This window comes from Photorhabdus temperata (assembly GCF_025384845.1).
Classification (GTDB): domain Bacteria; phylum Pseudomonadota; class Gammaproteobacteria; order Enterobacterales; family Enterobacteriaceae; genus Photorhabdus; species Photorhabdus temperata.
Genome location: NZ_JAJAFX010000042.1, coordinates 1 through 44,011, shown reverse-complemented (window position 1 = coordinate 44,011; position 44,011 = coordinate 1). Strand labels below are relative to the sequence as shown.

Genomic DNA, 44,011 nt, shown 5'->3' with positions numbered 1-44,011 from the left:
ATGTACTTGTCTGCATCTCGAAGCTTTGTTCTGTATCGTTGGCGAAGTCTTGATTAATGTGAATTGTTTCAGATGGACTATTCTCTTAATTGTCCGTCTGGTTATGGTGAAAATAGACGGTAAATGTCGTTATGTTCTAATTAAGTTGACTGAATAACCACCAGTGTATTGGTTTGGCAACCCCTTAATCATAAAAATATTAAGGGATTCGTATGTGATTTATTGGTTATCTGAACAAGTTCCCTTTAATGCCTTGGCATGATAGGCGATATGCTCGCCAATAAAACTAGCGACAAAATAGTAGCTATGATCATAGCCGGTGCGCAGGTTCAGTGTGTAGGGATGCCCAGTGCTTTCGCACACATTTTTCAGCAGCTCAGGGCGTAGCTGTTCTTGAAGAAACGGGTCATCAGTACCGATATCAATTAACATATGCAATGGCTTGGCGCTATTGCTCAGCAGCTCGATTGCATCATAGGCTTTCCATGTGTCACGAACTTCGCCCAGATAAGCGCGAAAAGCTTTTTCTCCCCAAGGAACCTGAGAGGGGGCAACAATCGGTGAAAAGGCTGATATGCTGTGGTAACGATCTGGATTGCGTAGCGCGATCATCAGTGCGCCATGACCGCCCATAGAATGACCACTAATGGCCCGGGAGGCTGTTACCGGGAAGTGTGCTTCGATCAGTGTCGGTAGCTCTGACACCACATAATCGTACATGCGATAGTGAGGTACCCAAGGTTCCTGTGTTGCGTTGAGGTAAAAACCGGCGCCCTGACCCAAATCATAAGCGTTGTCATCCGCAACGTTCTCACCACGAGGGCTGGTATCTGGGGCGACAAGGATAATACCCTGTTCGGCAGCGTAGCGTTGAGCACCTGCTTTAGTGATGAAATTCTGCTCATTGCATGTTAAGCCTGAGAGCCAGTACAGTACCGGTAATTTCTGATGTTCAGCCTGAGGAGGAAGGTAAACAGCAAAATTCATGGCACAGCCAAGTACGGCCGATTCGTGCTGATAAACATCCTGCCATCCCCCAAAACAAGCGTGGCGTTCAATTCTTTCCATTCTTTTTCCTCTCGGTAAACCTTACAGGTTCACTCATTTCACGGTAAATCCGGCCATCGTTTCCTGTTTTGTTAAAAACCGTCTGTCAAAGCACGGTTTTTAACTCCCGCAAAACAGCTTAGTAATGGATAACTGTGCGAATGGATTTTCCTTCATTCATTAGTTCGAATGCTTCGTTGATGCGCTCGAGCGGTAAGGTGTGAGTAACAAAAGGCTTTAACTCAATTTTACCTTTCATTGCCTCTTCCACCATTTTAGGCAACTGACTGCGGCCTTTAACACCACCAAAGGCGGTGCCTCGCCATGAACGACCCGTGACCAGTTGGAATGGCCGGGTTGAGATTTCCTGTCCTGCACCCGCCACGCCAATAATCACTGATTGTCCCCAGCCACGGTGTGCACTTTCAAGCGCGGCACGCATAACATTAACATTACCAATACACTCGAAAGTATGATCTACTCCCCATTCCGTCATCTCAATAATGACCTGCTGAATAGGCTTATCGTAATCATTCGGGTTCAGGCAGTCGGTTGCCCCGAACTGTCTGGCCAGCTCAAATTTTGCCGGATTTGTATCAATGGCAATGATCCTACCCGCTTTTGCCTGACGGGCTCCCTGGAGCACGGCAAGGCCAATGCCGCCGAGCCCAAAGACGGCGACAGAGTCACCAGGTTGCACTTTTGCGGTATTGTGCACTGCGCCAATGCCGGTTGTGACACCGCAGCCCAGCAAACATACCTCTTGATGGTTTGCTTCCGGGTTGATTTTTGCCAGTGATACTTCGGCTACGACTGTGTATTCGCTGAATGTAGAGCATCCCATGTAATGGTAAATAGGCTGTCCTTGGTAGGAAAAACGGGTTGTGCCATCCGGCATGACACCTTTTCCTTGAGTTGCCCGTACGGCCACACACAGATTGGTTTTTCCTGATTTGCAGAACAGGCATTCTCCGCATTCCGCGGTATAAAGAGGGATAACGTGGTCACCGGGTTTGACGCTGGTGACGCCTTCACCAACTTCAACGACGACACCTGCGCCTTCATGCCCGAGCACAGCAGGAAAAATGCCCTCCGGATCATCCCCTGATAGGGTGAAGGCATCTGTATGACACACACCGGTATGGCTGATTTTGACCAGTACTTCACCGGCCTGGGGTGGGGCAACATCGATTTCAACGATTTCAAGGGGACGGCCCGGCCCGAATGCAACAGCGGCTCGTGATTTCATATTTTTCCTTAATAGATAACCGTTCTAGGATTTACCGTAGGCAGAAAAAGTAAAGCTTTAGCCTATAAGGCCCTGCTTTTTCAGGGCCTGTATGTATTACTGTATAACATCGATTAAGCCAAGATCATTATTTAATGTTGTACCACTGATCATATAGTTGGCAATCGCTTGACTCCCTTTTTTGTATGAAAAAACTTGATGAGCTTCATTATCACGCCCCCATACTACAAATACATGCATATAAACCATCATCCCATCAGGAACCCCAAGATCGCCTGGATCAAGAGTCTTTGTGACTCCAAGAGTAATATCATCACTTTGTTTACTTAGAAACTTTTCACCGTTGTCATCAATATAACTAAATTGGATTCTAGCAACGAATCCGCCTGAGTTTTTAAGGCTCATTTGTCCAATTTTTTGATATTCCATAATAATTTCCTCTTCAGAAAAATACTAATGATATTTAGATATTCAACTACATAAATTGTCAAAAATTTAAAAATAAATCTTAGTGGATGAAAATAAATAACACCTTAAAACAATCAGAGAAAATGAATGTTATGTGTGTTTTCGGAGTGACATAATTATCTTATATTGTTTTGATTGATAATAATTTCAATTGGTAGATTTATACAATTAGTCTTTATTATTATCCATAATTTCTTTAAGTGCAATAAAGTGTTCGATTAATATATTTTTTTCATTAGGTTTAACTGAAATAGCGATTGATTGTGGTAAGACTGGAAACTGACCATTGATACAATGTCGTGGGGAAACTGATCTGACAACGGTTTCTTCAGAATTATGTGCGAATAGAATAAAAAGCATTTTTACCGGGGACATTCCTAAGGCCATATTTTCATTAACCTGATGTATATTAAATAAATACTTCCTTGTTAATTCATTAATATCATGCTCTTTTATCGTTTTTGCATCTTTATATTTTGCATCAAGTATTATAATTAGTGGGTTTTTCCAGCTTTTTGAATTTATTTTCATGATAAAATCAGGGTGAAAATGGTGTTTTCCATATTTATTAGAATCAGTATTGTTACTTGTATCAACAAGATCCCCTTTTTTACTATGGGCGCTTAAAGGGAAAATTTTTGCTTCGTAAAATAATTCAATGTCATATTTTTCATTTTTAAATAAGAAATAATTATTAATTTCATTTTCTGGTCTTTTTATTGTGACGCCGCCGAAAGGTAATTCTTCCGCATGAAGTCTATAACTTTGTTCAATAAGCTGAACTTTATAACTTTCTTGAATAATTTCATGTAATAAAATCAATACAGTAGTTTCATAAATTGCTGAAAGGTTTTTTAATCCGGAAAAAAGTTCTTTGCCAATAAAAGAGGATGTTGGTGCATGGTGGTACTGCTCAATAAGATAAAAGGTTTTTCTGTAATGGTTATGTTTAGCAACATAAGGTGTGACTTTAGGAACGATACCTATTGGTGCTGTTGAGGGTATTTTTTTATTAAACAATAATCTTGTTTTTTCTAAAGTGTTAATTAGGTTTTCAATTTTTTTGGATTTATTTTTTAAGGCTAAATAGGCATATTTTGACATTGTGTGGTTAAATTGGATAAATTCATTTTTTTCTAAGGATTGGATTTTATCTTTAGGGGAAGTCAGTGATTCTTTAAGCATCATCAGGAAGATATTAGCTTGTTTTAGAAAAGCGTGGATGACTTTGTTTTCGTAAGTATTCGTATTTTCTTTTAGTGTCTCTTTAGGAAGTTCATTGAAAGCATATCCTCTGTTATTATAGAATATGTTGGCGTCTTCATTATTCGCAGGAGATAACTGGTCAAGATTGTATAATGCCCACATAATTGAATCTGGTCCGGTGGGTTGCCCTTGTTTTGATAGAATTAATTTAGGTTCTAAAGTGTGTTTATGTTCTATAATAAATAATGGAAAATGTTGCGTCAAATAATTAACTGTTTCTTTTATTATTTCTAATTTATTGAAATTAAAAATATTATCTTCATTCGATGAGGTGATTTTTCTGCTTTTTGAAAAACAAATGGAAACAATATCCTCTAAGTTTTCGGTTAGATATTCTAACATAATGTTTGCTAAGACGACATTTTCTCGTCTTGCCAGAATATCAAAGGTAACACTATAGATAGGATCATATTGGTTTCCTAAATAAAGATAAACTTGGCTTTCCCCAAAGAAGTTATAAAAATATCTTGAACGATGTGAGCTCAGTGGTTCTATTGACGTGTATATTTTTTCGCTATTTTCATAGTGAGAAAAAATTAATTCCAGAGATGTATCTCCTATGATTATTATAGGCGTGCTATTTTTCTCAATATCATCTTCCGATAAAGAAACTTGAAACAGAATATGATCTAATTCTGTAATTTGATATTTGTTGTTGATTCTGAGATCAACAACTTCCCCATCAGAAATTGAATTGATAAACATTTCCCAACAGATCATATATTAGCCCCATAACAAAACATATTTTGGTTTCCGGTGCTAATAATTCTTCTTAGCAGTTTATGTGAGCGTTCCATTTCGTCAGGTAAATTATCTAACAAGGTATTTAATCGATTACCAAAATTCTGTCCATAGCCATTTAAAAGAGGTAATATATGTTGAACTACAGCGTAATCTAATGCTTTGTATTTACTTTCGATATACATCATTGGGCCAGCCACATTATGGTATGAGCGAATAGCTTTTATTTTTCGATATGAAACAATAACGGGAGTTCCGAATTCTGGGTTATCATCACGTAAAGTTTCGATGATTAATTGCAGAATTCGCTCAATATCTGGTGTCATTTCTAAAGATCTTGGAAGGAAAATATCAATGAATTTATTTCCAGTAATTGGAGAAATGCTTAAATCTTTATGGGTATCTGATTTTACTACACTCAAATCATAGTCTTGTTCAAAATCATCAAAATTGATTATAGCAGCCCTGTCTAACAACCTGGGAGTAAGGGATTGAACAGATTCGTCCTGATTGATAGTGCCTAAAAAGCGTAAATAGGTGGGTACCTGAAAATGTTGCTCTTCTGGATTACCGGTTAAAATTATTCGTTTAGACTCAGGATCGGCCATTTCAAGGAACGGGCTGAAGTAGTGTTCCGGTTGTGAAAGGTTAAATTCATCAAGTAAAACAATAGCTGGAGCGGCTGATTCAATTTTCTCTTTCATTTCGTAATGAAGATGTCTAATTAAATCAAACAACCCAGTAGCGGAAGGGATAAATGATTGGGATAAAGCATTATAGAAACCTAATACATCTCTTGATGAAGTCCAACCTCGTGCAACAGGAATATTTAATAAGCGATTTTGTAGCCCCAGGCTGGCTGCTAGTATTTTTGCCAGCGATGTTTTCCCCGTTCCAGGTAATCCGCTAAATAATGTAAACTGACATTGTGCTATGGTTGTCAGAATATTCGCAACGGTATAATAATCTGTTTTACGGCCTCGATTATTTAAAGCATCAAGGACGCTATTGATTAGATTTTCACGGGTATCTTCATCACTTTCAGTTGCTGAAATTTCCCTTGTTATGACATTATAATCCAATGAGCTAAATACTGCTTTTGGCTTTAAACCACATAAAGCATCTACATCGGGTTTAAGCTGAACTAACCTGCTGGTTAATACTTCATTACTTTCTCTCAGTTTTTTCGCAACATCCTCAACCTGTTCTTCCATCTGCCTTTTTCTGTCTCTATATCTGTCGCGTTCACGCTCCAGATCATCTATTTCATTTTTTAAGTCTTCGATTTTTTTAAAACGACTATGTTTTTCTTCTAAAACTTTGACTTCTGCGGTTAGAGTATCTAATTCTTTACGCCGGGAAGATAGCTTCTGTTCAATCTTATTTTTTTCTTCTGCCGTAATGGTGATTGTTGATATCTGACCACCATTGAATAGAAACAGCTCTCTTGCTCGCAGCATTTTGCGGATATCAGCTTCTACTTGCTCTTTTTTATTGACTAACTCATTAAATGTTTGTTGCTGATTTAATTTATCTTCTTGTAATTTCTTTAAAAAAGATTGCTTTTCTTCCCGAAAATATTTTTCTTTATTTTCGTCGATATATTTTTTTAAAATTTCTTTTCCTTTATCAATTGAAAGAAAACTATCCATCAAATCTTTCCGGGTATTATCCCAACTTTCTGCCATTTCTAAACTTTGAAATAGCCTATTAAATCTTTCAGGGAAAGTTCTAAATTCTTGTGAGGAAGTATAGCACTTACGGATTTGTGCTATTGTTCCTTTGTTGAAACTTCTTATCTCAGAGTTTTGTGCAATTCTATTCCCATAGGTTGAAATGATTTGATCGTTAGTTATATAATCGATGGTATCATCTATGTTTTCAAATATTCTTTTTATATTGCATAGAAAAGTCATATGTGAATGATTATTTTGTGATAAATATGCGATACATTTCTGGATGCCTATTTTTCCAATATGAAATTGCTGGATTTTATTTAATGGTGTACTTATGGGTTTTAAATGTAAAATATGTTGGTTTGTTGCTGGGTCTATTTCATCAATATAATCGAAAGGCCCATAGATATAGCTGTCATTTTGGATTAGGATTGTTTTTGTTACGGGTTTCTCTGTTAAAATAATAACTGCTTCGTTAACGTCAGGAAATGGAAGATCGTAAACTTGGCAGGCTAAAAGCCCTTTGATCTCTTCGCAAAAGTTTGCTCTGGTGATATATTGGCAGTTCCCTTCTTTTTTCTCAAAGTTTGTTGGAACACATGTTGCTGCAAAAAGTGAGGAACTATACTTTTCACGTAATTCGCTATACCCTGAAGTAACGAAAACCTGTTCAGTTTCACAAAATAAACTTTCTTTATTAATTGGTACAATTTCACCATTATTCAAAATCTCAAAATACACTCTGAGTTTCCCTAGCTGATCTTCTCTTTCGTAGGAATACCCTTTTTCTATCATGCATAGCACTTTTCTTTCGTTTGTTTGCATCTTATCTCTCGTTGGCCTAAGTATATGTCTGAAAATGAATCATAACATATCGTAAAATATATTCACCTATGATTTAATTTAATCTGAATTGATTTATTGAGTTCTTAGTTTATCTATTGAAAATATCTAACTACAATCGGTAAAATGAATGACTATATTATTCGTTGAAGTATAAAACGGAATAATTAGGCATTCATTTTATAAGAAAGTATTAATGTATTTCAGGACTGAGAATGTTCCTCAATCACCGCACAGATTATTACTTGTCATCATTCCACCGTCCGGTGAGGTATAGCCGAGGCAACCGAGAATGGTGTCATATAGCTCAACATGGCGATAGATATTACCTGTTTTGGCCTGTGTTCTGAGGTTTTCAAAAGCCTGAGCATTATTTGGGGCAGCCATGAATTTATCTGATGCCCAAACTATCAATGGCACACGGAATTGTTCCGGTGGCGCTATATGACGTGGTGTGCCGTGCAAATGGGAATCATCGTCGATCGATTCGCCGTGGTCTGAGGTGTAAAATACCAGCGCTTTTTTATCCCGTACCTGGTCAATGACGTTTTTGATAAAGTAATCGGTGTATAAGATGCTGTTATCAAATGCGTTGATGAGCTGTTCTTTGCTACAGTCATCATCGACGTTCATGCATTCCGGCTGATATTTAGCAAAGCTGCGCGGATAACGTTGTGAATATAGATAGTGAGAGCCTTTAGTATGCAAGATGACCAGATGTTTGCCGTTTGGATGATGTTCCAGTGATTCTTTTAATTCATTAATTAACATCATATCGTCAACAGGTTTGCCATCGTTGCGGCTCTCAGAGGCGATCAGTTCACGGAAAGCAAAATTGTCCACCTCGGTCTTGTTATAAAACCAGACTTCACTTTGCATTGAGAAAAGTTCTGAGCTGAATCCCAATTTATGCATAACTGAGAATATGTTTTGTTCTTTCAGTGTGCGCTGGTCGTTATTTTTGGTGCCCCCTTCGCGTACAAACATACAGCGCAGGGAAAGTTTGGTGGCAGTGTCGCAGGATTCACCACGAAATGCGACCAGGTTCGGTTCTTTGCTCAGAAGTGGGGTTGTATCGCGCTCATATCCCAATATTCCCATATGATCCCAACGCGCAGTTTCACCAATGATAAATATCACGTAGGTATCATTAATGCCTTGTGGAGCGACGTAAGTGAACTTTTGTGTCGGATCAAACAGTTCATTCTGATTCAGATATTCGTCTGTCGCAGTAGTAATATATAACCCTAGCGCAGTTAGCCAGTTAGAAGGTAAATAAGAGTGCGCAACCACACCGCCATAGCTTGGCATATCGATATTATTGAGCGCGTCGTTAGCTTTTTGCTGAGTGTTCATCCAGTCCAGCGGAACCCATACCAGTAATGCAGCCATTAGCATGACTGCCAGTGATTTTATTCGCTGGCCGGGGGTTCTCAGTTGTTCAAGCAGAGTATTGTGTAGATTACCCGACCAGATAAGCAGTAGTGGCAAGATACTGAGCAAAATTAGCCAGATGATAAAGTTGTAACCAATAACTTCAACGGATAAATCAATATCTGTAGTCAAGACTGAAGCAATAATGCCGTAGCCAATAACGACATTAAAGAAGGTCATGTAATAGCTGGCGGCAACCGAGAAAAGAACTAATAAGCTGGCAGTAATACGGTAGAACCAGCGTCCGCCTAAAGAAAGAAGACGTAACAGAAAAAAGGTAAATAGGACAATGGTAAAAGCTTTAATGCTGCCGGTAACCAACTTAGAAGTGTGAATGCCAGTATGAGTCTCTTCAAAATGACGATAAAAAACCGATAGATTGAGAAAAATGCCGATATAGATCGCCAGTAATAGCGCTTGTATGGGATGTGGCAGAGATTTTATTTTTTTCATTAGCTTAGGGAAACCTTGGTAAACTTAGTTTGAAAAATGAGGCAAACCTGTAGATCATTCATTACTTAACGAATATTTGTGGTTATTTACAATTCTGGCTCCTTTATTTTTTCTATCAGTCCATTACCAGCACATTTGTACATAAGAGTATCTTGAATTGCTGTGGTTATTTTTTGCAGATTGTTCTGACAAACGACAGTAAAAGCTATTAGTATTGAGACAATGATCACTTGGATTGATAACTATTTTCAGAGAAATATCAATGTTACATGTACTGACATGGCCCGATCTTTTTATTTGTATTTTTGCTGTTTTTTTTGCTTACCTGGTTTTTGGTATGGCTGGGTTTGGTTCTGCACTTATTGCCAGCCCGATTCTGGCGCTTTATATCCCTGTAGTGAAAATTGTTCCTCTACTTGCGTTGATAGATTTAACCGCCGCAGTCATTAATGTTGCCAGAGATGGCAGAAGAGCCGAGTTTAGGGAACTCAGGCTAATTGTTCCGTTAATGATTATCGGTAGCTTGATTGGTGCAGCGATTTTATTGATGGCCCGACCCGATGTTTTGGTTTTGGTATTAGGGTTATTTGTTGTTTTCTATTCACTTTATTCATTATTTTCTGGTAAAGCCTATCGTCAATTCCCGGCTAAAGCGGCGATTCCGTTTGGTTTGGGGGGCGGTATTTTCAGCGCATTATTTGGTAGTGGTGGTTTTCTTTATGCCATTTATTTGACCGGGCGGATACCCGATAAGGAAGCTTTTCGGATTACTCAGACGACTTTAATTGGCTTCAGTACCCTGACAAGAGTGATTATTTTTGTTGTTCTGGGTATTTATCTGGATAGTTCATTCTTGTTATTAATACTGGCGTTTATCCCAGCGATGTTATTGGGAATTTATTTAGGCCGTCAGATGACACTGAAAATTTCCAGAGGGACATTCCTAAAGTTTATTAACATCATTGTGCTGGTTTCAGGGTTAATGCTGATATATCGTTATATATTTACTCTTTGAAATAGTAACTAATAAAAATTTATTTGTTTCGTATAATATCAATAAATTGTTATTTTCAATTTATTTCGCATTTATTTTCTCTGTCTTTTGCTGGAGATTCATGAGATATGCCACTCCCTGGCTTTTTGCCACTGATTACAGTTAAGACCAATTTTATAACGGCTTGATGGGTTTAAAGATTTTTTGAGTTTGCTGTCTTCGATTCCTGTTTCATCCAGTAGCATCCCTAGAAGTGCTCGTGTTGATGGAGGATAATGGTTTAGCGCAAGTTTTATCGCCATTTTGATTTGTCGGTTATCTAACTCATTAAGTTTATTTCTTAATATACTTAATGCATCAGATGGGGAGATATCTGGGATTTTTTTTATACCATTTAATGCATCCAATATTTCAAGTGCGGCTTGATTGTTTTCATTTACCGGTGTGCGGGAAGGGATAATTTTTACCCGTAGAGTTCCCATATCTTTTTTTTGTCGCGATCCTGCCATTGCAATTGTGATAGTCTTGACATCCTCCCCCACTTTCGCACTTCGTGACTCAAGAGGGGGATCCCCGTTAGTGGGCGACGGCTGATCGCTCTGCGTCTGGTTCCTGCTTCAACGGGCGGCCTGATTGCTCCGTCCCTCCACAGGCAAGCACGGCATGCCCTGCCGCTAACATGTTACGAGCGCCGTTTACATCTGCGTTCGCGGTATATCCACACACCTGGCACACAAATTTACTCTGCGACAAGCGGTTCTCTTTTGCTGTATGACCGCAACATGCGCACCGCTGGCTGGTGTATGCCGGAGGGACTGCCAGTACCTGACCGCCGCGCCAGCGCTGCTTATATTCTAGCTGACGGCGCATTTCATACCAGCCCTGATCCCGTATCGCGCGATTTAAGCCTGATTTAGCCCGAACGTTCCTTCCGGGCTGTTCTGCCGTGCCTTTCGCTGACTTCGACATGTTACTGACCTTCAAATCTTCAATCACGATCATCGCGTGGTTTTTGCTTATTTTCGTGGTGGTCTTATGAAGGTAATCGCGCCGGATATTGGCGATGTGCGAATGCAGACGCTGAATTTTTCGCTTCTGTTTCTGCCAGTTGGCGCTGAACTTAACTTTGCGGCTTAACTGACGCTGAAGCCTCGCCAGCTTGCGCTGATTGCGCTTAAAACTGTTTACAGGTTCGTATATTGTGCCATCCGAGAGCGTGGCCAGTTTTGTTATCCCCGCATCCAGCCCAATCATTGAGGAGGATTCATGCTGGGGTTCAGGTGTCTCAATTTCGACCTGAAATGAGATGGACCATTTACCCGCTGACTGGCTGATGGTGGCATTTTTAATTTTTCCGTTCACCTCCTGCGATTGCCGGAATTTAACCCAACCGAGACCCGAAGGCAGTTTTACCCGACGAGGTTTAAGTCGACAATATTTCTCAAAATTAACGAAGCGGATCGCATCGCGTCCGTCATTTTTTCTCTTAAATACAGGCGCTTTTGCCGACAATTTTTTATCAAAACAACGTTTCCACGCCCCGTGTAAATCTTTGAGTTTTTGCTGAAGGTTATCCGTGTAGGCTTCCTGCAAAAAGGCGTGTTCTGGCATGTTTTTCCACACCGTGAGCATCCTGTTCAGCTCAAAAGCGGAGGGAAGTTTGCCGCCTGACTCAAGCATGCGCTTCGTTTCGTCAAGCCCGTGATTCCAGACGAAACGAGCACAGCCGCATAACTGCCGCAGACGCTGCGACTGTTCTTCGGTTGGCTCTAGTCTGAACTTGTAGGCTTTCAGTATTAGCATTATCATTCAGTGTGTAGTCAGTTTGTTCTCTATTTTACTGTGCCTTCGGCTAACTTCAATGCAAAAATACAAAATTAATCGTTCACGACATGCCGCCTTTCTTTTGCATGTACATCTTGTGTTTGTGACCAAATACCGTAGAAAGATTCTTGGCGAGCGACACTATGCAGCCTTTCATCAGTATGCAGGTGAAATCTGCCGTGACTTCGGCGCAGAACTTAAAGAAAGTCACGGCGATTTAGATCATGTTCATATGCTGATTGAGTATCCCCCGACCGTTCAGCTATCGGTATTGGTTAACTCGCTGAAAGCAGTCACCTCCCGTCGCTTACGTAATGAGTTTCTGGACTTACGCGGAGCATACGGAAAGGCCGTTCTCTGGTCTCGCTCCTACTTTGCGGGTTCATGCGGTGGAGCACCGCTGGAAGTGGTGAAACAATACATTCAACATCAGCGTGGCTAATGATTCTACGGGCTTTTCAAGCCCGTCCAAATTCCCCTCCCGCCTGATGTCGGCGGGAGTACCCTTTGGAGGTAAAGATGGGAATTTGAGTTGTTAAGCCCAGCTTATTATACAGACTGATTCCAGTTATATAGCCGATACGGCGTCCGTTACGAAATCAGAAGGTTTTGATTTTCTCTTGATCTGAAGGTTTTTGCTCGCCAAATAGCCCGTTTTTATCAGTTTGGTTTTGATGCTCATGGTTTACCTCCTGTTGGTGACTTTATCAAGTTTTTCACGAGAAAAACATGACAATAAACAGGCAGCTTTTTTGTGTTAAAAATACGGTTAGCTCTTGATTCCAACACCATAATCACTGGATAATCTTTCGCCTCAAATTCTCTCACCGTTTTTTATTCTGAAAGCCAAACGATTGCTTTTATGGTTTGTGAAACCAATTGGTGCAATATTCATTATTGTTATTAGGTGAAGTAATCGTTTTCGTTTGGCGGAAAGCGGAGAAATACATGAATATAATGCAGGGGAACAACATGATATCCGGCACTCAGGCACCAGCTAAATACAAGCTGGATAAGTATTTTAAATTGACCGAACGTGGAACAACGGTACGCCGTGAAGTTCTGGCAGGACTCACGACTTTCCTGGCGATGGTTTATTCAGTCATCGTTGTTCCGGGTATGCTAGGGCAGGCTGGGTTTCCTCATACTGCTGTTTTTATTGCGACCTGTTTGGTTGCCGGTTTTGGCTCTTTGTTAATGGGGCTTTGGGCTAATCTGCCAATGGCGATTGGTTGTGCAATTTCACTGACTGCATTTACCGCTTTTAGTTTGGTTTTGGGGCAGCAAATCAGTATTCCGGTTGCGCTCGGTGCGGTATTCCTGATGGGCTGTTTGTTTACTGTGATTTCTGTTACCGGTATTCGCTCCTGGATTTTGCGCAATATTCCTATGGGTATTGCTCATGGTGCGGGGATTGGTATTGGGCTGTTTTTGTTGCTGATTGCGTCAAATGGCGTTGGTTTGGTCATTAAGAACCCGTTGGAAGGTTTGCCTGTTGCTCTGGGTTCGTTCACTTCTTTTCCGGTTATGATGACTTTGCTTGGTCTGGCGGTTATTTTTGGCCTGGAAAAATTGAAAGTTCCAGGTGGCGTGCTGCTAGTGATTGTGGTGATTTCTGTTATCGGGCTGATTTTTGATCCGGCTGTGAAATATCAAGGCTTCTTTAAAGTACCCAACTTGGGAGATGACGGCCTGTCTTTGGTTTTTAGTATGGATATTATGGGGGCTTTGCAGCCGATTGTATTACCCAGTGTACTGGCATTGGTAATGACTGCGGTATTTGATGCAACCGGTACAATCCGCGCAGTGGCGGGGCAAGGGAATCTGTTGGATAAGGGCGGGCAGATTATTAATGGCGGTAAAGCGCTGACTGCCGATTCTGTCAGCAGTATTTTTGCAGGCGTCATCGGTGCCTCTCCGGCTGCGGTATATATCGAATCAGCGGCGGGTACCGCAGCAGGGGGTAAAACAGGTTTAACTGCAACAGTTGTCGGTATCCTGTTCCTGTTAATTTTGTTCCTTTCTCCACTTTCATATCTTGTACCCGCGTATGCGACCGCGCCGGCGCTGATGTATGTTGGTTTGCTGATGTTGAGTAATGTCAGAAAGCTGGACTTCGATGATTTTGTTGGAGCGATGTCCGGTATGCTCTGTGCGGTCTTTATTGTTCTGACTTGCAATATTGTCACCGGTATTATGCTGGGTTTCGGTTCTCTGGTTATTGGCCGTGTCTGTTCCGGCGAATGGCGTAAGTTAAATGTCAGTACAGTAGTGATCACGATCGCTTTGGTAGTATTTTATGCTGGTGATTGGGCTATTTGATTGATTAAAAAGTGCGTAAGGTGTCTTCATGCCTACGCACTTTGCCATTTCTTGCGATTACTTTTGAATTCTCAATTATTTCACCGCTATTTATCTGATTAGTTTACAATATTCCTGCAATTCTTTCGGATACGACTCAGCATGTATCTACCTTTTTCGATTGATTCAGTTATTTTAGCATTAAGATCTATTCTCACGGTTTTTGTTTTGGCGGGAAGAAAAGAGTCTCAATCTGTATATCAACGGTTCTCAGGTAAATTGTAAGGGCAACATGGAAATATTCTTTACTATTCTGATTTTGATTTTGGTGGTTTCAGTCTCTGGTGTTTTGGCTAAGGTGATTCCGTTTCGCATACCTCTGCCGTTAATGCAAATTGCAATGGGTGCATTGCTAGCCTTGCCGCATTTTGGCTTACATGTGACTTTCGATCCTGAGCTGTTTCTTGTCTTGCTAATCCCTCCTTTGTTATTCGTTGATGGTTGGAAAACGCCAACCAGAGAATTTTTCCAGTACGGAAGGGAAATTTTCATACTGATGCTGGTATTGGTACTGGTTACTGTTATCGGTATTGGTTATCTGATCTACTGGCTGATGCCAGGCATTCCATTAATTGCTGCCTTTGCCCTTGCCGCCGTGCTATCACCAACGGATGCGGTGGCTTTATCATCCATTGTTGGAAAAGGGCGCATGCCTAAGCGTATGATGAGTGTGATGGAAGGGGAAGCGTTGATGAATGATGCTTCCGGCCTGGTAGCCTTAAAGTTCGCTGTAGCGATAGCGATGGGAACGATGGTATTTACTGTTACCGGTGCGACTATCGAATTCTTTAAAGTTGCTATCGGCGGTTTGTTATCTGGTATTGCGGTGACCTGGTTATACAGTAAATCCCTGCGTTTGATGAACCGCTGGAGCGGTGGTGATCCGGCAACCCAAATTGTTTTCATGTTGCTGCTGCCCTTTGCTTCTTACTTGATTGCTGAACATATTGGTGTTTCCGGTATCCTTGCCGCCGTTGCTGCGGGTATGACTATTAGTAAATCCGGCGTTATCCGTAACGCGCCGTTGGCGATGCGGCTGCGGGCCGATAGTGTCTGGTCAATGCTGGAATTTGTGTTTAACGGCTTGGTATTTATCATGTTGGGCCTGCAATTACCGGAGATCTGGAAAACATCCGTTGTGCAGGCAGAGCTTGATCCAACAGTTGAAACCTGGATGCTGTTCGCCGCAGTTGCCGTGATTTATGGTGCACTTTTATTGCTGCGTTTCTGCTGGTTGTGGCTGATGAAGAATATCAGTAAAACTTTGATGAAAAAGAATCCCCTGAATTTCGCGACTTATACTACACGTGAATTATTGCTGGCATCTTTTGCTGGGGTTCGTGGTGCAATTACACTTGCTGGTGCATTGTCTGTTCCGCTGTTTCTGACGGATGGCACGCCATTCCCGGCACGTTATCAGCTTATTTTTATTGCTGCCGGGGTTATCCTGCTCTCGCTGTTAGTTGGGGTTGTCTCTTTGCCATTCTTGCTACAGGGAATTAAAGCTTCCGATAAGCAGGCTGATATCAGTGAAGTGCGAATGGCGCGGGCAGCAATGGCAGAAGTGGCTATTGTCAGTATGAATAAGATGGAAGAACGCCTTTCTGCCAGCACGGAAGAGCAATTGGATGCTGAGGTTATTACCGAAGTTGCTTCCAGGGTAATTGGTCATTTGCGTCGTCGTACTGTAGGGCAGGATGAGATAGAACATAATCTGCTGGTGGAAGATTTGGAGCGTCGTTTCCGTCTGACTGCGTTAAGGGCAGAGCGCGGTGAGTTATATCATCTGCGTGCAACCAGAAAAATCAGCAATGAGACACTTCAGACTTTGTTGCATGATTTGGATCTACTGGAGGCTTTACTGGTAGGGAAAGAGCACTGATAGCCTGTGATTCACGGGTTATCATGACAATCTTGTCGATTGCGTTATTCAACCTGTTGGTGAACATCTCACTGCTTGTGTTTACCCGTGTGTTGGTTTTCCCACCGGAACCTTGGCAATGATGAATAGTATCTTGGTTCCGGTGGGATGGCTGATAAATTTACCATTGAAGGAAGTTTGGTTGTTGCGTTGTTCTGGGCTCACCAACGCTTGATCTTGAAATTCCCTTCACGAATGGCAGATTATCCATCGCGTGCTGGCGTGCGGAATGGATAAATGCGTCAATCTCAGGCTGGCGTTGTTCACCTTCACGGACGGCAGCGTAGAGCCTGCTCCATAAACCTTCTCCCAGCGTTTTCGTTACCACTAGCCCTTGCCGTTCAAATGTTTCAACAACCCAGTGTGGCAGAGCTGCGATCCCCATACGGGCGGCGACCATTTGAATCAGTAACAGCGTGTTATCCACATTTTTCAGGGTGGGGATGACGCCGGCGGGTTGCAAGAAACGTCGCCAGATATCAAATCGTTGGCGCTGAACGGGATAGATCATCAACGTTTCATCAATTAAATCCTTTGGCTGGATGTGCAGCTTATTTGCCAGAGGGTGATCCGGGGCGACAATCAATTTGACCTCATAATCAAATAGTGGCGTGTAGTGCAGATCGCTATCAGGAAGAATATCTGATGTCAGAACGACATCCAATTCCCGTTGCAATAGTGCAGGCTGTGGATCAAAAGTGACGCCGGATTTGAAATCCACATTGACCTGCGGCCAGGTTTCGCGGAAATGTTTGAGTGCGGGTGTTAACCATTGAATACAGCTATGACATTCAATAGCGATACGCAAATTGGTCTGGCCCGGTTCCTTGCATTCGCGCAGTGCGTTTTGGACCAGTGGGAGAACTTGTTCTGCCAACCGTAATAAAACTTCACCCTGTGGTGTAAAACGAAGCGGTTGACTTTTACGGATAAACAATCGAAAGCCAAGGCGGTGTTCAAGATCGCTGAATTGATGAGACAAAGCGGATTGTGTCTGATGCAAGTGATTAGCCGCTGCTGCTAATGAACCACAATGACTCAATGATTGTAATGTTTTTAAATGTTTTATTTCGATCATGAGAAACCTTCAGGATGATAATGAATAAATTGCGCTTGTGGTTTATACCTTACCTGTTGATTATGGATGTGTAAACATCTAGACGGCTAAAAATGACGGGATAATGAAAATGACGATTATTAATCACACACTTGGCTTTCCACGTATCGGTTTGAAAAGAGAATTAAAAAAAGCTCAGGAAAATTATTGGGCAGGGAAAATTTCTCAGCAAGAATTATTGGAAACTGGCCGTGAGTTACGTGCCCGTCACTGGGAACAACAGAAGCAGGCTGGTGTTGATTTAGTGCCGGTTGGTGATTTCGCTTGGTATGATCATGTTCTGACCACCAGCTTATTGCTGGGTAATGTACCACCGCGTCATCAGAATGCAGATGGCATTATTGATCTGGATACACTATTCCGCATTGCCCGCGGTCGTGCACCGACTGGTGAGCCTGCCGCCGCCGCAGAAATGACTAAATGGTTTAATACTAACTACCATTATATTGTGCCGGAATTTCAGCAAGGCCAGGAATTTAAACTGAGTTGGACTCAGTTATTGGAAGAAGTGGATGAGGCTTTGGCTCTGGGCCATAAAGTGAAACCCGTTTTACTGGGACCGGTGACTTACCTATGGTTGGGTAAAGTGAAAGGTCAGGTGTTTGATCGCCTCTCTTTACTGAAAGATATTCTTCCTGTTTATCAGCAAGTGTTAGCTGAGTTAGCTAGACGTGGTATTGAATGGGTTCAGATTGATGAACCTGCTCTGGTACTGGAATTGCCGGAAGAGTGGCTGGCAGCTTATCCGGTTGCTTATCAGGCGCTTCAGGGGCAGGTTAAATTGTTGCTGACCACCTACTTCGATAGCATTGGTCACAACTTGGAAATTATTAAATCTCTGCCTGTACAGGGGTTGCATGTAGATCTGGTTGCCGGTAAAGATGATGTTGCGCAGTTGCATGAATCACTGCCAAAAGAGTGGCTGCTTTCCCTGGGGGTAATTAATGGCCGTAACGTATGGCGTGCTGATTTAACCGCTAAATATCAGTTGATTAAACCACTGATAGAGAGTCGTACACTGTGGATTGGTTCATCTTGTTCTCTTCTGCACAGCCCTATCGATCTGAATGATGAAACCGCTCTTGATGCAGAGGTGAAAAGCTGGTTTGCGTTCGCATTGCAGAAATGTGAGGAATTGGCTCTGCTGGCTGCGGCGTTGAATCAGCCAGAAGGCAGTAAACAAGCAGAATTGGATGCTTACAGTGCACCAATCCGTGCCCGCCGTGAGTCTAAACGGGTGAATAATCAGACTGTTACTCATCGCCTTGCCGCTATTGAGCCACAGGATAGTGAACGTAATCAACCCTATCCACAGCGTGCGGAAGTACAGCGTCAGCGCTATAACCTGCCATTGTGGCCAACAACAACAATTGGATCATTCCCGCAAACAACGGAAATCCGCGGCTTGCGTCTGGATTTCAAAAAAGGTCGGGTAGATGGCGCCAGCTATCGCACCAACATTTGTGAACATATCAAGCAGGCAATCAACGAGCAGGAACGTTTAGGATTGGATGTCTTGGTTCATGGTGAAGCTGAGCGTAACGACATGGTGGAATACTTCGGCGAACACTTTGACGGTTTTGTCTTTACGCAAAATGGCTGGGTTCAGAGCTATGGCTCCCGCTGTGTTAAGCCACCGGTGATTATTGGTGATGTCAGCCGCCCAGAAGCTATCACTGTAGAGTGGGCTAAATATGCTCAATCGTTGACGGATAAACCTGTCAAAGGGATGTTAACCGGGCCGGTGACTATCCTCTGCTGGTCATTCCCAAGGGAAGATGTCAGCCGTGAGACTATCGCCAAACAGATTGCATTGGCACTGCGTGATGAAGTGGACGATTTGCAGAAAGCCGGCATTGGCATCATCCAGATTGATGAGCCGGCATTGCGTGAAGGTTTACCATTGCGCCGCGAAGAGTGGCAGGCATATCTCGATTGGGCTGTGGATGCATTTAAATTGAGTGCTGCAATTGCCGAAGATGACACACAGATTCACACTCATATGTGTTATTGCGAGTTTAATGACATCATGCCTTCCATTGCGGCACTGGATGCGGATGTGATTACCATTGAAACTTCCCGTTCAGATATGGAGTTGCTGGATTCATTCGAAAACTTCTCTTATCCGAATGAGATTGGGCCAGGTGTTTATGATATTCATTCACCTAACGTGCCCAGTGTTGAATGGATTGAAGCATTGTTACGCAAAGCGGCTGATCGTATTCCGGTTGAACGCTTGTGGGTTAATCCGGATTGTGGCCTGAAAACCCGTGGTTGGACTGAAACCCGTCAGTCACTGGCAAATATGGTACAGGCGGCGAAACGTCTCCGCGAATCAGTAAAATAACTCAATCCAGTCATTCGCCCATCACCTTTATTGGTGATGGGCTTTTTCATAAATAATCTTTCTCTTGCGGGTGTTTGTCGCCTAATGGGGCCTCCTTTGTGATCAAATTTTTTGTGACTTATATATATATTCCATATTGATATTGGAAAAAATACGTTTTATTAACAAAATACCCGCGACGTAACAAAAGGGAATCTGGAAGCATTGTAATAGAAACTAAATAATTAAAGAGAGGATTATATGGATGTTAATAATTTGCAAGGTAAGAAAAGTAGCTCTCGAAGAGATTTTTTAAAAGGTAGTGCTGCTATCACGGCGACGGCTGCACTTGCTCCAATTGGCTTGGCCCGTGCGGAAGGAAAATTATCGTCACAGAGTGGAAATGGAATAGGTGTGTGTACCCTTGCCCCAGAGCAGATATCAGGGCCATATTTTCGGAATAGTAAAATTGTCAGGCGGGATATTACTGATTCAGAAGCAGGAATACCTTTTTTATTAAAAGTAACTATTATGGATGAGAAAACATGTAAGCCTGTTGATAAGTTATTTGTTGATATTTGGCACTGTAATAGTCGGGGGAAATATTCTGGTTGGAGTTATATCAGTCCTGATATACCACCTGAAGCCGGTGAAATATCTGGTATCAACAGAACTGATGATAAAGTTTTTCTAAGAGGGGCTCAACAATCGGATAAAAATGGGGTGGTCAATTTTACTACTATTTATCCAGGGTTTTATGTTGGTAGAGCAACTCATATTCATATTGCAATTAGACAGATCAGCAAAGATATAAATGAAGAAGAACATTTTGCCTTTGTTGGTCAAATGTATTTTCCTGAAGAGATCAATGCAGAGGTTTATAAATATGATCTGTATTCAAAACGGAGGGTGATCAGAACAAAAAATCGTGAGGACGAGTATTTCAAAAATATGAATGGTCATCTTTCAGAAATAAAAGTAACAAAAATAGACGAATCTGATATTAATCGTGGGGTACTGGGTGAAATAATTTTGTCAATAGACTTAGAAAACATATCTAATTTCATAACTAAAGATGATTTATATGCTCATACGGTGTGACAGGTTTTTTGAATAAACTAAATTTCAATATAATAACAGTCGAAATTATAAAATAATCTATGTAAACGGCATATTGGTTAATAATTTAAAAAAATATCAGGTGCTTGATAATTACATACGGACATTGTGCAGGCACAGAGAGGATTATCTTTGCAACATTATTCAATAGATCGTATTTCTCTGTGCCTGTCACTTTTGTGGAGAGTTTTTAACTGCGCGAGCAGAATATTAAATTAATGAGTTGCACCTCCACTGATGACGATATCCTCACTGTTTTTTAATGCTTCATCAATGGCGATTTCCAGTGCTGTTATTACTGTTTCCAGTGCCATACTCGGTGTGCCGGAGTACCGCACTGCCTGCTCTGGCAGATAAGGGATATGGATAAAACCACCGCGTATTTCAGGATTGGTATACGTCAAATAATGCAGCAAGCCATACATCACATGATTGCAGACGAAAGTACCTGCGGTCTGTGAAATTGAAGCTGGGAGTCCTGCTTCATGTAAACCTTTGACCATTGCATTGATGGGTAACGTGGCAAAATAGGCGGCGGGACCCGTTGCTACGATCGGCGTATTGATAGGCTGGTTACCTTGATTATCAGGAATGCGTGCATCGTTGATATTAATCGCCACGCGTTCCACGGTGATATCAGCTCTACCGCCCGCTTGTCCTACGGCAATCACCAGATCAGGCTGGATATCATTAATAGCCGCATATAAGCAAGTCAGGGAGACGTCGAACACACATGGAAGCTGGCGTGCTTCTATACGCGCTCCACACAATTCGCGCCCTTGCAACTGCTTGACTGCTTCCCATGATGGATTAATCGTTTCATCGTCGAAAGGCTCAAAACCTGTAATTAAAACTGTTTTCTGTCTTGCCATAGGTAGTACTCCTGTATGATGGAAAGGTTCTGATATGTTTAAACAATATGCATCCTATTAAAGGGTAGCAGTGATATTTATATTTGATAATTGTTTTATTTTTGTTGAAAACATAAAGAAAATATGGTGGAAAATAATAAATAAGATTTTATTATTAGTTATGGAAATAAAATACAGTTAATTTTTAAATATGTTTTTCATCGGGGGAAGTTATTGTGAAAATGATTCGGATCATTGTGTTGTTGCTTGTAAATATTATGACGTAAATTTTAATAACAGTGGTTATTTTTATTTTTGAGAATTGACGATTCTTAGGATATATTCTTCTTTATGACTGACTATATTGATATTTACTGCTATCGATTCTCTGGATAGGAAATTTCGATGAAATAGTCATGTGTTTTTCATCTTGACAATTAATAAATCAAGTTAGCCATTTGGATATATTCTGTTCCCTGTGTTGTTTGAATCATAAATATAATTAAATAATTGGCTGTTTGCTCCATATACGATCGTATTCAATTTAGCTTATGGTAGAAAGGAAACGCCCGGCTCTTTATTTTTGAGTTTGTGATTACTATTTAGGCATGTGTTAATTTTTTTCTTTATAATGGTTTGCTTATTTTTACTCATTTTATGATTATTTTGTGACTTACATCCCAAAATAATGTACGTTTTTCTTTTTTATCTTACTTCGAAGTGATATTTATCACTAAAAGATGTCTAAATGCTCAATACAGTAGATTTCAACTAATTTCGTTATAAATTCTTCCCTTTGAGGAGTCTGATATGTCTGATGTATTTCACTTAGGTCTGACCAAAAGCGACCTACAAGGCGCAACTTTAGCTATTGTTCCGGGTGATCCGAAACGTGTGGAAAAAATTGCAAGATTGATGGATAACCCAGTTCATCTTGCTTCTTTGCGTGAATTCACGTCGTGGCGTGCAGAAATTGATGGTAAAGCAGTTATTGTATGCTCCACGGGCATTGGTGGCCCGTCAACATCCATTGCTGTTGAAGAATTAGCACAATTGGGGGTTCGTACTTTCTTGCGTATTGGGACAACAGGTGCAATCCAGGAAAATATCAATGTTGGGGATGTGCTGGTAACCACGGCTGCTGTTCGTTTGGATGGCGCCAGCTTGCATTTTGCTCCGATGGAATTCCCGGCGGTTGCCGATTTTGACTGTACCACTGCACTGTATGAAGCGGCAAAAGATTCCGGTGCAACGGCACATGTGGGTGTAACCGCCTCTTCCGATACTTTCTATCCTGGTCAGGAACGCTACGATACCTATTCTGGCCGTGTTGTGAGCCGTTTTAAAGGCTCAATGGCTGAATGGCAGGCGATGGGCGTCATGAACTATGAAATGGAATCTGCAACTTTATTGACTATGTGTGCAAGCCAGGGGCTGCGTGCAGGTACGGTTGCCGGTGTCATTGTTAACCGTACTCAGCAGGAAATTCCTGATGTTGAGCTACTTAAGAAAACAGAAAGTAACGCATTAGGGATCGTGGTCGAAGCTGCTCGTCGTTTGTTGTAAATAATACTTTTTGGGCCGGAATATTCCGGCTCACTCTTCTTTTAAGCAGAAATCTGTTAATGTTTTAAAATTTACAACTAATTAAGAGTCATCATGATTACTACATCTTTATTGCACCCATCAGTACTTCCCCTTCATGGCGGGATTAATTTTCGTGATTTAGGTGGTAAAACGGTAACCAGTGGTGGGAAAATTAAATCAGGTTTACTTTTTCGCTCTGGTGCTTTGGATCGCTTAACGGAAAAAGACCAATCTTTCCTGACAAATAAAAACCTCTTTCAAATCATAGATTATCGTGACATAGGTGAAATAGAAGATAAGCCTGATCAGGTATGGAATGGGGCTAATTATCATCATGCTCCTGCCAATCCATTATCCAAGGAAGTGAATGCGAATCTGGAAAAATTGACATCAGAGAGGTTGGAACAATTTGATCCGCAGTCATTTATGTTCCGTCTTTATAAATTACTGCCTTTGAAAAATGAGGCTTATAAGATATTAGTTAAATTGCTGCAACAGCCGGAAAGAGGCGGGATAGTACAACATTGCGCGGTAGGTAAAGATAGAACGGGTGTAGGTTCTGCATTGGTGTTGTTTGCACTTGGTGCTGATTTGGATACGGTAATGGAAGATTATCTGGTGACTAATTCTACGTTGGCACCTTACCGTGAGTATTTGTTAAATGAACATGCGAAAACCATGAGTGACGATGTGGTTGAGAAATTCGCTTATGTCTATTCTGTCAGAGAAGAATTTTTAATGACGGCTTTAAACAGTATTAATCAGAATTATGGCAGTGTAGATGTATGGCTGGAGAAAGATTTTGGTCTTGATTTTGCTGCCCGTCAGAAATTACAAGGTTATTTCCTTGAATAAGAAGTTGGTTTAATTCTGGTTAATACAACAGTGGTTAAGTTGAATGTGGTATTAATCAATACAGGAATTTGAATTTGAGTCTTCATGAAATAGTTGAGTTGGTAATCGCTTTTGTTAAAGCACACGATACCTGGATCATGCCGATTGTTTTCTTACTTGCTTTTGGTGAATCTTTGGCTTTTTTCTCCTTGTTATTGCCTGCAACGATCATACTGCTTGGATTAGGTGCATTAATAGGTGAAAGTGGCCTTAATTTCTGGCCAATCTGGTTGGCTGCGGCGGTAGGGGCCTTTTTGGGCGATTGGGTATCCTATATCGCCGGTGCGCATTTTAAAGGTGATGTTGGTAAAATCTGGCCGATTTCCCGTAAACCACAATTGCTGACACGAGCGCATAACTTCTTTGAGCGCTGGGGTATTTGGAGCATTTTCCTTGGTCGGTTTTTGGGGCCATTCCGTGCAATTGTGCCATTGGTGGCAGGTATTTGTACCATGCCGTTGCGTTACTTCCAGATTGCCAATATCTTTTCCGCACTTATCTGGTCTTTTGGGGTATTAGCTCCGGGCGCTTTTGGTTTGCAATGGTTAGCTCAATGGATAAGTTAATTGAGAGCGGCTTCGCAGGCTGAGACACTTGTGTAAATCAATCTGGACATCTATACAGTGTTAATTTAACTTAGCTGGTCGAAGAATGTAACAGAGGAAATACAGGTGGATATCCAGTTGTTATATACGTTGATTGGCGTTCTTGGCGGCCTGTTGGGCGGAGGGGCTCTCGTCTGGCTCTCCATTCATCAACGTATTCAGCAGCAAGAACTGGAGTTACGGGAACTGAGCAGCCAGCTTGCAGTTGCTAATGAAAAACTTGAGCAGTCTGTCTATTGGCGGGCTGAATGTGAGCAACTTAACCAAGAATTACGGGCTCAGAGAGAAATCAATAACGTGCAAGAATCTGAGTTGCGGGAAGTGACTACACGTCTGGAAGAGTGCCGTCTTGCTGCCGAAGAGAAACAGCGGTTATTGATCAACAGTGAACTACGCCTGAATACCCAGTTTGAAAATCTGGCTAACCGTATTTTTGAACAAACAGGTCGTCGTACTGACGAACAGAACCGGCAGAGTCTCAATAATCTTCTGGCTCCATTCCGTGAACAACTTGATGGTTTTCGCCGTCAGGTACAGGAGAGTTTTGGTCAGGAAGCCCGTGAACGACATACTCTTGCACATGAAATCCGTAACTTGCAGCAACTGAATGTTCAAATGGCGAAAGAAGCAGTCAATTTGACTAATGCACTTAAAGGTGACAACAAAATTCAGGGAGATTGGGGGGAAGTGGTGCTGGCTCGTATTCTGGAAGCTTCTGGTTTACGGGAAGGGCATGAATTTCGCACTCAGGTGAATATTAAGGCAGAGAATAACAGCCGCTTCCAACCTGATGTTATTGTTCATTTGCCGCAAGGGAAAGATGTGGTGATTGATGCCAAAATGTCGCTGGTCGCTTATGAGCGTTATTTTAATAGTGAAGATCAGCACCAGCGGGAATTAGCTCTTCAGGAGCATATCAGCTCAATTAAAGGTCATATCCGTGGCTTGAGCCGCAAAGATTACCAGCAGTTGCCCGGGTTGAAATCGCTGGATTATGTACTGATGTTTATTCCGGTTGAACCTGCTTATTTGGTTGCACTCAACAGGGCGCCTGAGCTGCTTGATGAGGCACTTAAACACAATATTATGCTGGTTAGCCCATCAACATTATTAGTTGCTGTGCGTACTATCAATAACTTGTGGCGCTATGAATATCAAAGCCAGAATGCGCGTTTAATTGCGGATAAGGCATCCCGTATGTACGATAAGATGCGTTTGTTTGTTGATGATATGCAAGGTTTAGGGCAAAGCCTGGATAAAGCTCAGATTAATTATCGGCTGGCAATGAACAAGCTCACAGAAGGGCGTGGTAATCTGATAAGCCAGGCTGAGGGGTTTCGTAAGTTAGGGGTTGAGGTGAAACGTTCTATTGATCCCGAATTGGCTAATAAAGCCAACCAACCATCCTGTGCTAATGATTAACGCCAGGATAGGGTTTTATCTGAAAGGCTGATACACTTTTATAACAGTTTGAATAAAAAACGGGCAGATAACATGGTAGACCAAACGAAACAAACCACACATTTTGGTTTCCGCACCGTAGCCAAAGATGAAAAAGAAGGTATGGTAGCCGAAGTATTTCATTCCGTTGCGGCAAAATACGATTTAATGAATGATTTGATGTCGTTTGGCATTCATCGTATTTGGAAACGTATGGCTATTAATGCCAGTGGTGTTCGCCGGGGCCAGAGAGTCCTTGATTTAGCTGGCGGTACCGGAGATTTGGCAGCCAAGTTTTCCCGTATAGTTGGTGAAAAGGGTGAAGTTGTTCTTGCTGATATCAATGAGTCTATGTTGAAGGTTGGGCGTGAGAAATTACGTGATACCGGTATTGTTGGTAATGTCAGCTATGTGCAGGCTAATGCGGAAGCGTTGCCTTTCCCTGATAGCTATTTTAATTGCATCACTATCTCTTTCGGCTTGCGTAATGTAACTGAAAAAGAAAAAGCCCTGCGTTCTATGTTTCGGGTTTTGAAACCGGGCGGGCGCTTATTGGTACTTGAGTTCTCTAAACCGTTGCTCGCACCATTAAGCAAAGCTTATGATGCATATTCTTTCCATGTACTGCCAAAAATTGGGCAGGTTTTTGTGCAGGATGCTGACAGCTATCGTTACCTGGCGGAATCCATCCGTATGCATCCTGATCAGGAAACACTTAAAACCATGATGGAAAATGTGGGTTTCGAACAGGTGACTTATACCAATATGACCGGCGGTATTGTTGCACTACACAGAGGTTTTAAATTCTGAGATGGAAAAACCATCACTGAGTACAGCCATTAATTCCACACTTATGCCGGTTTTAACCGCAGTGATGGAAAGATCGTTGAATCACCTGTTGTACCGCGAACCTGTATTAAGACCTGCCCGTATGCGGCTGGTGGGCAAAGTTTTGTCGATTGAACTGCAAGAAATGGATACACCACTCACATTAGTATTCAGTGAAAAACAAGTGAATGTATTAAGTCAATGGGCTGATGCTGCCGATTGCACGGTTAAAACTAACTTTACTGCTTTGCTTAAGTTACGGGATCGCCAACAAATTTCCAGGTTGCTCAATAGCGGTGAAATGGTTATTGAAGGGGATATGCAGGTTATTCAGCAATGGTCTGCTTTGTTGGATATGGTTGAATGGGATTTGGCCCATTATCTTTCCCCTTATCTCGGGGATATCGTTGCTGAAGGTATTAGCCAGGCCATTAAAAAAGGATTTCAGTTTGTTTCCGGCTCAATAGAATGTCAGAAAAATTATCTGGTGGAAACATTAACGGAAGAATGGAAACTGGCGCCAAATGCGCTTGAAGTGGCTTATTTCAGCGAAGAAGTCAGCGTGTTGACTAAAGATATCAGTCAAATAGAACAACGATTGGCAGTATTAGAGGAAAAATATGACTCCAGGTGAATTAAGGCGCCTTTATTTGATCATACGGGTTTTTCTTTCTTACGGATTGGATGAGTTGATTCCTCGAATTCGTTTGACTTGGCCTCTTCGTTTTGGACGTTATTTGTTGTTTTGGATCCCGAATAGACATAAAGATAAATCGCTCGGGGAGAGGTTGCGACTTGCCTTACAGGAGCTAGGGCCTGTCTGGATTAAATTTGGACAGATGCTTTCAACACGGCGTGATCTTTTTCCTCCGGCAATAGCTGATCAACTGGCATTGCTGCAAGACCGGGTTGCCTCTTTCGACGGTGCTCTGGCTCGTCAATATATTGAAGCCTCTTTAGGGGGGACGCTGGAAACTTGGTTTGATAATTTTGAACCTGTAGCTTTGGCCTCTGCTTCAATTGCGCAGGTACATACTGCCCAGTTAAAAGAGAATGGTCAGGAAATTGTTATCAAAGTAATCCGTCCTGATATTCTGCCGATTATCAAAGCGGATATTCGGTTAATGTACCGCCTGGCTAATTGGGTACCTATGTTGTTGCCTGATGGGCGTCGTTTACGCCCTCGTGAAGTGGTGCGGGAATACGAGAAGACGTTGATTGATGAGCTGAATTTACTGCGTGAAGCTGCTAATGCAATTCAGCTTCGCCGTAATTTCGAAAATAGCTCAATGCTTTATGTACCGGAAATTTATTCTGATTATTGCCGTGAAAATGTTTTGGTGATGGAACGGGTTTATGGTATCCCGGTTTCTAATATTGAAGCACTGGAAGCACAGAATACCAATATGAAATTGCTGGCTGAACGGGGAGTACAGGTCTTTTTTACTCAGGTCTTTCGTGACAGTTTTTTCCATGCGGATATGCATCCGGGAAATATTTTTATCAGCTATGAACATCCTGAAGATCCGTTTTATATTGGCATTGATTACGGTATTGTTGGTTCACTTAATAAAGATGATAAACGTTATCTGGCGGAAAATTTTATCGCTTTCTTTAATCGTGATTACCGGAAAGTTGCTGAACTTCATGTGGATTCAGGTTGGGTTCCCAGTGATACTAATGTTGAAGATTTTGAATTTGCAATCCGTACAGTCTGTGAGCCAATATTTGAGAAGCCACTGGCGGAAATTTCGTTTGGTCATGTTCTTCTGAATCTATTTAATACTGCCCGCCGTTTTAATATGGCAGTGCAGCCTCAGCTAGTGCTTCTGCAAAAGACGCTTTTGTATGTGGAAGGGTTAGGACGACAGCTCTATCCACAGCTTGATTTGTGGAAAACAGCAAAACCATTTCTGGAGGAGTGGTTACATAGCCAGGTTGGATTGCCGGCTATTATTCGGGCGCTGAAAGAAAAAGTGCCTTATTGGGCAGAAAAGTTGCCGGAACTACCTGAATTAGTGTATGACAGTCTTCAACAGCATAAACATTTGCAAGCCAGCATTGGGAAGCTATCAGATCAGTTAAAAGGGCAGCAGACAAAACAGCGACAGTCGCAGTATTTGCTCGGTGTTGGTGCGACATTGTTTCTTTGTGGGAGTTTGTTTTTGTTGTCTGGCTTGGTCAATATTCCTTGGTTGTTTATGGGGGCGGGTGTCGTCTCATGGCTGTTTGGCTGGTGTCAGTTAAGTAAAACAAAGTAAAATTTGTCTTCGGTATTTTCGAATATATAGTTCGTCGTATAATGAGCTATCAATGATAATCCCTGTTAAAGAGGTAAACCAGAATGGGCGGTATAAGTATTTGGCAATTACTCATCATTGCTGTCATCGTAGTACTGTTATTCGGCACAAACAAACTCCGTACTCTGGGGTCTGATCTGGGAGCGTCTATTAAAGGTTTTAAAAAAGCGATAGGGGATGATAATCCGCCTCAGCAAGCTCAGAAAACCAGTAATGATGCTGATTTTGAGACTAAAAACATTGCTGAAAAGCAATCAGCAGCTCAATCTGAATCATCTGAGAGCAAAAACAAAGAGCAGGTATAAACCGTGTTTGACATTGGTTTTAGTGAACTGCTGTTGGTTATGGTCATTGGCTTAGTGGTTCTGGGGCCAGAACGGTTACCTGTGGCAGTTAAAACGGTTGCCGGCTGGATCAGAGCATTACGCTCTCTAGCTGCTAACGTCCAAAATGAGCTTGCTCAGGAGCTTAAATTGCAAGAGCTCCAGGAGAGTCTGAAAAAAGTCGAAGAAGAGGCGGGGCTACAAAATTTGTCCCCGGAATTGAAAGCTTCGATGGATGAGCTAAAAGAAGCGGCTGAGTCTTTGAAAAAGGCATACCAAAATGAGCCTGATGCAGGGAATATGAAAGCATCAGAAACAGATGAGGTGGCCCAAAAGCCAGCAGCATCTCAGATTGTGGCTTCGCCTATATCATCTTCTCCGGTGGATGATAAAGCGGTTTCTGAAACGAAGAAAAAAACTTCTGATTAAGTTAATGGTGAACACGAAAACATGGCTGTTGATGATACTCAACCACTTATCAGTCACCTTATTGAACTGCGTAAGCGAATTCTAAACAGTTTACTTACTGTATTAGTGGTTTTTTTAGCGTTGGTCTATTTTTCTAATGATATCTATCAGATGATCTCAGCACCTTTGATTAAGCAATTGCCTCAAGGTGCCAGTATGATAGCGACGGATGTTGCCTCTCCCTTTTTTACACCAATAAAGCTAACCATTATGGTGTCTATATTCGTATCTGCACCTATGGTTCTCTATCAGGTATGGGCATTTATTGCACCCGCGTTATATAAGCATGAACGTCGTTTGATGATCCCTCTGCTCGTTTCCAGTAGCCTGTTGTTCTATTTGGGGATGGCATTTGCTTACTTTGTTGTGTTTCCAATAGCTTTTGGATTCTTTGCTAAGACAGCCCCTGTGGGGGTTCTGATTGCAACGGATATTAGTAATTATCTGAGCTTTGTCATGGCACTATTTATGGCCTTTGGCGTCTCTTTTGAAGTTCCGGTTGCCATTATTTTGTTGTGCTGGAGTGGGGTAGTTACACCCGAATCCCTGAAGAAAAAGCGGCCGTATATTTTGGTAGGTGCTTTTGTTGTTGGCATGTTATTGACGCCGCCGGATGTTTTCTCACAAACCTTACTCGCTATTCCTATGTATCTGCTGTTTGAATTGGGGATTTTGCTTTCCCGTTTCTATACCGGACAGCGCAAACTGGGAGATCGTTCAGAAGAAGAGCAAACATCAGAAGCAAATACGGAAAAGTGATAATAGTAATCTTAACATGTTGTTCTGTAGTGCTAAGATAATTAACTCAAAGCGATAGCATATTAATTAACCCAGCGTCTATGCGCTGGGTTTGAGTTAGGAGAGCTATATGAGCTATGCATTTCCAGGGATTTTCCCAGGTCGCCGTATGCGCCGAGTGCGCCGTCATGATTTTTCCCGTCGTCTGGTTGCTGAAAATCAATTAACTGTTAATGATTTAATCTATCCGGTGTTTGTGATGGAAGGCACTAACCGTCGTCAAGAAGTACCTTCTATGCCAGGAGTGTATCGTCTGACAATAGATCTTTTGCTGAAAGAAGCTGAAGAGATTGCCCGACTGGGTATTCCTGTTTTGTCTCTGTTCCCTGTTATTGAAGCAGATAAAAAATCTTTGGATGCGAAAGAAGCTTATAGTCCTGATGGACTGGTTCAACGCACGGTTCGTGCGCTGAAAAATGCTGTTCCTGAATTGGGATTGCTGACTGATGTAGCATTAGATCCATTCACTACACATGGTCAGGATGGGATCATCGATCATGATGGTTACGTGATTAATGATGCAACCAAAGAAATTTTGGTCAAACAGGCTCTGTCACATGCAGAAGCTGGGGCTGAGATTGTTGCACCGAGCGATATGATGGATGGACGTATTGGTGCAATCCGCGAGTTGTTTGAAGTGGAAGGCCATGTAAATACTCAGATTATGGCTTATTCTGCTAAGTATGCTTCGGGTTATTATGGCCCATTCCGTGATGCGATTGGTTCAAGTAGTCATCTGAAAGGAGGCAATAAAAAAACCTATCAGATGGACCCGGCTAACAGTGATGAAGCATTGCAGGAGATTGCACAGGATTTGCAGGAAGGTGCCGATACTGTAATGGTTAAACCGGGTATGCCTTACCTGGATGTGATCCGCCGGGTAAAAGACACCTTTGGTGTACCGACCTTTGCTTATCAAGTATCTGGCGAATATGCCATGCACATGGCTGCGATCCAGAATGGTTGGTTACCGGGGTCAGTAATTATGGAATCCCTGTTATGTTTCAAACGCGCAGGAGCAGATGGCGTATTGACATATTTCGCAAAACAGGTTGCTCAACAGTTATATGAGCAGAGGTTCTAATATTTGATTAAAAACGGGTGAATGTGAATTCTGCCCGTTTTTTGTCTGATTAAAGTTTCACAAACTGTTTGTTATCAAGCGCTTTAGGTAATTGTTTATTCAGAATATTCAGTAATAGAATAGAGCGGGTTTCTCCATCAGGTTCATTGTAGATGGCCTGCAATCCTTCAAATATTCCTTCTGTGATTAATACTGTATCACCGGTCACAGGTGTATCTGGTGATACATATTCTTGTTCTGTTGCAGACATGATTTCATTAATAAGAGCGTCCGGTACGATAGCCGGGCGTATACCAAAACGAACAAAATGGCTAACGCCGCGTGTTGAATTGATAGTCGTGGTATGAATAACTTCTGGGTCAAACTGAACAAATAGGTAATTAGGAAAAAGGGGTTCTGTATTCACAGTACGTTTACCGCGAGTTATTTTTTCAATTTTCGCAGTAGGAGTCAGGCAGGCAACATCCTGTCGTTCCAGATTTTCTATTGCTCGTGAAATTTGCCCACGCTTACAGTAGATGAGGTACCAGTTTTCCATGTTTATTTAACCTTGATCCAATGGCTATTAAGCATAGCAAAATAGGAAAGGGCATTACAGGAATTATCTCAGTGATAATTGTTTGATGATAGATATTTATTGTTATGAGTAGATACTACGTTTCTTAGTAAGAAAGCTGTGAGTAATATCATGGTAAGCCATGGGCAAAGCGATCAATATAATGCTGGTGGTTCTGTCTGCAATTAATATAAGGAAAAGAAATATGGAAGTATTTCTGCTGAGTAATGGCAAACTTTCAGGTAATCCGAATTGGTTGAGTTATGCCAAAGAGCGGTTAGATGTAATGATTGAGAAACATGATATTTGCTCTGCTGTGTTGATTGCATATGCGGTTATTCAAGGTGATCATGAGCAGCGTGCTAAAGAGCTAGGAGAAGCTTTAGGAATAAGGGTAACAAATATTGAACGTTTTAACTCTCCTGTTCAGGCGATTGAAAATGCAGAATGTATTTTGGTTAGTGGCGGAAATACTTGGTTGCTGAATCAGCTATTACATGAAAACGGTTTGATTGTACCAATCCAGCGCGCAGTGCGTGAACGTAATACTCCATATATTGGTTGGAGTGCGGGTTGCAATGTGGCGACTCCAAGTATTCGTACTACTAACGATATGCCTGTCTGTAACGCTGTTGTCATACCATCCATCGGATTGTTCCCCGTACAAATTAACCCTCACTATATTGATAGCCATATTAGTGGACATATGGGGGAAACTCGTGATGAACGTTTGGCTGAATTCTGTGCAATGAACCCAGAAGAGATAGTGATTGCATTACGTGAAGGTAGTGGTTTGCATATTGATGGCGAAGAACTGCGTTATTTTAGTGGTAAGAATGAAGGGTTTAAAATATTCCAACACAATAAATTTTTCCCTGAGCAGTTTGATACCAAAGTATTAGCTAATTGGGTCCCATTGCGTTGTATTTGACTTTGAGGTCGCAAGGTTGAATTAAACCCATTGCTTTTTAGTAAGTTATTGGTTTAATTTGTAGTCTTGCGATAAAAATATAAAAAAGCTAAGTGGGATAGCTTATAATGTCTTTCCCCTTAAAAACCGGCACGAATGGATAGTATGAAATACCGTGACTTAAGAGATTTTCTGGTCTTGTTGGAGCAGAAAGGTGAGTTGAAACGTGTTAGCTTCGAAGTTGATCCTTATTTAGAGATGACTGAAATTGCGGATCGTACCCTTCGCGCTGGTGGACCTGCCTTGCTGTTTGAGAATCCCAAAGGTTATTCAATGCCTGTATTGTGTAATTTGTTTGGTACTACTGAACGTGTTGCTATGGGGATGGGGCAGAAAGATGTTAAGGCTTTGCATGATGTAGGTAAGTTACTGGCTTTTTTGAAAGAGCCTGATCCTCCGAAAGGTTTTCGTGACTTGGTGGAGAAGCTACCGAAATTTAAGCAAGTTCTTAATATGCCGACCAAACGGCTTAATAGTGCGCCTTGTCAGGAGCAAGTTTGGGCTGGTGATAATGTAGACTTAACCCGTCTTCCTATAATGCACTGTTGGCCAGAAGACGCTGCTCCGCTAATTACTTGGGGGCTGACAGTAACCCGTGGTCCGAATAAAGAGCGGCAAAATCTTGGTATTTATCGCCAGCAGGTACTGGGTAAAAATAAACTCATCATGCGTTGGTTATCTCATCGCGGTGGAGCCCTTGATTTTCAGGAATGGTGTCAGGCTCATCCAGGAGAACGCTTCCCGGTAGCTGTTGCGTTAGGTGCCGATCCAGCAACAATATTAGGTGCTGTGACGCCAGTTCCTGACACATTATCCGAATATGCATTTGCTGGGTTATTAAGAGGATATAAAACAGAAGTTGTGAAATGTCTTTCAAATAACCTAGAAGTACCAGCAAGTGCTGAGATCATATTAGAGGGATATATTGAGCCCGGCGAATTAGCTCCAGAAGGGCCATATGGTGACCATACGGGTTATTATAATGAAATCGATATGTTCCCGGTGTTCACCGTAACGCATATTACTCAGCGTCACGATGCTATTTATCATTCGACTTATACTGGTCGTCCGCCAGATGAACCTGCTGTGCTAGGGGTTGCATTGAATGAAGTGTTAGTACCGATTTTACAAAAGCAGTTTCCTGAAATTGTTGATTTTTATCTGCCGCCGGAAGGCTGTTCCTATCGTCTTGCCGTTGTGACCATGAAGAAACAGTACGCTGGTCATGCCAAGCGAGTCATGATGGGAGTTTGGTCGTATCTGCGGCAATTTATGTATACAAAATTTGTTATTGTTTGTGATGATGATATTAATGCCAGAGACTGGAACGATGTCATTTGGGCAATAACTACACGAATGGATCCGGCAAGAGATACAGTATTAATGGAGAATACACCAATCGATTATCTCGATTTTGCATCACCAGTCTCAGGATTAGGATCAAAAATGGGAATGGATGCAACGAACAAATGGCCGGGGGAGACGCAGAGGGAATGGGGACGCCCTATTGTGATGAGTGAAGAAGTGCGTACCCGCGTCAACAAGATTTGGGATGAATTAGATATTTTAGGACCATAAGAGGGAACGCATGACAACACTGAGCTGTAAAGTAACCTCTGTAGAGGCTATTACTGATACGGTTTATCGGGTACGGTTACTTCCCGATTCTCCGTTCTCATTCCGCGCCGGTCAGTATCTGATGGTGGTGATGGATCCGAGGGATAAACGTCCGTTTTCAATGGCATCAACACCTTCAGAAAAGAAGTTCATTGAACTGCATATTGGTGCTTCTGAGCTGAATTTATATGCGATGGCGGTGATGGATAGAATTTTGGATCAAAAAGTGATCAATGTTGATATCCCTCATGGTAAGGCTTGGTTCCGTCAGAGCAGCACTAATCCGCTGTTATTGATTGCGGGAGGGACGGGCTTTTCTTATACCCGTTCTATATTGCTGACAGCATTGGAAGAACAACCTGAGCGTCAGATCTCTATTTATTGGGGTGGCAGAGAATCACAACATTTATATGAGCTTGCTGAATTACAATTACTTACAGAGCGTTATCCTAATCTGGTGGTTGTTCCGGTTGTTGAACAGTCGGAGAATGGTTGGTGTGGACGTACTGGAACAGTGCTCAAAGCGGTATTAGAGGATTTTGGCAGTTTAGCCAATCATGATATTTATATTGCAGGGCGATTTGAAATGGCAAAAATTGCTCGTGAGCGCTTTTGCAGTGAGCGTGATGCTTCTGCTGACAACATGTATAGTGATGCTTTCGAATTCATTTAAAATAATAAAAAAAACCCGCCCCTGACAGGCGGGAATTACGGCAACAACGACTCAGTTATAATATTTTTTTACAGATAGGTTCTTAATCCATTCTTTCTATAATAGTGGCAATACCTTGGCCTAAACCGATACACATGGTTGCCAGCCCAAACTGAACATCGCGACGCTCCATTAGATTCAACAATGTTGTTGTAATGCGAGCACCGGAGCAGCCTAGTGGGTGCCCGAGAGCGATTGCTCCACCGTTAAGGTTCACCTTGTCATCCATACGATCCAGCAAATTCAGACCTTTCATGCAGGCAAGTGATTGAGCGGCAAATGCTTCGTTTAGTTCAATTACGCCAATATCATCCAGCTCTAAACCTGCTTTTTTGAGCGCTTTCTGTGTAGCAGGGACCGGGCCATATCCCATAATGGAAGGATCACAACCAACAGCAGCCATTGAGCGAATACGGGCGCGAGGTTTTAGTCCCAGATTTTTAGCATAGCTTTCACTGGTTATCAGCATCGCAGATGCACCATCGGATAATGCAGAGGAGCTGCCTGCTGTAACCGAGCCTGTTACCGGATCGAAGACAGGACGCAGAGCTGCCAGATCTTTCAGATTGGTATCTGGGCGGATCACTTCATCGTAATCAAACAGTTTTAGTATGCCATCGGCATCGTGACCATAAATTGGTGATATCTCATTGGAGAATGCACCTGATTGTGTTGCTTGTGTTGCATTTTGGTGAGAACGAAGTGCAAATTCATCCTGCATTTCACGGCTGATATGGTGAATCTTTGCCAGCATTTCGGCGGTTAAACCCATAACTCCTGCGGCCTTGGCGACACTCAGGCTCATTTTAGGGTGGAAATCCACACCATGAGTCATCGGAACATGGCCCATGTGTTCTACACCACCAATCAGTGTGACATTGGCTTCTCCGGTCATAATCATGCGGGCACCATCATGCAGCGCCTGCATTGATGAGCCGCATAGCCGGTTAACGGTCACGGCAGGTACAGAGTGAGGGATATCAGCCAGTAGTGCAGAATTACGAGCAATGTTGAAACCTTGCTCCAGGGTTTGCTGAACACAGCCCCAGTAGATATCATCTATCTTGTGTTTCTGCACTGCCGGATTACGTTTAAATATCTCTTTCATCAGGTGAGCAGAGAGATCTTCAGCCCGGACCTGACGGAATGCACCACCTTTTGAGCGCCCCATTGGGGTGCGGATGCCATCAATAATGACTACATTTTCCATGTTTCCAGACCTCACGCTGTTGTTCCGGTGCTGACAGCAATCGTTGCTGCTGTAGGGTAGTAACTTTCATTACGTTCAGCTTTGGCTTTCAAACCAGGTGGTACCTGATAAAGAGCACCGAGGTGAGCATAATTCTCAGCCATTTTAACGTAATTTGCTGTTCCTATTGTTTCCAGATAACGGAAAACACCACCGCGGAACGGAGGGAAACCAATACCATAAACCAGAGCCATATCCGCTTCTGCCGGGCTGGCAATGACACCTTCTTCCAAGCAGCGGGCAACTTCGTTGATCATTGGGATCATCGTACGGGCAATGATCTCTTCACCGGAGAAATTATTCTTCGGTTGGCAGATGGTTGCCAACAGTTGATCAGTTTGCTCGTCCTGCTCTTTCTTTGGTTTGCCTTTCTTATCCTGTGTGTACTTATAGAAACCGATACCGTTTTTCTGTCCGTAGCGTTGATTTTCATATAGAACATCAATAGCATCTTTATAATCACGCTGCATACGATCCGGGAACCCTTGAGCCATGACTGACTGAGAATGATATGCAGTATCAAGACCAATGACATCAATAAGATAAGCAGGACCCATTGGCCAGCCAAATTCCTTCTCCATAATTTTGTCTATTTGGCGGAAATCACCACCGTCACGCAACAACATACCGAAGCCAAGGAGATAAGGGAGCAGTACCCGGTTTACAAAGAATCCCGGACAGTCGTTAACAACAATAGGTGTTTTACCTATTTTGCTGGCGTAAGCAACTACAGTTGAAATTGTTTTTTCAGAGGTTTTTTCACCGCGGATCACTTCAACCAGTGGCATACGATGCACTGGGTTAAAGAAATGCATACCACAGAAATTTTCTGGGCGTTTTAGGGACTTAGCTAATTCTGAAATTGGAATTGTTGAAGTGTTGGATGCCAGAACACAATCTTCATTAACCAGAGTTTCAGTTTCTGAGAGTACAGCTGCTTTGATCTTCGGATTCTCTACTACTGCTTCAATCACTATTTGAGCCTGTCCGATACCGGCATAATTTAATGTAGGTTGAATAGAAGAAAGGGTTCGCGCCATTTTTATGGCGTCAAGACGGCCACGTTCAAACTGTTTGTTCAGCAGTTTTGCAGCTTCATTCATACCTAATTCAAGGGCCTGTTGATTGATGTCTTTCATCATGACAGGAACCCCTTTACGGGCAGACTGGTAGGCGATACCACCACCCATAATCCCTGCGCCCAGAACTGCGGCATACTCAGGTGTTGTAACTTCTTTCAGATGTTTTTTCGCCAGCCCTTTTATGTACTGGTCATTAAGAAAAATACCGACCAAAGCACGGGCAACATCTGTCTGCGCCAGAGGGATAAAGTTGGCTGCTTCCACTTCCAGTGCTTCATCACGGCCAAGTGTAGCGGCTTTTTCTATGGATTTAACTGCGGTAATAGGCGCTGGGTAATGAGGGCCGGCAACTTTCATCACCATACCTTTTGCCACGCTAAAACTCATGCCACGTTCAACTTCATTGAGTTTCAAGGGCTCTAACTTTGGCTGGCGTGCTGCTTTCCAATCAAGGTTCCCTGCAATAGCCTGTTCCAACATTGATATTGCAGAATTAATCAGTTTTTCACCGGGGACAACGGCATCAATCAGGCCGTTTTTCAATGCCTCTTCTGCACCAATGTCTTTACCTGCGGCGATGATATCCAGTGCGTTATCAGTCCCGATAAGGCGTGGAAGGCGAACTGAGCCGCCGAAACCAGGCATAATGCCAAGCTTGGTTTCTGGCAGCCCAATGCGCACATCGGGGGAGGCTATACGGAAATCTGTAGACAGAACACATTCACAACCGCCGCCAAGGGCATAACCATTTATCGCTGAAATGGTTGGGACGGGTAAATCTTCTATCCGGTTAAAAATGCTATTTGCGAAATCAAGCCACTCTCGCAGTTTTTCTACAGGTGCATCGAATAAAGAGAGAAATTCAGTAATATCTGCACCAACAATAAATGCAGCTTTATCAGAGCGTAATAAAACGCCTTTTAATTCAGTTTGTTGTTCCAGATTGGCGACAGCCTTATCCAGAGATGCAACAGTTTTGGTGTCCAGTTTATTAATAGCGGCGGGGGCATTGAAAACTAGTTCAGCGATGCCATCTTTCAGCCAGCTTACTTGAATTGTTTCACTTTGATAGAGCATGTCGTTCTCCTAAATGAGCGCATACCATCTGGTATGACCAGATAGGCTTGATTGTGGTTATTATGTTAAGTAAATGCAAATGAGTGATTAGTTTTTTGCAAGGGTGATCACAAGTGAGATTTGTATCTCATTGACAATAGTTGTTTTTATATTTTTATAAATAAGGAGTTAGCAGGATCCGATAAATTGGGATGATTTTCGCGTGATACCTGCAAATATCAATGGCTGTGATAAGCTAATGGTTCAGCCATAAAATAAAAAAGGTCAATTGAAATGGAAAAGTTGGCATCTCTGTACCACGAACATATCTCTACATTGCAACAACGTACCCGCGAAGTACTGGCCCGTAATCAATTGGATGCTCTGCTTATTCACTCCGGTGAATTACAGCGTATTTTCTTGGATGACAGGGACTATCCTTTTAAAGTTAGTGCTCACTTCAAAGCTTGGGTACCCGTAACTAAAGTACCTAATTGTTGGTTATGGGTAGATGGTATTAATAAGCCTAAATTATGGTTTTATTCACCGATAGATTATTGGCACAGCGTAGAACCGTTGCCAACCAGCTACTGGACTAAAGAAGTTGAAATGATTCATCTGGCAAATATCGGAGATATCAATTCAGAGTTAAGTACTTATGTGAAACAGAATGTTGCTTATATTGGTTGTTCACAACCAAGAGCAAAAGAACTTGGTTTTTCTGAACATAATATCAATCCGAAAGCTGTTCTGGATTATTTGCATTTCTATCGTTCATATAAAACAGATTATGAATTGGTCTGTATGCGTGAAGCGCAAAAAACGGCTGTTGTCGGGCATTTAGCAGCTCATGAAGCATTTCAGGCTGGAATGAGTGAATTTGATATTAATATATCTTATCTGATGGCAACAGGTCATCGTGATACAGATGTGCCTTATGACAATATTATTGCTATAAATGAAAATGCGGCTGTTTTGCATTACACCGTATTGCAGCACAATGTACCTTCAGAAGTGCGTAGTTTCCTGATTGATGCTGGCGCTGAATATAATGGTTATGCAGCAGATATCACCCGTACTTATTCAGCAAAAAGTAATAACGAATTTGCTGCTCTGATTAAAGATATGAATGCTGAACAAAAAGCGCTAATCAGTACGATTAAAGCAGGAGTTCGCTACACCGAATATCATATTCAGATGCATCATAGGATTGCTAAATTGCTGAAAAAATACGGTATCGTGAAAGATATCAGTGAAGAAGCTATAGTTGAAAAAGGGCTGACAACGCCATTCTTTCCACATGGTATTGGTCATCCTCTTGGGTTGCAGGTCCATGATGCGGCAGGGTTTATGCAGGATGATACAGGTACACATTTAGCAGCTCCGGCCATATATCCATATCTGCGTTGTACCCGTATTCTGGAACCCCGTATGGTGCTGACTATCGAGCCGGGCCTTTATTTCATTGAATCGTTGCTTGCACCTTGGCGTGAAAGTGAGTTCAGTAAGCATTTTGACTGGAATAAAATTGGGATGCTTAAACCATTCGGTGGTATTCGTATCGAAGACAATATTGTTATCCACGAAAATAAGGTGGAAAACATGACTAGGGATCTGCAACTGCCATAATGAAGCCTTATTTAATACCCACAGCTCCAGTGAGTTTGACTGAAGAGATTAAAAAAAGTCGCTTTATTACCCTGCTGGAGCATACCTGTGGGGTAGATGAAGCTAAGGCATTTATCCAGCAAATCAAAGCTCAATACCCTGATGCCCGGCATCATTGCTGGGCATTTGTTGCTGGTGCTCCGGATGATTCACAACAATTGGGTTTTTCTGATGATGGGGAGCCTTCAGGGACCGCAGGTAAGCCGATGCTATCCCAGCTTATGGGAAATAATATCGGTGAAATAACCGCAGTTGTTGTCCGTTATTTTGGCGGAATAAAATTAGGCACTGGTGGATTAGTCAGGGCATATGGAAATAGTGTCCAACAGGCGCTGAAATTACTGGAAACAAAATATAAGGTTCCACAGAAGGTCTGCTCCTTGCAGTGTGAATATGCCCATATCTCTATGATTGAACAGTTATTACAGAAATCAGAGGGGCAGATTATTGCCAGTGAATATACAGAGAGTGTTACTTTGCGAATTTCACTTCCAGCTACCCTAGTGGGTGAAGTCGGTGATAAATTACGTGATCTGAGTCGTGGTGTACTGTATTTAACACCTGATCTGTAAATATTCTCTGTTAACTGGATTTCTAAGGAACCAGCTGAATGCATTTTCGTGCCATAACCCGTATTGTTGGGCTGCTTGTTATTCTTTTCTCTGTCACCATGATTATTCCAGGGTTGGTAGCTCTAATCTATCGTGATGGCGCTGGGCGTGCATTTAGTCAGACATTTATTTTTGCTTTAGTTATCGGTTTAATGCTTTGGATACCAAACCGGGAACAAAAACATGAATTAAAGCCTCGGGAAGGATTTCTTATCGTTGTTTTGTTTTGGACGGTACTTGGTAGTGTCGGGGCTTTACCTTTCATCTTTTCTGAGCAGCCAAATCTTTCTATTACAGATGCATTCTTTGAATCTTTCTCTGGTTTAACAACAACGGGTGCTACAACACTTGTTGGGCTTGACACCTTGCCTAAAGCAATTCTCTTCTATCGGCAGATGTTGCAATGGTTGGGGGGGATGGGGATTATTGTGCTGGCTGTTGCAATATTGCCTCTGCTTGGGGTCGGAGGAATGCAGCTTTATCGGGCTGAAATGCCAGGGCCTTTGAAAGATAATAAAATGCGTCCACGAATTGCTGAAACAGCAAAAACTTTGTGGTTGATTTATGTGTTACTGACAATTGCCTGTGCTCTGGCGTTATGGGCAGCTGGTATGTCAGTTTTTGATGCTATTTCTCATAGCTTTTCAACCATTGCAATTGGTGGGTTTTCTACTCATGATGCCAGTATTGGTTATTTTAATAGCCCAGTGATAAATACTATCATTGCGATTTTTCTGCTGATTTCTGGTTGTAATTTTGGTCTGCACTTCGCGGTGTTAACGGGACGCAGCCTGACAGTGTACGGGCGGGACCCTGAATTCCGTATGTTCATCTCTATTCAATTAGCACTGGTGATTATCTGTACTTTTATCTTATGGCACTATGCTGTTTATAAATCGGGAATGGAGACACTGAACCAAGCTTTTTTCCAGGTTGTTTCAATGGCGACAACGGCAGGGTTCAGTACAGATAGCTTTGCCCGTTGGCCATCATTTTTGCCAATACTGCTGCTGTGTTCTGCTTTTATCGGTGGTTGTGCGGGTTCGACTGGGGGGGGACTGAAAGTCATTCGTATCTTATTGCTATTCCTCCAAGGTTCCCGTGAGTTAAAGCGGTTGGTTCATCCGAATGCGGTTTATACCCTAAAATTAGGGCGAAGAGCATTACCTGAACGTATTATTGAAGCTGTTTGGGGATTCTTCTCTGCTTATGCTTTGGTATTTATCATCAGTCTGTTATTGCTTATCGCTACTGGAGTAGATGAACTTTCTGCTTTTTCTGCGATATCCGCTACACTGAATAATCTAGGGCCTGGGTTGGGTGTTGTTGCTGATAACTTCACTGCAATGAACCCAGCGGCTAAATGGATATTAGTTATAACGATGTTGTTTGGCCGCTTGGAAGTATTTACTTTGTTAGTTTTATTTACACCGACCTTCTGGCGTGAATAATCTATTGGAAGAAGGATATCGCTATGAACTGCTTATTGCTTTATTCCAGTCAGGATGGGCAGACTAAGAAAATTATTACCCACATTGCTGAGAATCTACACAGAGCAGGGCAGATATGTGATCTCAGAGACTTGGCAACAGCAGAAACAATCGATTTGAAATCTTATGACAAAGTTATGATTGGAGCTTCAATCAGATATGGTCATTTTAGTTCAGCACTGAAGAAATTTGCTATTCGTCATCAACAGCAGCTTAATAAAATGCCAACCGCATTTTTTGGCGTGAATCTGACAGCAAGGAAACCAGAGAAGCGTACACCTGAAACGAATGTGTATGTTCGTAAATTCCTGCTTAATACCCCATGGCAGCCAGATCTGTGTGGTGTTTTTGCTGGTGCGTTACTTTATCCTCGTTATTGCTGGTTTGATCGTGTAATGGTTAAACTGATCATGAAGATGACCGGTGGGGAAACTGATACAACCAAAGAAATTGAATATACCGACTGGCAGCAAGTCGATCATTTTGCTGATGATTTCCTTGGAATGGTGAGTGAAAAATAACTGATTTGTTCTTTTTTTCAGTATTTAGTTGAAAAAATCCGCGAACGACAGTTTTTTTTAAATAAACGCTTGCCAGCGCCAAAGAACTCCCTATAATGCGCCACCACTGACCGACACAACGCTGACAAAACGTGTGAGGCCAGGCGGAGCAAAGTGAATAAGCGCTTGACTCTGCGGGCGAAAAGCGTAGTATACGCAGCCCGGCTGAACGAGAATATTAATTTTTATTTCAGCCTGCTCTTTAACAATTAATCAGACAATCTGTGTGGGCACTCACAAGACGGTATCACAAAAAAATACACTAAAGTCTTGAAGAGTGAACAACAGTTAATTCATGACGAAATAACAGTCAGTTTCTTTGAGCATCAAGCTTTTAATAGAAGAGTTTGATCATGGCTCAGATTGAACGCTGGCGGCAGGCCTAACACATGCAAGTCGAGCGGTAACAGGAAAATGCTTGCA

37 protein-coding genes and 1 rRNA gene are annotated in these 44,011 nt (G+C 42.1%); 25 read left to right on the top strand and 13 right to left on the bottom strand.

Annotated elements, in window-relative coordinates:
• Positions 1–219: 219 nt before the first annotated feature.
• The 6 genes from fghA to eptB form a co-directional block, all read right to left on the bottom strand.
• Entirely contained in the window at positions 220–1,068 is an 849-nt protein-coding gene (gene fghA, locus LGZ99_RS16280; RefSeq protein WP_021324974.1) for an S-formylglutathione hydrolase, read from the bottom strand.
• Between the two features lie 118 nt (positions 1,069–1,186).
• Complete coding sequence (locus LGZ99_RS16275; RefSeq protein WP_023045092.1) at positions 1,187–2,296, bottom strand: S-(hydroxymethyl)glutathione dehydrogenase/class III alcohol dehydrogenase; 1,110 nt, start codon at positions 2,294–2,296, stop codon at positions 1,187–1,189.
• A 96-nt stretch (positions 2,297–2,392) separates the two neighbouring features.
• A complete protein-coding gene (locus tag LGZ99_RS16270) occupies positions 2,393–2,725 on the bottom strand; it encodes a hypothetical protein (protein ID WP_023045093.1) in 333 nt (110 codons plus the stop codon).
• Positions 2,726–2,932: 207 nt separating this feature from the next.
• Positions 2,933–4,750, bottom strand: a complete 1,818-nt coding sequence (locus LGZ99_RS16265; RefSeq protein WP_036840201.1) for a nuclease domain-containing protein — start codon at positions 4,748–4,750, stop codon at positions 2,933–2,935.
• Positions 4,747–7,272, bottom strand: coding sequence for a DUF8727 domain-containing protein (locus LGZ99_RS16260; protein ID WP_036840199.1), 2,526 nt, complete (start codon positions 7,270–7,272; stop codon positions 4,747–4,749). The genes LGZ99_RS16265 and LGZ99_RS16260 overlap by 4 nt, the downstream gene beginning before the upstream one ends.
• Before the next feature lie 240 nt (positions 7,273–7,512).
• A complete protein-coding gene (eptB, locus tag LGZ99_RS16255; protein WP_036840197.1) occupies positions 7,513–9,177 on the bottom strand; it encodes a kdo(2)-lipid A phosphoethanolamine 7''-transferase in 1,665 nt (554 codons plus the stop codon).
• A 262-nt stretch (positions 9,178–9,439) separates the two neighbouring features.
• On the opposite strand from eptB, the gene LGZ99_RS16250 reads away from it, so the two are divergent.
• Positions 9,440–10,192, top strand: coding sequence for a sulfite exporter TauE/SafE family protein (locus LGZ99_RS16250; protein ID WP_023045097.1), 753 nt, complete (start codon positions 9,440–9,442; stop codon positions 10,190–10,192).
• Positions 10,193–10,290: 98 nt separating this feature from the next.
• On the opposite strand, the gene LGZ99_RS16245 is transcribed toward LGZ99_RS16250, so the two are convergent.
• Both LGZ99_RS16245 and LGZ99_RS16240 read right to left on the bottom strand, forming a co-directional pair.
• A complete protein-coding gene (locus LGZ99_RS16245) occupies positions 10,291–10,713 on the bottom strand; it encodes a hypothetical protein (RefSeq protein WP_155806617.1) in 423 nt (140 codons plus the stop codon).
• Positions 10,714–10,747: 34 nt separating this feature from the next.
• Positions 10,748–11,974, bottom strand: a complete 1,227-nt coding sequence (locus LGZ99_RS16240; protein ID WP_262979347.1) for an RNA-guided endonuclease InsQ/TnpB family protein — start codon at positions 11,972–11,974, stop codon at positions 10,748–10,750.
• A gap of 58 nt (positions 11,975–12,032) precedes the next feature.
• Here LGZ99_RS16240 and tnpA point away from each other — a divergent pair, with 58 nt between their 5' ends.
• The 3 genes from tnpA (at position 12,033) to LGZ99_RS16225 (ending at position 16,238) form a co-directional block, all read left to right on the top strand.
• Positions 12,033–12,437: an IS200/IS605 family transposase gene (tnpA, locus tag LGZ99_RS16235; protein ID WP_046974954.1), complete on the top strand. Its 405-nt coding sequence runs from the start codon at positions 12,033–12,035 to the stop codon at positions 12,435–12,437.
• 530 nt (positions 12,438–12,967) lie between these two features.
• Positions 12,968–14,317, top strand: a complete 1,350-nt coding sequence (locus LGZ99_RS16230) for an NCS2 family permease (protein WP_023044646.1) — start codon at positions 12,968–12,970, stop codon at positions 14,315–14,317.
• 271 nt (positions 14,318–14,588) lie between these two features.
• Entirely contained in the window at positions 14,589–16,238 is a 1,650-nt protein-coding gene (locus LGZ99_RS16225) for a Na+/H+ antiporter (protein WP_021326077.1), read from the top strand.
• 160 nt (positions 16,239–16,398) lie between these two features.
• Here LGZ99_RS16225 and metR read toward each other — a convergent pair whose 3' ends face one another.
• The gene (gene metR / locus LGZ99_RS16220) at positions 16,399–17,355 is read right to left on the bottom strand and encodes an HTH-type transcriptional regulator MetR (RefSeq protein WP_021326076.1); all 957 of its coding nucleotides are present in this window, start codon (positions 17,353–17,355) and stop codon (positions 16,399–16,401) included.
• Positions 17,356–17,464: 109 nt separating this feature from the next.
• Between metR and metE the strand changes: the two genes are divergently transcribed.
• Positions 17,465–19,741, top strand: coding sequence for a 5-methyltetrahydropteroyltriglutamate--homocysteine S-methyltransferase (metE, locus tag LGZ99_RS16215; protein ID WP_036840191.1), 2,277 nt, complete (start codon positions 17,465–17,467; stop codon positions 19,739–19,741).
• A gap of 240 nt (positions 19,742–19,981) precedes the next feature.
• On the top strand, positions 19,982–20,821 hold the full coding sequence (locus LGZ99_RS16210; protein ID WP_021325740.1) for an intradiol ring-cleavage dioxygenase: 840 nt from the start codon (positions 19,982–19,984) through the stop codon (positions 20,819–20,821).
• 233 nt (positions 20,822–21,054) lie between these two features.
• Here the strand turns inward: LGZ99_RS16210 and pcp are convergent, their stop codons facing one another.
• Positions 21,055–21,711: a pyroglutamyl-peptidase I gene (gene pcp, locus LGZ99_RS16205; protein WP_036840189.1), complete on the bottom strand. Its 657-nt coding sequence runs from the start codon at positions 21,709–21,711 to the stop codon at positions 21,055–21,057.
• 789 nt (positions 21,712–22,500) lie between these two features.
• Between pcp and udp the strand changes: the two genes are divergently transcribed.
• The 11 genes from udp (at position 22,501) to hemB (ending at position 32,017) form a co-directional block, all read left to right on the top strand.
• The gene (udp, locus tag LGZ99_RS16200) at positions 22,501–23,256 is read left to right on the top strand and encodes a uridine phosphorylase (protein WP_036840187.1); all 756 of its coding nucleotides are present in this window, start codon (positions 22,501–22,503) and stop codon (positions 23,254–23,256) included.
• A 93-nt stretch (positions 23,257–23,349) separates the two neighbouring features.
• Entirely contained in the window at positions 23,350–24,132 is a 783-nt protein-coding gene (locus LGZ99_RS16195) for a tyrosine-protein phosphatase (protein WP_262979346.1), read from the top strand.
• Positions 24,133–24,206: 74 nt separating this feature from the next.
• Positions 24,207–24,737 carry a DedA family protein gene (locus LGZ99_RS16190; RefSeq protein WP_021325743.1) on the top strand — a complete coding sequence of 177 codons (531 nt, stop codon included), beginning with the start codon at positions 24,207–24,209 and terminating at the stop codon, positions 24,735–24,737.
• Positions 24,738–24,887: 150 nt separating this feature from the next.
• Positions 24,888–26,198 carry a DNA recombination protein RmuC gene (gene rmuC / locus LGZ99_RS16185; protein WP_390894030.1) on the top strand — a complete coding sequence of 437 codons (1,311 nt, stop codon included), beginning with the start codon at positions 24,888–24,890 and terminating at the stop codon, positions 26,196–26,198.
• A 72-nt stretch (positions 26,199–26,270) separates the two neighbouring features.
• Positions 26,271–27,026: a bifunctional demethylmenaquinone methyltransferase/2-methoxy-6-polyprenyl-1,4-benzoquinol methylase UbiE gene (gene ubiE, locus LGZ99_RS16180; RefSeq protein ID WP_262979345.1), complete on the top strand. Its 756-nt coding sequence runs from the start codon at positions 26,271–26,273 to the stop codon at positions 27,024–27,026.
• 1 nt (position 27,027) lies between these two features.
• Positions 27,028–27,678 carry a ubiquinone biosynthesis protein UbiJ gene (gene ubiJ, locus LGZ99_RS16175; RefSeq protein ID WP_023044655.1) on the top strand — a complete coding sequence of 217 codons (651 nt, stop codon included), beginning with the start codon at positions 27,028–27,030 and terminating at the stop codon, positions 27,676–27,678.
• Entirely contained in the window at positions 27,665–29,305 is a 1,641-nt protein-coding gene (gene ubiB / locus LGZ99_RS16170) for a ubiquinone biosynthesis regulatory protein kinase UbiB (RefSeq protein ID WP_262979344.1), read from the top strand. Before ubiJ ends, ubiB begins: the two co-directional genes overlap by 14 nt.
• 83 nt (positions 29,306–29,388) lie before the next feature.
• Positions 29,389–29,649, top strand: coding sequence for a Sec-independent protein translocase subunit TatA (gene tatA, locus LGZ99_RS16165; RefSeq protein ID WP_021325746.1), 261 nt, complete (start codon positions 29,389–29,391; stop codon positions 29,647–29,649).
• 3 nt (positions 29,650–29,652) lie between these two features.
• A complete protein-coding gene (gene tatB / locus LGZ99_RS16160) occupies positions 29,653–30,096 on the top strand; it encodes a Sec-independent protein translocase protein TatB (RefSeq protein ID WP_023044656.1) in 444 nt (147 codons plus the stop codon).
• A gap of 21 nt (positions 30,097–30,117) precedes the next feature.
• Positions 30,118–30,894: a Sec-independent protein translocase subunit TatC gene (gene tatC / locus LGZ99_RS16155; RefSeq protein WP_023044657.1), complete on the top strand. Its 777-nt coding sequence runs from the start codon at positions 30,118–30,120 to the stop codon at positions 30,892–30,894.
• A 109-nt stretch (positions 30,895–31,003) separates the two neighbouring features.
• Positions 31,004–32,017 carry a porphobilinogen synthase gene (gene hemB / locus LGZ99_RS16150; RefSeq protein ID WP_036840182.1) on the top strand — a complete coding sequence of 338 codons (1,014 nt, stop codon included), beginning with the start codon at positions 31,004–31,006 and terminating at the stop codon, positions 32,015–32,017.
• Positions 32,018–32,066: 49 nt separating this feature from the next.
• On the opposite strand, the gene rfaH is transcribed toward hemB, so the two are convergent.
• On the bottom strand, positions 32,067–32,555 hold the full coding sequence (rfaH, locus tag LGZ99_RS16145) for a transcription/translation regulatory transformer protein RfaH (protein ID WP_021325892.1): 489 nt from the start codon (positions 32,553–32,555) through the stop codon (positions 32,067–32,069).
• Between the two features lie 223 nt (positions 32,556–32,778).
• Between rfaH and pepE the strand changes: the two genes are divergently transcribed.
• The 3 genes from pepE (at position 32,779) to fre (ending at position 35,833) form a co-directional block, all read left to right on the top strand.
• On the top strand, positions 32,779–33,504 hold the full coding sequence (gene pepE, locus LGZ99_RS16140) for a dipeptidase PepE (protein ID WP_036840180.1): 726 nt from the start codon (positions 32,779–32,781) through the stop codon (positions 33,502–33,504).
• Between the two features lie 144 nt (positions 33,505–33,648).
• The gene (gene ubiD, locus LGZ99_RS16135) at positions 33,649–35,121 is read left to right on the top strand and encodes a 4-hydroxy-3-polyprenylbenzoate decarboxylase (RefSeq protein WP_262979343.1); all 1,473 of its coding nucleotides are present in this window, start codon (positions 33,649–33,651) and stop codon (positions 35,119–35,121) included.
• Between the two features lie 10 nt (positions 35,122–35,131).
• A complete protein-coding gene (gene fre / locus LGZ99_RS16130; protein ID WP_021325895.1) occupies positions 35,132–35,833 on the top strand; it encodes an NAD(P)H-flavin reductase in 702 nt (233 codons plus the stop codon).
• Between the two features lie 82 nt (positions 35,834–35,915).
• Here fre and fadA read toward each other — a convergent pair whose 3' ends face one another.
• Both fadA and fadB read right to left on the bottom strand, forming a co-directional pair.
• On the bottom strand, positions 35,916–37,082 hold the full coding sequence (fadA, locus tag LGZ99_RS16125; protein ID WP_021325896.1) for an acetyl-CoA C-acyltransferase FadA: 1,167 nt from the start codon (positions 37,080–37,082) through the stop codon (positions 35,916–35,918).
• 11 nt (positions 37,083–37,093) lie between these two features.
• A complete protein-coding gene (gene fadB, locus LGZ99_RS16120; protein WP_262979342.1) occupies positions 37,094–39,280 on the bottom strand; it encodes a fatty acid oxidation complex subunit alpha FadB in 2,187 nt (728 codons plus the stop codon).
• 273 nt (positions 39,281–39,553) lie between these two features.
• Between fadB and pepQ the strand changes: the two genes are divergently transcribed.
• The 5 genes from pepQ to LGZ99_RS16095 form a co-directional block, all read left to right on the top strand.
• Complete coding sequence (gene pepQ, locus LGZ99_RS16115; protein ID WP_021325898.1) at positions 39,554–40,888, top strand: Xaa-Pro dipeptidase; 1,335 nt, start codon at positions 39,554–39,556, stop codon at positions 40,886–40,888.
• A complete protein-coding gene (locus tag LGZ99_RS16110; protein WP_023044661.1) occupies positions 40,888–41,499 on the top strand; it encodes an IMPACT family protein in 612 nt (203 codons plus the stop codon). The genes pepQ and LGZ99_RS16110 overlap by 1 nt, the downstream gene beginning before the upstream one ends.
• A gap of 38 nt (positions 41,500–41,537) precedes the next feature.
• Positions 41,538–42,989, top strand: coding sequence for a Trk system potassium transporter TrkH (gene trkH / locus LGZ99_RS16105; protein ID WP_036840173.1), 1,452 nt, complete (start codon positions 41,538–41,540; stop codon positions 42,987–42,989).
• 23 nt (positions 42,990–43,012) lie between these two features.
• The gene (gene hemG / locus LGZ99_RS16100) at positions 43,013–43,549 is read left to right on the top strand and encodes a menaquinone-dependent protoporphyrinogen IX dehydrogenase (protein ID WP_021325900.1); all 537 of its coding nucleotides are present in this window, start codon (positions 43,013–43,015) and stop codon (positions 43,547–43,549) included.
• Between the two features lie 374 nt (positions 43,550–43,923).
• Positions 43,924–44,011 (top strand): 16S ribosomal RNA (locus LGZ99_RS16095); the annotation flags it as partial.

Excerpts from the sequence above, each read along its gene's own strand:
- trkH (WP_036840173.1), top strand. The coding sequence starts at position 41,538 with ATGCATTTTCGTGCCATAACCCGTATTGTTGGGCTGCTTGTTATTCTT.
- fadA (WP_021325896.1), bottom strand. The coding sequence starts at position 37,082 with ATGGAAAATGTAGTCATTATTGATGGCATCCGCACCCCAATGGGGCGC.
- LGZ99_RS16210 (WP_021325740.1), top strand. The coding sequence starts at position 19,982 with ATGGATGTTAATAATTTGCAAGGTAAGAAAAGTAGCTCTCGAAGAGAT.
- LGZ99_RS16250 (WP_023045097.1), top strand. The coding sequence starts at position 9,440 with ATGTTACATGTACTGACATGGCCCGATCTTTTTATTTGTATTTTTGCT.
- tatC (WP_023044657.1), top strand. The coding sequence starts at position 30,118 with ATGGCTGTTGATGATACTCAACCACTTATCAGTCACCTTATTGAACTG.
- hemB (WP_036840182.1), top strand. The coding sequence starts at position 31,004 with ATGAGCTATGCATTTCCAGGGATTTTCCCAGGTCGCCGTATGCGCCGA.
- ubiB (WP_262979344.1), top strand. The coding sequence starts at position 27,665 with ATGACTCCAGGTGAATTAAGGCGCCTTTATTTGATCATACGGGTTTTT.
- metR (WP_021326076.1), bottom strand. The coding sequence starts at position 17,355 with ATGATCGAAATAAAACATTTAAAAACATTACAATCATTGAGTCATTGT.
- rfaH (WP_021325892.1), bottom strand. The coding sequence starts at position 32,555 with ATGGAAAACTGGTACCTCATCTACTGTAAGCGTGGGCAAATTTCACGA.
- pepE (WP_036840180.1), top strand. The coding sequence starts at position 32,779 with ATGGAAGTATTTCTGCTGAGTAATGGCAAACTTTCAGGTAATCCGAAT.
- eptB (WP_036840197.1), bottom strand. The coding sequence starts at position 9,177 with ATGAAAAAAATAAAATCTCTGCCACATCCCATACAAGCGCTATTACTG.
- LGZ99_RS16225 (WP_021326077.1), top strand. The coding sequence starts at position 14,589 with ATGGAAATATTCTTTACTATTCTGATTTTGATTTTGGTGGTTTCAGTC.
- tnpA (WP_046974954.1), top strand. The coding sequence starts at position 12,033 with ATGCAAAAATACAAAATTAATCGTTCACGACATGCCGCCTTTCTTTTG.
- fghA (WP_021324974.1), bottom strand. The coding sequence starts at position 1,068 with ATGGAAAGAATTGAACGCCACGCTTGTTTTGGGGGATGGCAGGATGTT.
- LGZ99_RS16260 (WP_036840199.1), bottom strand. The coding sequence starts at position 7,272 with ATGCAAACAAACGAAAGAAAAGTGCTATGCATGATAGAAAAAGGGTAT.
- LGZ99_RS16195 (WP_262979346.1), top strand. The coding sequence starts at position 23,350 with ATGATTACTACATCTTTATTGCACCCATCAGTACTTCCCCTTCATGGC.
- ubiJ (WP_023044655.1), top strand. The coding sequence starts at position 27,028 with ATGGAAAAACCATCACTGAGTACAGCCATTAATTCCACACTTATGCCG.
- hemG (WP_021325900.1), top strand. The coding sequence starts at position 43,013 with ATGAACTGCTTATTGCTTTATTCCAGTCAGGATGGGCAGACTAAGAAA.
- LGZ99_RS16240 (WP_262979347.1), bottom strand. The coding sequence starts at position 11,974 with ATGCTAATACTGAAAGCCTACAAGTTCAGACTAGAGCCAACCGAAGAA.
- tatA (WP_021325746.1), top strand. The coding sequence starts at position 29,389 with ATGGGCGGTATAAGTATTTGGCAATTACTCATCATTGCTGTCATCGTA.
- LGZ99_RS16265 (WP_036840201.1), bottom strand. The coding sequence starts at position 4,750 with ATGATCTGTTGGGAAATGTTTATCAATTCAATTTCTGATGGGGAAGTT.
- udp (WP_036840187.1), top strand. The coding sequence starts at position 22,501 with ATGTCTGATGTATTTCACTTAGGTCTGACCAAAAGCGACCTACAAGGC.
- pepQ (WP_021325898.1), top strand. The coding sequence starts at position 39,554 with ATGGAAAAGTTGGCATCTCTGTACCACGAACATATCTCTACATTGCAA.
- fadB (WP_262979342.1), bottom strand. The coding sequence starts at position 39,280 with ATGCTCTATCAAAGTGAAACAATTCAAGTAAGCTGGCTGAAAGATGGC.
- ubiE (WP_262979345.1), top strand. The coding sequence starts at position 26,271 with ATGGTAGACCAAACGAAACAAACCACACATTTTGGTTTCCGCACCGTA.
- ubiD (WP_262979343.1), top strand. The coding sequence starts at position 33,649 with ATGAAATACCGTGACTTAAGAGATTTTCTGGTCTTGTTGGAGCAGAAA.
- LGZ99_RS16270 (WP_023045093.1), bottom strand. The coding sequence starts at position 2,725 with ATGGAATATCAAAAAATTGGACAAATGAGCCTTAAAAACTCAGGCGGA.
- fre (WP_021325895.1), top strand. The coding sequence starts at position 35,132 with ATGACAACACTGAGCTGTAAAGTAACCTCTGTAGAGGCTATTACTGAT.
- metE (WP_036840191.1), top strand. The coding sequence starts at position 17,465 with ATGACGATTATTAATCACACACTTGGCTTTCCACGTATCGGTTTGAAA.
- LGZ99_RS16275 (WP_023045092.1), bottom strand. The coding sequence starts at position 2,296 with ATGAAATCACGAGCCGCTGTTGCATTCGGGCCGGGCCGTCCCCTTGAA.
- LGZ99_RS16110 (WP_023044661.1), top strand. The coding sequence starts at position 40,888 with ATGAAGCCTTATTTAATACCCACAGCTCCAGTGAGTTTGACTGAAGAG.
- LGZ99_RS16230 (WP_023044646.1), top strand. The coding sequence starts at position 12,968 with ATGATATCCGGCACTCAGGCACCAGCTAAATACAAGCTGGATAAGTAT.
- pcp (WP_036840189.1), bottom strand. The coding sequence starts at position 21,711 with ATGGCAAGACAGAAAACAGTTTTAATTACAGGTTTTGAGCCTTTCGAC.